Source organism: Nocardioides daedukensis (assembly GCF_013408415.1).
Classification (GTDB): domain Bacteria; phylum Actinomycetota; class Actinomycetes; order Propionibacteriales; family Nocardioidaceae; genus Nocardioides; species Nocardioides daedukensis.
Genome location: NZ_JACCAA010000001.1, coordinates 2542600 through 2599240 on the forward strand (window position 1 = coordinate 2542600; position 56641 = coordinate 2599240).

Sequence of the window (56641 nt, forward strand, 5' to 3'; positions counted from 1 at the left end):
GTGAGCGCCTCGCCCACCTCACCGATGGCCGGCCTGCCGGCCGGGGCCGCATTCGGCTCGTTGGTCCATGCCGTCCTGGAGCGGACCGATCCCGACGCCGCAGACCTGGCCACCGAGCTGCGCGAGCACATGCACAGCGAGGCGTCGTACTGGGCGGTGACGGTCCCCGAGGACGACCTGGTCGAAGGGCTGATCCCGTTGCACGACACGCCCCTGGGGCCGTTGGCCGACGACCTGACCCTGCGCCGGATCCCGATCCGTGACCGGCTGCGTGAGCTCGACTTCGAGATCCCGCTGGCCGGGGGCGACCTGGCCGGCGCCGAGGCCGGTGACCTGTTGCTGGGCGAGATGGCACCGCTGCTCCTCGAGCACCTCGACGCCGACGACCCGATGCGGGCCTACGCCAACCGCCTGGCCGACCCGTCCCTGGGTGGCCAGACGCTGCGCGGCTATCTCTCCGGGTCGATCGACGTCGTGCTCCGGATCCCCGGCCCCACCGGGCCGCGCTTCGTCGTCGTCGACTACAAGACCAACCGGCTCGGCGACCCCGAGGGAGAGCTGAGCGCCGACGACTACCTGCCCGCCCGACTCGACGAGGCGATGCTGCACTCCGACTATCCGCTGCAGGCGTTGGTCTACAGCGTGGTCCTGCACCGCTATCTGCGCTGGCGACTCCCCGGTTATCACCCGGAACAGCACCTGGGCGGGGTCCTCTATCTCTACCTGCGCGGCATGTGCGGGCCTGAGACTCCGAGGGTCAACGACGTGCCTGCAGGCGTGTTCAGCTGGAAGGTCCCCGCCGACCTGGTGGTGGCGCTCTCCGACCTCCTCGACCGATCGGAGCAGCGATGAGCGCACTCGACACCGTCGACGACCTGGCCGCCGGCCGGGCCCTCGGCGCCACCGGACTGCTGGCCACGCTCAACGCCGCGGACGTCCTGGACGCCTCCGACGTACACGTCGCCCTCCGTGCCGGCGCCCTGACCGGAGAGGACGACCAGGAGCTGTTGCTCGCATTGGCGATGGTGGTCCGCGCACTACGGTCCGGGTCGACCTGCCTCGACCTGAGGACGCTGTCCGACGAGCTCGCCGGTCACGCTGTGCCCGCCGACCTGGCGGCCCGGCTGGCCGCCAGCCCGCTGGCTGCGGACCCGGCGATCCTCCACGTCGAGGGAGACCTGGTCTTCCTCGACCGCTACTGGCGAGAGGAGGGCCAGGTCCGCGACGACCTGTTGTCCCGGATCGCACGCCCGGTCGACCCGGTGGATCCCGAGCTGCTCCAGGCCGGCCTCGACCGCCTCTTCCCCGCCTCGGGTTGGGAGGAGCAGCGCGCCGCGACCGCGATCGCCGTCAACCAGGGCACGACCGTGCTCACCGGTGGCCCGGGAACCGGCAAGACCTCGACGGTTGCCGCCGTCCTGGCCCTGCTCTGCGAGCACGCCGCCACGACCGACCAGCGTCCTCTGCGGATCGCGCTCACTGCTCCCACGGGCAAGGCGGCCGCTCGGCTCAACGAGGCCGTCACCGACACCATGCAGCACTGGGACGAGACCGACCGAGCGCGTCTGGGCGACCTGCGCCCGATGACCCTGCACCGGTTGCTCGGCAGCCGGCCCGACAGCTCGACCCGTTTCCGGCACAACCGCGAGAACCGCCTGGCCCAGGACATCGTCGTCGTCGACGAGTCCTCGATGTTGTCGCTGACGATGATGGCCAGACTGCTCGAGTCCCTGCGTCCCGAGACCCGGCTGCTGCTGGTCGGTGACCCGTTCCAGCTGGCCTCGATCGACGCCGGCGCGGTGCTCTCGGACCTCGTCGAGGGCCTGGCAGAGCGGCCCGACATCAAGCTCGCCACGCTGCGCACCTCGCACCGGTTCGGTCCGGCCATCGGTGGACTCGCCGAGTCGATCCGGCTCGGTGACGCCGTCGGGGCGCTGGCGAACCTGCGCAGCGGTGACCCGAAGCTGGAGTTCATCGAGGACGACGACATCGAGTCGGCACTGCACCGGCGCCTCCTCGACCGAGCCCTCGATCTGCGAGCGGCCGCGGCCGCCGGGGACGTGACCGGAGCACTCGAGCTCCTCGAGCAACATCGCCTCCTGTGCGCCCACCGCGAGGGCCCCCGCGGGGTGAACTGGTGGAACCGCCAGGTCGAGCGCTGGATCAGTGACGAGACCGGGGATCCACTCTGGGACACCTGGTATCCGGGACGTCCGATCCTGGTCACCGCCAACGACTACGGCCTCGGCATCTTCAACGGCGACACCGGAATCGCGGTGATGAAGGACGGGGAGCTCCGGGTGGCCATCGCGACCACCGCCGGCATCCGCGACTTCGCGCCCTCCCGGCTCAGCGACGTACAGACCCTGCATGCGATGACGATCCACAAGGCGCAGGGGAGCCAGGCGCGCGAGATCACCGTGCTGATGCCCGACGAGGAATCCCGGCTGCTGACCCGGGAGCTCTTCTACACCGCGGTGACCAGGGCAGAGGAGAAGGTCACGATCGCCGGTGACGAGGCGGTCGTGAGGCAGGCGCTTGAGCGTCAGGTGCGGCGCGCCAGCGGGCTGCGGGAGCGGATCTCCCGGTCGGCCGACGTGTGATCGGCAGGCTCACTGGGTAGCCTCAACTCCAGATTCGCTCCCGTCGCAAAGCAGAGAAGAGCCTCACGTGTCGCGTCGCACCCTCACCGGCCTTGCCGCCGTCGGGATCTCCCTCGCCTTCCTCGCCGGTTGCGGTGACAGCGGTGGTGCAGTCGTCGGCAAGCCCGCCGGCGTCGAGAGCACCGGCAACGGGGACAACCCGTTCGAGGGCAAGTCGAGCCAGGAGATCCAGAAGCTGGTGACGGCCGCGATGGCGGAGGTCGAGTCGGTGAGGGTCTCGGCAGACCTCATCAACGACGGCTCCTCGATGACGATGGTGATGAGCATGGACCGTGACTCGAACTGCGACGGCAGCCTGAGCATGGGCGGTGGTCGCGCCGACATCAAGGGCGACACCACGCACTCCTTCATGAAGGGCGACCGCGCGTTCTGGATCCAGTCCGCCGGAAGCGAGGAGCAGGCAGAACCCGTGCTCAAGATTCTCGGCGACAAGTGGGTCCGGACCGCGGCAGGCAGCGACGACGGATTCAGCGACGTGTGCGACCTGGACGGGCTGCTCGACGAGTTCGAGAGCAGCGACGCGGACGGGACCACCACCGTCGGTGCCGTCTCGACCGTCGACGGGGTCGAGGTCGTCGAGTTGAGTGGCGATGGCGACGACGACGGTGACACCACCCGGATGTGGGTCAGCGTGAGTGCGCCGCACCGGATCGTGAAGATGAAGGTGGAGGGCGGTGACGAACCCGGCGAGTTCCACTTCTCGAAGTTCAACGAACCGATCGAGGTGGAGTTGCCCGGCGACGGTGAATGGGTCGACCTGAGCAACCTCGGCGGCTGAGCTCCGGGCCTTCCGGACCCGGACGGCTCATCGGTTCAGCGCAGGTCGCGCTGCATCTGCGGTGACCAGTCGGGTCGTCCGTAGGTCACTCCCGGCTGCGTCTCACCGAGCAGCTCGCTGACCGTGACCAGGGTGATCCGGCGCCGCTCCAGGTGACGCAGCAGCGCCGGAATCGCATCGACCGTGGTCGGTCGGATGTCGTGCAACAGCACGATGCTGTTGCGGCGCAGGTCGCGCTCGACGGATCGGCGTACGACGCGGGCGTTGCGGTGCTTCCAGTCCGTGGGGTCGACCGTCCACAGGATCTCGGCGAGGTCGGCGCGCCTGTGTTCGGCGCGCACCCGCTCGGAGCTGGCTCCGTAGGGCGGCCTGCTCAGCACCGGCCGGTCCCCGGTGGTCTGCTCGATGATGCGTCGGGTCCGGACCAGCTGCGCACGGACCTGCTGGGCGGTCAGGTTGCGCAGGTCCGGGTGACTCCAGCTGTGTACGCCGACCTCGTGTCCGGCGTCCGCGATCCGCCGCGCCACCCACGGGTGAGCGTGGACCATCTTGCCGACCAGGAAGAACGTCGCGCGGGCGTCGTACTGCTCGAGGATCCTCAAGAGGCGCTTGGTGTGCGGGCCGGGGCCGTCGTCGAAGGTCAGCGCGACGCAGCGCTCCTGGCTGCAGTCGACTCTCCGCGCGGCCGGGCTCGCCTGCGGAGCCTCTGGGGCGGGGAGCTCGGTCCAGGACAGGCGAGCAGTCGGGGCTTGGGCCTTCGTCGCGGCGATCGTGAGCGTGGTCGAGCTGTCGGTCGAGCCGGTGATGTGCGAGCCGGTGTCGCGCAAGCCGGTGCTCTGGGTGCCGGTGTCCTGGGGGAACGCCCATGCCGCGGCCACGGCGAGCAGCATGATCGCGGTGATCAGTCGTGCGCGAATCGGTCCAACCCCATGTTCTTGATCGAGCGCCGAGCAACCGCCCCGGCGTGTGCAGCGAGAAGTGTCGCAGAGTGATTCGCGCACCTGCACAGGTGTTCCGTCGGGGTGACCGAACGACGGTTACTCTTGGGTACATGAAGCGCACGATCTACGACGCAGACCACGAATCCTTCCGCTCCTCGGTGCGTGAGTTCCTCGATCGCGAGGTGATTCCCCACGTCGAGTCGCACGCCGCCGAGAAGGCGCTGCCTCGCGACTACTGGCTGGCCGCAGGCCGCCAGGGCTTCCTCGGCCTCGAGATCCCCGAGGAGTACGGCGGCTCCGGCGCGGGCGACTACCGCTTCAACGCGGTCTTCTTCGAGGAGCTCAGCAAGGTCAACGCCGCGCTCGGCTCCTGCACCGGCATCCACGCCGACATCACCGCGCCCTACCTCGTGGAGCTGGGCACCGAGGAGCAGAAGAAGAAGTGGCTCCCCGGCGTCGCATCCGGCGAGATCCTGCTGGCGATCGGTATGACCGAGCCGTCCGGTGGCTCGGACCTCGCGGCACTGAAGACCACCGCCGTGCGCGACGGCGACGACTGGGTCATCAACGGCTCCAAGACCTTCATCACCAACGGCTACTCGGCCGACCTGGTCATCACCGCGGTGCGCACCAGCCCGGAGAAGAAGGCCCGCGGCATCACCCTGTTCGCGATCCCCTCGGACGCCGAGGGCTTCAGCCGCGGCCGCAAGCTGGACAAGGTCGGCCAGGACGAGTCCGACACTGCCGAGCTCTTCTTCGAGAACGTCCGGCTCGGCGACGACCACATCATCGGTGAGCTCGACGGCGGCTTCATCCACATGATGCAGAAGCTTCCCCAGGAGCGTCTCGGCTGCGCGATTTCCAACGTGGCGCACGCCAAGCAGATCCTCGTGGAGACGTTGCAGTACTCCAAGGACCGTCAGGCCTTCGGCCAGGGCATCGGGTCGTTCCAGCACAACAAGTTCCTGCTGGCCGAGCTGTTCACCCAGATCGAGGTCACCGAGTCCTACATCGACCAGTGCGTGGTCGCCCACGACAAGGGTGAGCTCTCCGCCGTCGACGCGGCCAAGGCCAAGTGGTGGTCCTCGCAGGTCCAGAACGAGATCCTCGACCACTGCGTCCAGCTGCACGGTGGCTATGGCTTCATGAACGAATATCGCGTGGCTCGGGCCTGGCGCGATGCCCGGGTCTCCAAGATCTGGGCCGGCTCGAACGAGATCATGAAGGAACTGATCGGGCGCGACCTGGGCCTGTGAGGCTCTTCGCGGCACTGGTGCCGTCGACCGACGCGATCGAGGACCTCGACGAGTTCCTAGAACCGCGGCGTGCGGCGGCACCGTTCCGTCTCGCCCCGCCGGAGCAGTGGCACCTGACGCTGGCCTTCATGGCCGACGTGGCCCAGTGGCGGGTCGAGGACCTCGTGGACCGGCTTGCCGACGTCGCGGCACGACGTACGCCGTTCGAGTTGTCGCTTCATGGCGGTGGCGCGTTCCCGGACGCGGCACGCGCGAAGGTGGTCTGGTGCGGGGTCGCGGGCGCGGTGGAGCAGGTTGACGCGCTGGCTCAGTCGACCCGCGCCGCTGCCAACGCCGCGGGTGCCCGGCCCGACGGTGGCCGGTTCCGGGCCCACCTGACCATGGGCCGGCTGAGCTGGCCGGACGAGGTCTCCAACTGGGTGCGCCTGCTCGACACCTACTCCGGGCCCGTGTGGAGGGCCGAGTCGCTCACCCTCTTCGCCTCCCACCTCGGTGAGGGCCCGAGACGTCGGCCTCGGCACGAGGTGCTCGCGGAGCTGCCCTTCGGAAGCGACATCCGCGCGTAACACGGGACGACTAGAGTCGATCGCATGCCGTTTCTGCTTCGCGTCGAACTTCCCGACGTGCCCGGGTCACTGGGTCGTCTCGCCTCCGCCATCGGTGAGGCGGGGGGAGACATCGAGGCGATCGAGATCATCGAGCACCGCGCCGACGGCACCGCGGTCGACGACGTGCTGCTGGACATGGCGCCGGGGATGATGCCGGACTCGATCGTGTCCGCCTGCACGACCCTCGACGGGGTGCGGGTCATCTGGATCTCGCGCTATGCGGCCGGCGGGAACCTGTTCCTCGACCTCGAGGCTGTCGAGGAGCTCACCGCGAACCCGGCGGGTGCGATCAACCGACTCATCGACCTGCTCCCGATGACCTTCCGCGCCGACTGGGGCGCACTCGTACGCCGCGCCGACGACGGAGCCGGTGAGCTCCGGCATGCGACGCCGGCGGCTCCGGAGAAGATCGAGTGGTACGACGTCGAGCGCGCCGTGCTGGTCGAGTCCGGGGACGAGAACAACCTGGTCGCCGCCGCACCGTTGGGCGACGACCAGATCGTGCTGCTCGGCCGACGAGGTGGACCGGAGATCCTCGACTCGGAGTTGGCCAGGCTCACTCACCTGATCGGCCTGGCGCTGTCGATCTCTCGGTCCTGAGGTGCCTCAGGCTCGTTCGAGCAGGAAGACCGGGATCTCGCGGTCGGTCTTCTCCTTGTATTCCGCATAGGGCGGGAACGCTTCGACGGCGCGCAGCCACCACTCCTCGCGCTCCTGCGCGGTGGCCAGGCGGGCGACGTACGAGTGCGGCTCCGGGCCGTCCTGGAGGTCGACGTGGGGGTCGGCGGTGAAGTTGTGGAACCACTCGGGGTGCTCGGGGTCGCCACCCTTCGAGGCGACTGCGGCATAGACGCCCTCGTGCTCGACGCGCATGACCGGATTCTTGCGGAGCTTCCCGGACTTGTGGCCGCGTGAGGTGATCACCACGATCGGACGGTCGTCCATGATCGTGTTGGCTTCCTTGCCGCCGGAGGCCTCGTAGGCTGCGACCTGGTTGCGGACCCATTCGGCCGCACTCGGCTCGTACTCTCCTTGAAGTGTCATGTCTTCAACAACAGCACGGGGCGCGCAGCAATTCCAGCGCCCGATAGCCTGCGCCCATGAGTGCGATCGACGGAGTCTCCGAAATCTTCGATGCCGAGGCTTGGGACGTGGTCCCCGGCTTCGAGGACCTGACTGACCTGACCTATCACCGGGCCAAGGCGCACGGGACGGTCCGGGTCGCCTTCGACCGGCCCGACGTGCTCAACGCGTTCCGGCCACACACCGTGGACGAGCTGCTGCGCGTCATGGAGCACGCGCGGATGTCGGCTGATGTCGGATGCGTGCTGCTCACCGGCAACGGCCCGTCGGCCAAGAGTGACAAGTGGGCGTTCTGCACCGGTGGCGACCAGCGGATCCGAGGGCGTGCGGGCTATCAGTACGAGGCCGGCGCTGCTGGTGGCACCGACACCGGGGCGGAGGAGCCCAGCCCGATCGACAAGGCCAAGCTGGGCCGGCTGCACATCCTCGAGGTGCAACGGCTGATCCGGTTCATGCCCAAGGTCGTGATCTGCCTGGTCAACGGCTGGGCAGCCGGCGGCGGCCACTCCCTGCACGTGGTGTGCGACCTGACGCTGGCCTCGCGCGAGCACGCGCAGTTCAAGCAGACCGACGCGGACGTCGGGTCGTTCGACGGCGGCTTCGGCTCGGCGTACCTCGCCCGCCAGGTCGGGCAGAAGTTCGCCCGCGAGATCTTCTTCCTGGGCGACGTCCACTCCGCCGAGGACATGCACGCGATGGGTGCGGTGAACAAGGTCGTCGCGCACGCGGACCTGGAGAAGGAAGCGCTCGAGTGGGGTCGCAAGATCAACGCCAAGTCCCCGACCGCGCAGCGGATGCTGAAGTACTCGTTCAACCTGATTGACGACGGCCTGGTCGGCCAGCAGCTCTTCGCCGGCGAGACCACGAGGTTGGCGTACATGACTGATGAGGCCGTGGAGGGGCGTGACCAGTTCCTCGAGAAGCGTGAGCCGGACTGGTCGGAGTTCCCCTGGTACTACTGATTCGGCGCGTTTGTGCAGGTCAGAGGCCTAATGGGTGCCCGTGCGTGGCAGATGCGTGGCAAGAATCGCGATCGAGCGTCCGCTGAGGTCGGATTGCTGGGTTGGATTCGGCGCAACGGGTTCATGCGGATTCATCGGGCGTGCGGGAGCATGAGCCGGTGCTGCGCCAACTGGGGAACGTACGCTGGCTGGTCTGGCGAGCGTGATGTTGCGACTGGTGATGAAGCCAGAGCGCTCTGCGGCGAGATTGAGTCGAACGACGACTCGGGTCGAGTTCTGGTCGGCTTCACGAACGAGCGAGGGCACTTCTTCGCCATCGGCCTTGGAGCTGATGAATCGTGCGTCATGTTCTGGGAGTCTGCCGAGCCGCCCTACTTCCAGAGTCGAGGAACGGGATCGGCAGATGAGCGGATTGACTTCGCGTACGACGGCCAGGAGACCGAGCTGCCTAGCAGTGTGCTGATCGGTCGTGAGCTGGCAGTCGCCGCGCTGATGGAGTTCGCGGACTCTGGGCGCCGCCCTGACTGCGTCGCTTGGGACGAGACCTGACAGTCGTGAGTGCAGATTGTGGAATCGTTCGAGCATGACGCTTGTGATCCCTGGTATTGGCACCCTGACGCAAGACGGGGACTGCTTCTTGACCGAGCTCAAGGTGCAGGTTGCGTTCGCGCTCGAGTAGTCGGATCGATGGGCGTCTGGCGGCGCGCGAGGAGCGATGACGCGGCCAACAGCACGTGGTATTGTGTACACATTGGTTACACAATCGAGGAGGCGTGATGACCGCGACGCACGTGGGGATCCGGGAATTCCGGGCGGGGCTGTCCGACTTCGTGGACGCTGACGCGCCTGTTGCCGTGACGCGTCACGGGCGCACGGTCGGCTACTTCATCCCAGTCAAGGAGGACCGCGCGGCCGATGCCGCAGCTCTCCGTGCGGCCGGCGAGAAGCTCGACGCGCTGCTCAAGCTCAGTGACGACGACGTCGACGCGGCGGTCGAGGACTTCAAGCAGCTCCGACGCGAGGCCAAGAAGAAGGCGTAGTGGCACAGGAGCGGCGACTGGTCCTCGACGCGAACATCCTCATACGCGCTGTGCTCGGGCGCCGCGTTCGCCAGATCATCGAAACCCACATCGAGCACGCTGCCTTCTTCTCGCCCGACGTTGCGTTCTCCGATGCCCAGCGGCACCTACCTGACATCGTGTGCAAGCGTGGTGGGGACGACGAGGCGGTCGCAGCGGCGCTCGAGCTCCTCGAGGCCGTTTCTCGGAATGTCGACGAGGTCGAGGCCGAGGTTTACGCGGCGCACCGTGCGGCCGCCTTGGCGCGCATCGAGCGGCGCGACCCCGACGATTGGCCGATCTTGGCGACAGCGATGGCTCTGGACTGCCCGGTCTGGACCGAGGACAACGACTTCTTCGGAACCGGCGTCCCAACGTGGATGAGCGACCGAGTCGAGCTCTACCTCAAGGCGACGGAGTAGGACGCTGGGGACGGTGTGATGCGTGGCAAAAACGTGGCAGGAGGATCGTCGGAGACCGTCAACGACCAACGCCGCCAAACACGTTTTCGCAGGTCAGCCCCACAACGCCGTCATTGATCAACGACGACCGCTGAGCGTGCCCGGCTTCCCCTGGTACTACTGACCTGCAGCCCGGGGCGCCGCACGCCAAGCCCGGGCCCAGCGCCCTACGTCTTCAGCTTGTTGACCTGCATCGTGATGTCGTCGCCGTTCTTCTCGACGAACACGATCTCGCCGAACTCCAGCTGCAGCCAGCAGTCGGTCTCCTCCGTCAGCGGCTCGGAGGCAAAGATCACCGAGGTGGCCTCCTCGGCGGAGGTCACGTCCACGTTGTACGACGACTCGTGCTCCGCGAAGTTGCGTCCGACCAGCAGGTACATCGGCTCCAGGAGCATGCCGAGAGCCAGCTCCGGGGTTCCGGGCTCGGCCGTGCGCAGCTCGCGCCAGTCGCCCTCCGGCTCGGGCTCGCCGTTGTGCCCCAGACCGAAGTTGACCCCGATGATCCGGTTGGGAGCGACCAGCGCGATCTTCAGCTTGGTCAGCTCCATCAGGTCGAGCTTCTTCCTCGCATCGACGATGAGCTCCAGCATCCTCTCGAAGGCGCGCTGCACGTCCTCGTCGCTGTCCCCTTCGAGCAGGGACAGCAGGAGAACGTAGAGGAACTCGGTGTCGGTCGTGCCCCGCATCTGCTTGAGGAACTCGTCCTTGCAGTGCTGCAACAGCTCCCGCTGCAGGATCATCCAGTGCGTCAGATCGCCGTTCTGGGCAATGATCCAGTCAGTCCCGGCGTACGAGTAGGGGTGGCAGTTCTCGTCGGCCAGAACCGTCTTCGAGTTGTAGGCGGCCGCCCTGACGTGAGCCAGCATCGTGTTGATCTGGAGGCTGGGAATCAACCCGTCGACGTTGTCGTCATAGAACGCCGCCATCGGCCGGTGATAGAGCAGCGGCGCCTCGGGGTTCAGCAGGTGCTCGCCCCATGCGCCGAAGCCCCAGCCCGCCAGCTGGAGGTCGGGATGAGCCTCGGGATCAAGGGACTGGTTGATCAGGCTGTTGGCCGGTTCTGTCAGCAGGCTGGCCAGCGGGATCTCCGGACCGATGTAGGCAAGAACGCGACACATGAGACTTCCTCACTCAGGGGGGATGCTGCATGGACATTCACCTGACGCCGACTTGCGTGGTGCCCGAGCGCTGTGGGTTCGCCACGGCCCGTTGCCCCCCGGATCAGGAATCTCTCCACCCTACGACCGGGTGGTGAACCTGTGGGCCGCGTCACCGCCGCCACTGTCGCCGCTTAGGGTGTCGGGGTGAAGATCGTGGTCCTGACCGGCGCCGGCATCTCGGCGGAGAGTGGCGTGCCCACCTTCCGTGACTCCGACGGTCTCTGGGAGGGACACAACGTCGAGGACGTGGCGACGCCGGAGGCATATGACGCACGCCCGTCGTTCGTGCAGAAGTTCTATGACGAACGGCGAGCGTTCCTGTCGAAGGTCGAGCCGAACCCCGCCCACGTGGCGCTCGGCCGGCTCAGTGAGCTGCTCGGGTCGGACCTGACCCTGGTCACCCAGAACATCGACGACCTGCACGAGCGCGGCGGAGCCCACGACGTGGTGCACATGCACGGTGAGCTGCTCTCGGCACTCTGCCGCGCGTGCACCGGCCGTACGCCGTGGCACAAGGAGCTCAGTGACTTCCCGCCTTGTCCGCGGTGCGGGGTCTCCGAGCTCAGGCCGGACGTGGTCTGGTTCGGGGAGATCCCCTATGAGATGGGTCGGATCCAGGCGGCGCTCATGCGTGCGGACCTGTTCGTCTCGGTCGGCACCTCGGGCGCGGTCTACCCGGCCGCCGGCTTCGTGCAGATGGCCAAGGCGTGCGGCGCCAAGACGCTCGAGCTCAACCTGGTTCCCAGCGACGGTACGGCGTTCTTCGACGAGGCCCGCCACGGATTGGCCGGCGAGCTCGTTCCCGCCTGGGTCGACGAGGTCATTGCCTGATCGGCTCGACTGCTCGACACCCAGTCAGAGCGTGAGCGCCCGATTCACCCAGGTCGACGAGACGACCATGCCGACCTTCTCGTAGAGCCCCAGTGCACCGGTGCGTGAGTCGGTGCTCAGCTCGGAGCGGGTGGCGCCATGGGCGCGGGAGTGCTCGAAGGCATCGGCGAGCATCGCTTGGGCCAGTCCGAGGCCCCTGTTGCCCTTGCGTACGGCGATCCGGTTCACGTAGCCGCAGTCGTCGGCGAGCACGATGTGGCAGGCGCCGACGATCTCGCCATCCGGCCCGACCAGCACCCGCAGGTTCCACGGCTGGTGTCCGGGTCGGTCCACGACGGAGGCGAGGAAGTCCTCGAACGGTTCGCGTGGCCGCTCCGACCACTCCAGGAAGGCGTCCTCGAGGACGGTCCAGGCGTCTCGGAGGTCCTCGTCCAGGGCGTCACGCAGGACATGGCCCTCGGGCAACGGGCGCTCGGGGATCGAGGCACCCGGAGGCAGCACGAGAATCCACGACGTCCAGCGGACGACGTACCCGCGCTCGGCCAGGAACCGGTCTGCGGGAGAGCCCAGCGGCACCGGCATGCCGATCACCGCGGCTCCGGCCGAGCGGCATCGGTCCTCAAGCCATTGGGCCAGGAAGGTGCCGATCCCGCGGCCGTGGACGCCGGGGTCCACCGCGGTGTCGCCACGATCGTGGCCGGAGTGCTCGGCATAGCCGAGGAGGCGTGGCCCGTCGAAGACGCCGATGGTGGCGGTGGAGATGTCGAAGCTGGGGCGTTGCCAGTCGGCGACGATGTCGGCTTCCTCGATGGCCACGGTGCCCGTGTCGGCAAGCTCCTCGGCAGCCATCACGGCGGTGACGGCGGTCGCGTCGGCGAGTGTGAGGGGTCTGGTGGTCAGGCCGGCCGGAAGATTCATGTCCTGATTGTCCGAGGATTCCTGCCGACGCGCACCCTGCTTTTCTCCGGACTGCTCGACGGTGGCCCGCAGGTCGTCCCGCAGGTCGCGTCGCATGGTGACCCGGGGCCAGGCGTCGAGACCGCGTGCGGCTTCATGGTCACGGATCGTGCGGAGTGCTTCGGTGGCGTGGTCGTCGGCCACGACCTCGAAGCCCAGGCGCTCGTAGTAGGGGGCGTTCCATGGCACCTCGGCGTACGTCGTCAACGTGAGCGCAGTGAGGCCGAACCCGCGGGCCCAGGTGGCCACGACCTCGATCAGGTCTCGACCCAAGCCTTGGCGTGCGTGATCGGGGTGCACCGAGACCTGCTCGACGTGGCCGGTGTCGTCGAGGACCTCCGCCATGACGTAGGCGACGGGTCTGTCCTGTGCGTCGACGCTCACCCAGATCCGTCCGAGGTGCTGGGCGGCGAGCAGGTCAGCGATCGGCGGTGGGGCGTCGTCGGCGATCGCGTCCATGCCGACGGTCCGGAAGACGGCGCCGGCCGCGACCTCGATCACTTGAAGTGCGGGCAGGTCCTCCATCCGCGCCTGTCGGAACGCCATGCGCCTGAGTCTGGGGCGTCGGTCTGCGGATCGCACTCGGTTTTCCGTGGGAAATGCAGTACGCCGACCCGCAGGCTGCGGGTCGGCGTACGGGTGGAGCAGGGAGACTCAGGCGTTCTTGATGGCCGAGACGTCGAACTTGAGCTTGATCTTCTCGGAGACGAGCACGCCGCCGGTCTCGAGCGCGGCGTTCCAGGAGAGGCCCCAGTCCTTGCGGTTGACGGCGAGCTCACCCTCGAAGCCCACGCGGACGTTGCCGAACGGGTCCTGGGCGGAGCCGGTGAACTCGAAGGGAACCGTGACGGGCTTGGTGACGCCCTTGATGGTCAGGTCGCCGGTGACGGCCCAGTCGTCGCCGTCGCTCTCGACCTTGGTCGAGGCGAACGTGATGGCCGGGTGGTTCGCGACGTCGAAGAAGTCCTCGCTGGCCAGGTGGCCGTCGCGGTCGGCGGAGCCGGTGTCAACGGAGTCAACGGCGATGGTGAGCTCGGTCTTCGAGTTGCTCGGGTTCGCAGCGTCGATGGTTGCGGTGCCCTGGAACTCCTTGAAGGCGCCGCGGACGGTGGTGACCATCGCGTGGCGGGCCTGGAAGCCGATGTAGGTGTGGCTGGAGTCGATGGTGTAGTCGCCCGAGATGTCGGAGAGGGCGGTGGTGCCGGCGTCGAAGACGGGCTCGGCGGCGGCGGCGTTGTTCTTGCGGCTGAAGATGCTCATGTGGGTGCTCCTTGGGATAGATGTCTTTTTGGGCTTCGTTAAATCTTCAACTACACGCTAGGTGGGATCATTCCCCAGATCCACCCGGCTTGGTGTGATCCGGGTCACATCCGGCTGGAGTCCTCGGCCTTTGCCCTGGTCCTAGGATCGCGCCGAGTCGGCAGTTGTTGACGCCCGCCCCGATGGCTCACGGCCATCGCGGCGACGCCGACGGATGTGGCCAGTGAGGGACTTTCGCTCACCACCATTGGGAAAAGTCGGAAAAGGTTGTGCGACCGACTTTTGGGTAAAGACGTGACGTGGGCCATACCCGCGTCGTACGCTCGCCCAACGCTTGATGGCCGGTCCGAAGCTCCGTGGCAGTGGAAGGTGAGGCAGATGATCAAGATCCACGCCCGACGCAGCGTCAGGTCCCTGGCCATCGGCGCGGCAGCAAAGACCATCGCCCGCCCCGCGTTCGCGTTGTTCCCCGCCACCGGGCCGCTCACGCCGCTGCTGCACTGCGTCGAGCTCGGCGCCGGGCTGGCGCCGCGGAACAAGGCGACGCGTCTGGAGCGCGTCGCCGGTGATGGCTGGACCGGCGAGTTGGTCACGCCTCGCGGTGGTCGTCCGGGCAAGGGCGCGATCGTCTACTTCCACGGCGGCGCCTTCCTCTTCTGCGGACTGGCCACGCACCGCCGGATCGTCGAGCAGCTCTCCTTGCGGACTGGCATGCCGGTCCTCTCAGTGGCCTACCGGCAGCACGGCCGAGGTTTGGTCGACCAGAGCATCGCCGACTGCGTCGACGCCACGAACTGGATGATCCGCCGCGGCTTCAGCGCCGAGGAGCTGGTCCTCGCCGGGGACTCCGCCGGCGGACACCTGGCCTTCGCGGTCGCACTCGAAGCCACCGCGCAGGGCATCAACCCGGCCGGCATCGTCGGTCTCTCGCCCTGGCTGGAGTTCGACAACACCGAGCGTCGCAACCACCCCAACTTCCGACGCGACCACTACATCCCCTCGCGTCGCCTGGACGCGATCGCGCGGATGGTCACCGGAAAGCCGATCCTCGACCCGGCGATGTCCCCCGTGAACCGCGACCTCGCCAAGTTGCCGCCGGCACTGATCACCTGCGCCGCCGACGAGGTCCTTCGCTTCGACGCCGAGCTGATGACCGAGCGGCTCACTGCGGTCGGCGTACCGGTCCGCACACACGTCTTCGAGGGTCAGGTGCACGCGTTTCCGGTGCTTGCCGACCTGCTCCCCGAGAGCAGCAAGGCCGTGGACCTGGTCGCCGAGTTCGTCACCGAGCGGGTGGCTGCCTCGGCTCCGCGCCGGCTCAGGGCTGTCACCGACCTCGCCGTCTGACGCAACTTTCGCGCACACGCGGCGCCGAGTCGGCAGTTGTTGACGCCAAAGTTGGTCAACAAGTGCCGGGTCGGCGAGCTGGGGCGTCAACAACTGCCGACTCGGCGGGGGTTGGGGCGTCAACAAGTGCCGGGTCGCGGGGTTGGGGCGTCAACAACTGCCGACTCGGCGTAATCGGGGGTCAGGGGGTGGTGGCCCAGGCCTCGCGGGTCAGGAAGGCGAACTGCGCGGTCTTGTCCGGCAGTTGCGCGACGTGCGCCTGGTCGGCGCCGATCCGGCCCAGCACCGCGATCGACTTCGCATTGCGTACGTCAGGCTCCAGGACCACCCGCTGGTGGCGCGGGTCGGTGAACATCCAGCGCGGCAGGAAGTCGAGAAGGGCCGCGGTGAGCCCCGCGGGGCGCGGGCCGGGGGCGAGCAGGAGGTGTACGCCGACGTCGCCGGGTCGGCGGTCGTAGAACTGGCCGATCTCGTCGACGAACGGGTCGTAGGTCTGGAACAGCGCCCAGGGCGTCCCCTGCCATGAGGCCAGGTAGGCCGCGAGGTGCTCCTGCTCGTCGATGTAGGAGTAGATCTCGCCGACCTCCTCGGCCGACTTCTCACGCATCCCCCAGAACTCGGCGCGCTCCTGGGTGACCCAGGAGTGGATCAGTGCGACATCACGCACCGGATCGACCGGGGTCAGCGTGATCTCGTCATCGACAGTGGTCATCGACGGGGTGGCGGGGATGCTCACTCAGGGCTCCTGGTCAGGGGTCAACTGAAGCAGGGCACCGGTGTGCCAGGCCGCGAACTGGTCGGTGCGATGCGGACTGTCGGGAGCCTCGTGGGCACCGAGCGGCACCGCCCAACGGCTCTGCGCGCGGTCGGCGAGGTCCCACACGAAGCGGGCCACCGGCCCGCGCACGCAGAGATCACTCCCGGGCACCCAGCTCATCGCGGCGACACTGTCCATGTCGCCGGGCAGTGGCTCACCGCTCACGGCGAGGGGCTCGTCGGGCAGGCCGAACTGGGCCGCGCCGGTCAACGGCGTGAACCGGTGCCGCTCACCCCACGAGGTGTGCCCGCCCGCGGTCTCGACCGCAGCGGCAACGGCCTCGAGCGACTCGCGCAGCAACGCGCCCACGTCGATGCCGATCGACGTAGCGTGCTCGAGCAGCTTGGGCAGCGACTGACCGACCCGCGTGGCCAGGGCCAACCAGGGGCGGTACAGGGCGCCGTACGCCGTCCCGTCCGCAAGGTCGTCCGCGAGTGTGGCCAGGACCGGGTGGGCGCAGAGCCGGTCGGTGAACTCGGAGCGCAGCGCCGTGAACGCGGCCGCACCGAGCCCGTCGACACTCATCTCGCGGTCCCAGCCGGCCAGCACCTGCTGGAGCTCGGTCGCCCCCTCGCCCAGCCCGGTGGTCTCCGCGACCGCGGCGAGCAGCGACTCACCGCCCAGCTGACGAGCATCGAGCAGCGGGGTGATCGCGTCGGTGGCCGTGAGCGGGCCTGCCGCGTCCAGCAGCTCGCGGATCCGGTCCGCGCGCCACGACGCGGCGAAGTGGCTGGCCACCACCGAGAACTCCTCGGTGGCCCGGTCGTTCGCGCTCACGACGCGGCCGGTCTCGCCGGGACGGACCACCGGCAGCGTTGCCCAGCCGGTCCACTGGTGCTCGCTCGAGGAGGCGGGTACGACGCCGAACAGGTTGTCGATGTGGCGCTCGGGCACCCGACCGGCGACGCGGTGCACGACCGTTCCCTCGGTGTCGGCGATGACCCAGTTGTTGACCGGCTCCACCCAGTGACCGATCGCGGCCTCCACGTCGGCCACCTTCTTCGCCCGCAACAGCGGCAGCAGGGCCGCGAAGCCCAGGTCTCCCAGGTCGTGGGATGCGGTACGCAGGCTCAGGGCCCTTGCTCCACAGGGAAGTGGCTCCGAGTCCACGCCACCGAAGACGACCGGTCCGCGGGCGGTGACGATCACCTCGACCTCGCTCGGCCGGTCGGAGTCGTCGTTCTCGTCCTCGGGCCAGTGGTCGTCGGGCCAGTCCTCGTCGTCGTCATCGCCGAACCCCAGCTCGCCGCGGACCCGGATCTCCTCCACGAACGACTCGGCGGCCTCCCACCCATCCGGGCCGAGCGCCTCGACGCCGCCGGTGGGGGTACGCCGCAGCTCCTCGGCGTACAGGTCCTGGTAGTCACCCATCGCGTTGGTCAGTCCCCACGCCACCGAGCCGGTGTGCGCAAAGTGCTGCACGCCGGGCACGCCGGGGAAGCAGAAGCCCACGACGTCGAACTCGGGGCAGGACAGGTGCGTCTGCAGATAGACGTTGGGCGCCTCGAAGATCCGGTGCGGATCGCCGGCGATGATCGGGGCACCGGATGCGGTCCGCGCCCCGGTCACCGCATAGGCGTTGCTGCCCGAGACCGTCGGCGGCGCGACCGAGATCGCGCGCAGCCCGTCGGTGCCGAGCCGGTCGGCGATCGCTTGGCGCCACAGCTTCGACGGGAACGACCCGAAGTGGATCTGCTGCACCAGGAAGACCCCGCACGGGGACCACGGCATCCAGCGCCGCTCGCGCAGGGTGGCGTTGATGCCGTCGGTGAAGGCGACCAGGAACTCCTGGGTCTCGGCGTCGAGCACGTCGTAGGCCCGCTGCGCGATCGCGTCGATCCGCGCCTGGCGCGCGAACCGGTCCCACTCCAGGCCAGCCGGTCCCACCCGCTCGGCGGTGCGGCCCTCGCTGCGCAGCCGTTCGAGCTCGAGCTGGGCAGGGCGGGACGTGGCCTGCTCCGCCCCCTGGGCGAACGCCAGCGCGCCCAGTGAGTCGGCGCTGATGTGCGGGATGCCGTGCTGGTCGTGGAAGACATGTGAGCTCACCGGATCAGCCAACCACGTCCGCGGGCGACCAGCTCGGGGCCGCCGGGTTCTCCAGTGTCCCGGCAAAGATCAGCGAGGACGACTGGTCGGCGAGATCGACCATCTGCAGGGTGTTGCGCAGTTGCAGGCGGTTCAGGCAGCTGTGCCGGAACTCGGGGCGCAGCAGGTCCTGGCGCGCGGCCGCCTCGGCCAATTCCGGGTGATCGGCCAGGTGGTCCTCGATGCACTCGCGCACCAGTCCCCAGAACGACGCCTGGGGGAGCGTGCCGTCCCCGTCCAGGATGGCGGACAGGTGCCGGAGGAAGCCGTCGAAGACGTCGGTGTGGATGGACAACGACTGCTCCTCGAGCGGCACCTCGGCCCGGATCCGCTCCACCGCCGCCGGCAGCGGGCCGTTGCCGAGGACGGCGACCTCCTCGCCGATGTCCTTCATCAGCAGCCGCACCGGCACGTCGTCGCGGAGCACCATCACCAGGTTCTCCCCGTGTGGCATGAAGACCAGGTCGTGTGCCAACAAGCAGTGCACCAGGGGTCTCAGATAGGCACGCAGATAGCTGCGCACCCACTCGGTCGGCGTCAACGGTGAAGCGGTCACCAGTGCCGCGACCAGCGAGTTGCCCTTGGCGTCGCGGTGCAGCAGCGAGGCCATCGTGGCCAACCGCTCACCCGCGGCGAGCCGTCCGCCGGAGAACGGGCTCTCGCGCCACAACGCCGCCAGCATCTTCTGATAGGGCGAGGTGAACCCCAGCGCATGGAAGGCGTCGCCGGTGTAGCCGATCGCGGCCCACTCGCGCAGCACGCCAAAACCACGGGCTTGCAGCTCCTCATCACCCTGGACCAGCTCGTGCACCCAGTCGTTGATCTCCGGGGTGCCGGCCATGTAGCGGGGCGACAGGCCACGCAGGAACCCCATGTTCTGGATCGCCAACGCGGTCTTCACATAGCTGCGTTCCGGCTGCGTCCGGTTGAAGAAGGTCCGGATCGACTGCTGCGCGCGATAGTCGTCCTGGCTCTCGCCGAGGAACACGATGTCGCGCCGCGCCACGTCGGGAGCGAACGTGATCGTCACCCGGTTGGTCCACTGCCACGGGTGCAGCGGCAGGTAGAGATAGTCCGCCGGTGACAGGCCCAGCTCGGTCAGGACCCCTTCGAACTGCTCCAGCCTGGCCTGCCCGAGCTCGGCGCGATAGAGGTTCGCCTCGTCCAGCCCGGCACTCAGCGAGAGCCGGGCCGCGGACCGGCGTACGGCAACCCAGACCAGGCGGACGTCACTGCCGGTCTCCGGCGCATAGGCCGCGAAGTCGTCGCTGCCATAGCCGATCCGGCCGTTGTTGGCGACGAAGGACGGGTGGCCCTCGGTCATCGCGGCCTCGATCGCCTGGTAGTCCGCGCCGAGGAGTTCCTGCGCGCTGAGCACGGAGTTGCTCAGCTTCCACGCGGCGCTGGCCAGGGTGCTGGCGAGCTCCTCGAGATAGGTGGGCAGCAGGGCGTCCGGGATGCCGAGCAGCACGGCGAACTCGACGATGAACTCCTGTACGTCGAGCGGGCGCGGCGCCCCGTCGACCGTGCGCACCACCGAGGCCGGGTCGAGGACCCAGTGCTCGAGGGCGAACCGCTGAGCGGTGAAGTCGTACGTCGACTGACCGCCCGGGCTGGTGAGCCGCCACCCCTGCTGTGTCGCGCGCGGTGCGAGCAGTCGCTCGTGGCTGAACTCCGCGATCGCCTTGGCGACCAGGGCGGCCTGGGCACGCTCGAGGTTCTCCGGGTTCAGGTGATCGGCGGCCGCGGGGACCGGGCGGGGCGTCCGGTCGCCATCCCGCTCCCGCGACGCGGCGAACGCCTCGCGGGTGCAGAAGGAGAGCGCGGCAGTCTTGGAGTGCAAGGGAATCTCGCGCGCCACCACGAAGCCAGCGGCTGCATTGAGCGCGGCGATCTTCTGGTTGCGCACGTCCGGCTCGACCACCACGCGAGTCACCGACGGGTCCTCGAAGCAGAACTCCATCACCGAGGTGAACACCCGGGTGGTGAATCCCGAGACCGGGGCCGAGGTGGGTGCGACCAGGACGTGCATGCCGATGTCGCCGGCGCGGAGATCGGGCAGGCCGGCCAGCTCCGAGTGCTGCGGGTCGTAGGTCTCGGCCAAGAATGCGGGCTCACCGTCGACGCGGCCCAACCACGCGTGGTGGTGCGGGTTGGCGGCGATGGCCCCATATTCGACGGCGACCTCGGCGGGCGTGGTCTCGCCCATCATCCAGTAGACCGAGCGCGGGTGGGTGACCCATTCGTGGAGCAGGGCGGCGTCGCGCTCGACGTCCACCGGCTCGAAGGTCACTCGCGGTTCGTGGGCGCTCATCGGTCTGCTCCCTGTGTCCTGCGCAGGTGATCGGGTACGCCGAACTCCTGGAACGCGATCCGCTTCTCGACCGGGTAGACCTCGCGTCCGGTCATCGCGGCGATGATCACCGAGTTGCGATGGGCGCCCATGCCGAGGTCGGGCGCCACGAAGCCGTGGGTGTGCTCCTCGGCGTTCTGCACGAAGATCTCGTTGCCCGAGGTGAGCTCGGAGTCGATCGCATAGGTCGGCGAGGCGACGAAGCGGCCGTGGTCGTCCCAGGTGATCCGCTCGCGGATCGGGGCGAGGAACTCCGGCACCTCGCGGCCATAGCCGGTCGCGAAGACAACGCCGCCAGTCTCCAGGCTGAAGTCCTCGTCCTGCTCGACGTGGTGCAGGTCGAGGCGGATCCCGGCCTCGGTCCGCTCCGCGCCGGTGACCGCGGTGTTGGTGACCAGCGTGGTCGCGGTGCCGCCCTCGACCTCTCGACGATAGAGCTCGTCGTGGATCCGGTCGATCAGCTCGGAGCTGATCCCCTTGTAGAGCGCGCGTTGCTCGCGCAGCAGCGACTCACGGGTCTCGGCGGGTAGCGACTGGAAGTAGGCGGTGTACTCCGGCGAGGTCATCTCGAGGGTGAGCTTGGTGTATTCCATCGGGAAGAACCGGGGTGAGCGGGTGACCCAGTTGAGCGCATAGCTGTGGTCGTCGATCTCTGCGAGCAGGTCGAGATAGATCTCGGCCGCGCTCTGTCCGCTGCCGACGATGGTGATCGACTCGAGCCGTTGCAGGGCGGCCTTGCGGGCCAGGTAGTCCGCCGAGTGACAGGCGTTCTCGCCGAGGACGCCCCGCGCCACCTCGGGCACCCACGGCTGGGTCCCGGTGCCCAGCACCAGGCGACGCCCGCGGTGGACCTGACCGGAACCGGTCGTGACGACGTACGACGTGGAGTCGTGCTCGATCCGCGCCACGGGGGAGTCGAAGTGGACCGAGTCGAGCTGCTCGGCGACCCAGCGGCAGTAGTCGCTGTACTCCTTGCGCAGCGGATAGAACGACTCGCGGATGTAGAACGGATAGAGCCGCCCGGTCTGCTTGAGGTGATTGAGGAACGACCAGCGCGAGGTCGGGTCGGCCATCGAGACCAGGTCAGCCAGGAACGGGACCTGGAGGGTGGCGTCGGCCAGCAGCATCCCGGGATGCCACTCGAAGCTGGAACGGGCTTCGAGGAAGATGCCGTCGAGGTCCTCGACCGGGTCGGTGAGCGCGGCCAGGCCGAGGTTGAAGGGGCCGAGACCGACTGCGACGAAGTCGCGCACGGGCTCAGTGACGAAGTCGCGCACGGGCTCAGCGACGAAGTCGTGGATCGGTTCTGCGATGTCGCCCTGAGTGGTCGTCATGCTGCGCCCTCCACGCTCAGCAGGCCGGCGCCGGTGGAGCGCACCTCGTCGACGATGGCGAGGATCTGCTCGGTGGTGGCCATCGGGTTGAGCAGGGTGAGCTTGAGCCAGACCTGCCCGTCGATCCGGGTGGCGGCCACCATCGAGCGCCCTGCGGAATAGAGCGCCGAGCGGATCCTGGTGTTCAGCCGCGAGACCTCCTCGGGGCAGGCGCCGGCGGGCCGGTAGCGGAAGACCAGGGTGCTCAGGCCGGGCTCTGCGGCGACCTCGATGTCGCGGCACTGCACCACCAGGTCGTGCACCTCGCGGGCCAGGTCGATCACGGTGTCGAAGTAGTCGCCGATCTGGTCCGGGCCCATGATCCGCAGGCTCAGCCACAGCTTCAGCGCGTCGAAGCGGCGGGTGGTCTGCATCGACTTGTCCACCTGGTTGGGGTGCTCGGCGTCCTTGGGGTTGAGGTAGTCCGCATGCCAGGTGACGTGGCGCATCGTGCTGGTGTCGCGCACGATCACCGCGCTGGCGGAGACCGGCTGGAACCAGGTCTTGTGATAGTCCACGGTCACCGAGTCGGCCAGCTCGATGCCGTCCAGCAGGTGCCGGCGCCGGGTCGAGGCGAGCAGGCCGCCGCCATAGGCGGCATCGACGTGGAACCACGCACCGTGGTCCCGGCACAGCGCACCGATCGGGCCGAGCTGGTCGATGGCGCCGAAGTCCGTGGTGCCCGCGGTGGAGACGACGGCCATCGGGACCAGGCCGTCGGCCAGGCACCGCTCCAGGGCGGACTCGAGTGCGAGCGGGTCCATCCGTCGCTGCTCGTCGACCGGGACGCAGACGACCGCTGCGTCGCCCAGGCCCAGGATCCGGGCGGCCTTCTGGATGGAGAAGTGGCCGTCGACCGAGACGAAGATCCGCAGCCGTTTGGGGGCCACGTGGGCGAACTGGTCCCGCGCGAGGTGCATTGCCTGCAGGTTGGACTGGGTGCCACCGCTGGTGAAGATGCCGTCCGCACCCAACGGTTGACCCGGTGCCCCGGTGGGCGCGAACCCGATCCGCTCGGCCGTCCAGTCGATCAGGTGACGTTCGATGAAGGTGCCGCCGACGCTCTGGTCGAAGGTGTCGAGCGAGGAGTTCACCGAGGAGATGAAGAGCTCGGCGAGCAGGGCCGGGATCACGACCGGACAGTTCAGGTGTGCCGCATAGCCGGGCTCGTGGAACCAGATCGCGTCGTCGAGGTAGAGCCGGGAGAGCTCCTCGAGCGCGGGGCCCACCTCGCCCAGTGGGGAGTCGAGGTCCACGTCGGCGACGAGCTTGGCGGCCAGCTCCGGTGGTGTTCCGGTGGAGGGCCCGCGGACCTTGCCCAGGTGCTGGGTGAGGTGGTCGATGCCGGTGGTCAGCGTGTGGGCCCAGGCGTCGGCGTGGGCAGGGTGGAACAAGTGGTGCGCGGGAGTGAGGGACACCGCGACTCCTTCCGAGATAGGTAAGGCTTACCTTAGTGGAGTCGATGGCCCTGCTGTCGACCAGCGACGAGTGTGATCCGCATCTCCCTCGCCGGGTTGGGTGCGGCGCGGCATACTCGGGCCATGACCGCCAGGGTGCGCACCTTCAGCAACGCCGGACTGACCTTCGACGTGATCGACGAAGGCCCGATCGACGGGCCGATCGCCGTCCTGCTGCACGGATTCCCGCAGCGCTCCACGTCGTGGAACGAGGTGGCCAGGCACCTGCACGGACAGGGGATCCGCACCATCGCCCCAGACCAGCGCGGCTACAGCCCCGGCGCGCGACCACGCCGCCGCGCGGCGTACCGGCTCTCGAACCTGGCCGCCGACGTGGTCGCGCTGATCGAGCTGGTCCGCGAGCCCGGCCACCCCGAGTGGGACCGGGTCCACCTGGTCGGCCACGACTGGGGATCGGTGGTGGCCTGGACGGTTGCCGCCCGCGACGATCTGGTGGCCACCCTGACCGCGGTCTCGGTCGGCCACCCCGCCGCCTTCATGAAGTCGATGGCGGGAAGCCAGGTGCTGAAGAGCTGGTACATGGGCCTCTTCCAGCTGCCCATGCTGCCCGAACGCGTGCTCTCGGACCCCGGCAGTGCGCACCACATGCTCGGCTCGGCCGGGATGACCCGCGAGATGCTGCGGACCTATCACCGCGAGATCGTCGAGTACGGCGCGCTTCGTGGCGGACTCCAGTGGTACCGCGCCCTGCCCTATGCCCATCCCCGGGTGATGGGCAACCGGATCTCGGTGCCGACCACGATGGTCTGGAGCGACGGTGACACCGCCCTGGGCCGACGCGGGGCCGAGCTCTCCGAGCGCCACGTGGACGCGCCGTTCGAGCTCCAGGTGCTCGAAGGAGTCAGTCACTGGATCCCGGACGAGGCCCCCGAGGTGCTCGCCGAAATCGTGTGTGAGCGGATCGGCACCGCCCGGAATGGAACATCTGCGGCTCGCGGGCACTAACGTGGTAGGCATGACTGACCCTGAACTCGATGCCCCCAAGACCATCGACCTGACTTTCGATGATCTCGGACTCGACGAACGGGTGCTCAAGGCACTGAAGAAGATTGGCTACGAGTCCCCCTCGCCGATCCAGGCCGAGACCATCCCGCCGCTGCTCGAGGGACGCCACGTCGTCGGCCTCGCGCAGACCGGAACCGGCAAGACCGCGGCCTTCGCGCTGCCGATCCTGTCCCAGCTCGACCTCAAGCAGAAGACGCCGCAGGCACTCGTCCTCGCGCCCACCCGTGAGCTCGCGCTCCAGGTCTCCGAGGCGTTCGAGAAGTACGCCGCCTTCATGAACGGCGTCCACGTCCTCCCCGTCTACGGCGGCCAGGGCTACGGCGTACAGCTCTCCGCGCTGCGCCGCGGCGTCCACGTCGTGGTCGGCACCCCCGGCCGGATCATGGACCACCTGGAGAAGGGCACGCTCGACCTCTCCCAGCTGCGCTTCCTGGTCCTCGACGAGGCCGACGAGATGCTGAAGATGGGCTTCGCCGAGGACGTCGAGACGATCCTCGCCGACACCCCCGACACCAAGCACGTCGCGCTCTTCTCCGCGACCATGCCCTCGCAGATCCGCCGGATCTCGAAGAAGTACCTCGAGGACCCGGTCGAGATCACGGTCAAGAACAAGACCACGACGGCCACCAACATCACCCAGCGCTACATGTTCGTCTCGTGGCCGCAGAAGATCGATGCGCTGACCCGCATCCTCGAGGTCGAGAACTTCGAGGCGATGATCATCTTCGCGCGCACCAAGTCCGCCACCGAGGAGCTCGCCGAGAAGTTGCGGGCCCGGGGGTTCTCCGCCACCGCGATCAACGGTGACATCGCGCAGAACCAGCGTGAGCGCACGATCAACCAGCTCAAGTCCGGCAAGCTCGACATCCTGGTCGCCACCGACGTCGCCGCCCGCGGTCTCGACGTGGAGCGGATCAGCCACGTCGTGAACTTCGACATCCCGACCGACACCGAGTCCTACGTGCACCGCATCGGCCGCACCGGTCGCGCGGGTCGTTCCGGTGACGCGATCTCGTTCATCACGCCGCGCGAGCGCTACCTGCTCAAGGCGATCGAGAAGGCCACCCGCCAGACGCTCACCCAGATGCAGCTCCCGAGCGTCGAGGACATCAACACCACGCGCCTCTCCCGCTTCGACGACGCGATCACCGCAGCGCTCAACTCCGACAAGGTCGAGTTCTTCCGCGAGGTGGTCAACCACTACGTCCGCGAGTACGACGTACCCGAGATCGACGTGGCGGCTGCACTCGCCGCCGTCCAGCAGGGCGACACCCCGCTGCTGCTCGACCCGGCTGCTGAGAAGCCCGCCAAGGAGTTCAAGGAGCGCCCGCAGCGCGGCGACCGTCCCGACCGTGGTGGACGCCCCGAGCGCGGTGGCCACCGTGAGGACCGCGGCCCCCGCCGCGAGAGCCCCGCACGCCGCAGCGACGTCCCGATGGCGACCTATCGCATCGAGGTCGGCAAGCGCCACAAGGTCGAGCCCCGCCAGATCGTCGGCGCACTCGCCAACGAGGGCGGCCTGGGCCGCGGTGACTTCGGCAAGATCGACATCCGCGCGGACCACTCGATCGTCGAGCTGCCCGTGAACCTGCCCTCGAGCTCGTGGGACTCCCTCAAGGGCACCCGGATCTCCGGCAAGCTGATCGAGCTGAGCCAGGCCGAGGGTGAGACCGCCGGTGGCCGTCCGCGCTTCGAGAAGCGCTCGTTCGACAAGAAGCCGCGGCACAAGCACCGCGACTGAGCCTCACACTGAGCGAGTCGCCTGCGGGCGTCGCTCAGTGGCGGATGCCGAACTTTCGCGCCGTGATCGCTTCGACCAGCGATCGCGGCGCGATCCGTTTGAGCGCGAAGACGACTTGGGCGTTCGAGCCCCGCGCGTGCAGCGACCCGGGTCGCTCGGCCCGGACTGCCGCCAGGATCGTCTCCGCCACGTCGTCGGCGCTGGTGCCGCTCGCCTCGAGGGCGTCGAGGCGAGCGATCACGGCCTCGCACTCGCGCTGGTACGGCGAACCGTCGGCGACGTACTTCGTCCGACGTGTGGAGATCCCGGTGTTGATGGATCCCGGTTCGACCGTGGTCAGCCAGACACCGTAGGGCGTCAGCTCCTTGCGTGCTGCAGTTGCGAACGCCTTGATCGCGGCCTTAGACGCGGCGTACGACGCGCGGTAGGGCAGCGGGAAGCTGGCCAGCATCGAGCCCACCATCACCACCCGGCCGAAGCCTCGCGCCCGCATCCCGGGCAGCAGCAGCTGGGTCAGCTGCACCGGCCCGAGCACGTTGACCTGGAACAACCGGTCCAGGGCGTCGAGCGGCAGCTCCTCGAGCGGGCCGGACTGGGACTCGCCGGCGTTGTTGATCAGTACGTCGATCGGCCCGGCAGCCTCGGCGAGCGCACGGATCGAGTCCCGCGACTCCAGGTCCAGGGCCAACCACTCGACGCCGTCGATGCGCTGGTCGGCGCTCAGGGTGGCGGGGTTGCGGCTGGTACCGATCACCCGGAAGCCCGCGTCGCGCAGCGCGAGCGCGCTCGCTCGGCCGATGCCGGAGGAGGCGCCGGTGACCAGGGCGGTGCGGGTGGTCTCGTCGTGGGCGGCCATCAGGCCTTCTTCGCCAAGGCCAGGCCGGCCGCGCGGCCCGAGAAGATGCACCCGCCGAGGAAGGTGCCCTCCAGCGCGTTGTAGCCGTGCACGCCGCCGCCACCGAACCCGGCGACCTCGCCAGCGGCGTACAGACCCTGGATCGGTCGCCGGTCCGCGCCGATGACCTGCGAGTCCAGGTTGGTCTGGATGCCGCCGAGGGTCTTGCGGGAGAGGATGTTGAGCCGGACCGCGATCAGCGGGCCGTTCTTCTCCTCGAGGAACCGGTGCGGGGAGGCGACCCGGATCAGCTTGTCGGTGCGCGAGAGCCGGGCGTTGTTGATCGCCATCAGCTGCAGGTCCTTGGAGAACGCGTTGTCGAGCTCCCGGTCGCGGGCCACGATCTGGGCCTCGATGTGGTCGGCGTCGAGCTCTGCGCCGTCGCGGCCGAGCTGGTTCATCCCCTCCACCAGCTCCCGGATCGTCGAGGCGACCACGAAGTCCTCCCCGTGCTCCTTGAACTTCTCCACCGGCGCGGGGGCCCCCTTGGCCAGGCGTGACTGGAGCATGAACTTGAGGTCGCGGCTGGTGATGTCGGGGTTCTGCTCGGAACCGGAGAGCGCGAACTCCTTCTCGATGATCTTCTGGGTGAGGATGAACCACGAGTAGTCGTGCCCGGTGGCCAGGATCGCCTTCATCGTGCCGATCGAGTCGAAGCCGGGGAAGTTCGGTGCCGGAAGCCGGTTGCCCAGGGCGTCGAACCACATCGACGACGGTCCGGGGATGATCCGGATCGCGTGATTGGGCCAGATCGGGTCCCAGTTGTGGATCCCCTCGGTGTAGGCCCACATCCGGTCGGAGTTCACCAGCTGCGCACCGGCGGTCTCGGAGATCTCGAGCATCCGGCCGTCCACGTGCGCGGGCACCCCGGCGATCAGGTGCTTGGGCACCGGTCCGAGTCTGTCGACCGGCCAGTTCTGCCGCATCAGGTCGAAGTTGTGGCCGATGCCGCCCGAGGTGACGACCACGGCGGCGGCCCGGTGCTCGAAGTCGCCGACGACCTCGCGAGACGACTTCACGCCACGCTCGGCATCACTGGCCTCCAGCACGGATCCGCGTACGCCGACCGCGGCGCCGTCCTCCATCAGGATCTCGTCGACCTGGTGCCGGAACGCGAACCGGACCAGCCCCTCGCGCTCGCCGGCGAGCACCGGCTTCTCGAAGATCTCCACGACCGCCGGGCCGGTGCCCCAGGAGAGGTGGAAGCGGGGGACGGAGTTGCCGTGGCCGGTGGCCGAGCCTGAACCGCGCTCGGCCCAGCCGACGAAGGGGAGGAACTTCAGCCCGAGCTCGCGGACGTAGTCGCGCTTGCCGCCCGCCGCCCAGTCGACGTACGCCTGGGCCCACTGCTTGCCCCAGACGTCCTCGTCGTCGAGTCGGTCGAAGGCAGCCGAGCCGAGCCAGTCCTGCAGGGCGAGCTCCATGTTGTCCTTGATCCCCATCCGCCGCTGCTCGGGTGAGTCGACGAAGAAGAGCCCGCCCAGGGACCAGAACGCCTGCCCACCGAGGTTGTTGCGGTTCTCCTGCTCGAGGACGAGGACCTTGCGGCCGGCCTTGACCAGCTCGTGGGTGGCGACCAGGCCGGCCAGGCCGGCGCCGACCACGATCACGTCGGGCTTGAAGTCGGTCATGGGTGCTCCTTGGTTGCGGGGTGGTTCGAGACGGGTTCGGTCAGGGAGGTGACGATCAGGACGAACAGGTCGGTACGCCGCCGGCGTACGGCCTTGTCGTCGGGTGCGACGAGGCACTGCACGCTGGTCCCGTCGTGGGCCGCGACGAGGGCCGGGCCGAGGGCGTCGGGGTCGGTGACCCGGAGTCCGACGCGGGCCAGCAGGGCGGTGATCAGTGGCATCAGGGCTGCCTCGATGCCCTCCTCGCGGGCGGCGACGACCCGGCGCAGGGCGGGGGTGCGCAGGGCGTGGGCGGTGAACTCGGCGGTGACCCGGAACCACTCGTCGTCGACGGGGACCAGCGCGAGGACGTGCTCGACTGCCTCTCGGAGGTCCTTGACCGGGGGCAGGTCTGCCTCGAGGGCGGCGGCAAGTGCGCCGCGCATCGCCTCGGACTTCTGCTCCCAGATGGCCAGGAAGAGCTCGTCGAGCGAGGTGAAGTTGGAGTAGAACGCACCGCGGGTGAAGCCGGCCTGGGCACAGACCTGCTCGACCGTGGAGCGACCGAACCCCTCGCGGGCGAAGACCGTCAGTGCGCCGTCCAGCAGGCGCTGCCGCGTCTGTTGTCGGCGGGGCGACAGGGCGGTGGGTTGGCTCACGATACGTCAACGTATCGGATGCATTGGTGTATCGGAAGGGCGCTGGTGGCCTTGTGGGAGTTCCCCGTCGTGGTGAGCGCGAGTGCGTTGGTACTGGTCAGCGGCGAGTTGTGCGCCCTAGTGTGACGCAGGACACAACGGGGTGTCCCTCTGATGAGGAGTCAATTGCATGAAGCTGAAGATCTCGGGGGCTGCGCTGGCAGCTTCTTCGCTGGCCGCCATCGCAACCATGTTCACGGCCGCCCTGGCCGCTGTTCCCGCCCACGCCGCGGGTCCGTCGTACGTCGCCCTCGGCGACTCCTATGCCTCCGGAACCGGCACGCGCACCTACATCGACGACGGCAGCTCGTGCCAACGATCGAATGCGGCCTATCCGAAGCGGATCGCCAGCGCACGCGGCTATTCGCTGAACTTCAAGGCATGCTCCGGCGCCACCGTCTCGACGGTGACCAGCGGCCAGCTCTCCGCGCTGAACACGAGCACCCGCTACGTCACGATCTCGGTCGGCGGCAATGACGCCGGCTTCGTCTCGGTGCTGACCACGTGTGCGGCGCCCGGGTGGATGACCAACTGCGACGGTGCGATCAACAACGCGCAGTCCTACATCAACAACACTCTTCCGGGGCGACTCTCGACGCTCTATTCATCGATCAGGGCCAAGGCACCCAATGCCAAGGTGGTCGTGGTCGGTTATCCGCGGGTCTTCATGGGTGAGGACTGCAACGCGCTGACCTGGTTCTCGCCGGCCGAGCAGACCCGGCTCAACCAGACCGCCGACCTGTTGAACACTCGCACCCGGGCGCAGGCGACCGCCAAGGGCTTCACGTTCGCGAACCCCACGAGTCGGTTCACGGGCCACGCGGTGTGTGACGACCCCGAGTGGATCAACGGCTTGTCCAGCCCGGCCGGGGAGTCCTACCACCCGAACTCGAGCGGTCACTCCGCCGGTTACACGCCGCTGGTCAGCCCGCTGCTCACTGGCAACTGACTCGATCCAACCGTTCACTTTCTGTTCACTTTGCCGGTCCGGGTGGAGGGAGTTGACCCGAATTGGTGCCTCTTCGCAGGTCAGAGTGGGGCCCGAGCGGGAATCTGGGTGCGCTCAGGGTGCTTTCGGCCGGATTTTGTGTCACACTGAAAGTGAACAATGAGTGAACAGGAGGTGTCTCATGCGGAACCGCCAGTCAAATGACCGCCCGGTGATGACATGGGTCGAGGTTTGTGACGCCCTGGGCCGCACGCGCATGGAGGCCCAATGGGTCGACCCCGATACGGTGCACGCTGCCCAGCCGCACGCTGCCTGATCTGAGATTTTCGAGCGGGACCCGACGTCAGTGACGTCGGGTCCCGCTGCATTTCTGCCCCCTGGTGCCGCAGTGGGCACAGGCGGGGTTTGATGGACCCGTGCCCGCCCGTCGATCCCGATCAACGCGTCGCCTTGGACTGCGTCAGCTGAACGAGAGCCTCGGCGGGACCTTGCTCCGTGACATCGTCTTGGTCAACGTCGCGATCGCGATGGTCGGTGTCTCCTATGGCGCGATCACGGTGGGAGAGGGTCTCCCGGTCTGGCTGCCGAACCTGATGTCGGTCGTGGTCCTCGGAGGCGCGAGCCAGTTCCTCTTCACCGGCTTGATCGCCTCGGGTGCCGGGCCGGTCGCGGCCGTCGTCGCCGGCATCCTGGTGAATCTGCGCCACCTGCCGTTCGGGTTCGCGCTCGCCGAGACCGTCGACCGGCGCCCCTTCCTCGGCAGCTATCTGATGATCGACGAGGTGGTGGCCTTCAGCCTGGCCCAGAAGGACCTCGAGCTGCGCCGCAAGGTCTTCTTCACCTGCGGCATCTGCCTGCTGATCTTCTGGAACGTCGGCTCGTTGCTGGGCGCGCTGCTGGGCCGCGCGGTTGGCGACACCGACGTGTTCGGCCTCGATGCCGCCTTCCCCGCTGTGTTGCTGGCCCTGGTGATGCCGGCGCTTCGCGACTCCAGGACCTTGCGAGTGGCGGTGCTGGGTGCCGTGCTGGCGCTGGCTCTGACTCCGGTGATGCCTGCTGGCACCGCGGTGCTCTGCTCGCTGCTCGCCCTCGTCACCGTGCGGCCCTGGTGGAAGGCGGAGGAGCGATGAGTACGACGACCCTGATCGTGTCCGCCTTCGTCCTGGGCGCCGCGACCTTCGCGATCCGCGCGGCCGGACCGTTCCTGCACACCCGGATCTCGATCGGCACTCGCTGGCTCGAACTGATGTCGCTCGCTGCGACGGTGTTGCTGGTTGCGCTGGCTGCCACGAGTGCGCTGGCCGACGGCGACGAGTGGAGCGACCCGGCGCGACCCGCCGGCGTCGTGGTGGCCGGCGTACTCGCCTGGCGACGGGCGCCGTTCATGGTGATCGTGATCGCCGCAGCTGCCACCACCGCCCTGCTCCGTCTTCTTCTCTAGTCGAGTCGGCAGTTGTTGACGCCCGAGGTGGTCAACAACTGCCGGGTCGGCGGGTTGGGGCGTCAACAACTGCCGACTCGGCGTGCTGGGGGGTGGTTATTGTGGGGGCATGAGCACCTTCGACGTCCTCGATCCAGTTGACGGCTCCGTCCTCGACTCCGTCCCCGACGCCACCGTGGAGGATGCCAAGGCCGCGCTCGACCGAGCTGTCTCGGTCCAGAAGGAGTGGGCCAGCACGCCGCCCCGCGAGCGCGGCGAGATCCTGCGCCGGGCGTTCGAGCTGGTCACCGAGCGTGCCGACGACTTCGCCCGCACGATCAGCTTGGAGATGGGCAAGACCCTGGCCGAGGCGAAGGGTGAGGTCACCTACGGCGCCGAGTTCCTGCGCTGGTTCAGCGAGGAGGCGGTGCGGATCCGCGGCAGCTGGCTGCAGGCGCCCGCCGGCGGCTCGCGACTGCTGACGGTGAAGAAGCCCGTCGGACCATGCCTGTTCGTGACGCCGTGGAACTTCCCGCTCGCGATGGGCACCCGCAAGATCGGGCCCGCGATCGCGGCCGGCTGCACGATGATCGTCAAGCCTGCTTCGGCAACCCCGCTGACCATGCTCAAGCTGGCTGAGGTGTTCGCGGAGGCCGGACTGCCCGAGGGCGTGCTCCAGGTGATCACCTCGAAGAAGTCCCGCGAGATCACCGAGGCCCTGATGGGCGACGCCCGACTCCGCAAGATCTCCTTCACCGGTTCCACCGCGGTGGGCAAGGGCCTGGTGGCCCAGTCCGCGGAGAACCTGCAGCGGGTCTCGATGGAGCTCGGCGGCAACGCACCGTTCCTGGTCTTCGACGACGCCGACATCGACGCCGCCATCGAGGGCGCGATGATCGCCAAGATGCGCAACATGGGTGAGGCCTGCACCTCGGCCAACCGCTTCCTGGTCCAGAACGGGGTCGCGCGAGAGTTCACCGAGAAGCTTGCCGTCCGGATGGGCGACCTCACCGTGGGCCGCGGCCAGGACGATGGCGTCGACGTGGGTCCGCTGATCGACGCCGAGGCGGTTGCCGGTGTCACCGAGCTCGTCGAGGCGGCCGTCGCACAGGGAGCCACCGTGGTCACCGGCGGTGGTGACGGCGACGGCAACTTCTATCCGCCGACGGTGCTTGCCGGCGTACCGGCCGATGCCCGCGTGAACCACGAGGAGATCTTCGGCCCGGTCGCCCCGGTGACCACGTTCGAGACCGAGGACGAGGCGATCGCCCTGGCCAACGACACGGAATACGGGCTGGCCTCCTACGTCTACACCCGCGGCCTGGACCGCACGCTGCGCGTCGTGGAGTCGCTCGAGTTCGGGATGATCGGCGTCAACACCGGGCTGGTCTCCAACCCCGCCGCGCCGTTCGGGGGCGTGAAGGCGAGCGGGTTCGGGCGCGAGGGCGGCTTCGAGGGGATCGAGGAGTACCTCGACACGACGTACGTCGGGATCGCCGCCGACTGACTTGTCGTCTGGCTGGTCGTCCGACTGAGCGACTGCCCGGACGCTATGGGCGGGCTGGCCGGGCGACATAGTCTGGGGGACATGGCTGACAACCCGCAGGGAAATCCGGGACCACCCACCACGATCGTCCTCTTCGGCGCCACCGGCGACCTGGCTCGCCGCAAGTTGTTGCCGGGGATGATCCACCTCTGGCGCTCCGGCCTGCTGCCGCAGATGCAGGTCGTGGGCACCTCTCTCGACGAGCACACCCGCGAGTCGTTCATCGAGCTCGCGCGCAAGGCGATCGAGGAGCACGGCGACGACGAGGACGACAAGAAGGAGTTCGACGCCTTCGCCGAGCGACTCTTCTGGGCCAACGACGGCGACGACAACCTGATGGCCGGGATCGCCGAGGCCGAGGCCGACTGCGAGCAGGAACAGGCGCGCCTGCACTACCTCTCGGTCCCACCGAAGGCCGCGCTCGACGTCGTACAGAGCCTCGACAAGTGCGGCCTGGCCAAGGGCAGCCGGATTGTGATGGAGAAGCCGTTCGGCACTGACCTGGCCTCCGCACGCGCACTGAACGCGGCGATCCACGAGGTGTTCACCGAGGACCAGATCTTCCGCATCGACCACTTCCTCGGCAAGGAGGCGGCGCTCAACATCCTCGCGCTGCGCTTCGCCAACGGCCTCTTCGAGCCGATCTGGCACCGCAACCACATCGACCACATCCAGATCGACGTCCCCGAGACGCTGGGCCTGGAGGGCCGGGCCGCCTTCTACGAGAACACCGGCGCCTACCGCGACATGGTGGTCACCCACCTGTTCCAGGTGATGGCGTTCATCGCGATGGAGCCGCCGGTCGCGCTCGACCCGATCTCGATCAGCGAGGAGAAGCACAAGGTCTTCCGCTCCATGCTGCCGTTGGACCCGCACAACGTGGTGCGCGGGCAATACACCGGCTACACCGAGGAGGAGGGCGTCGACCCGAACTCCGACACCGAGACCTTCATCGCGCTCAAGTGCTTCGTGGACAACTGGCGCTGGGCCGACGTGCCGTTCTACCTGCGCACCGGCAAGAAGCTCGCCGAGGGCACCAGGATCATCTCGATCGCGTTCAAGGAGCCACCCCAGTCGATGTTCCCCGACAGCTCGGGGATCGGTGACCACGGCCCCGACCACCTGACCTTCGACCTCTCCGACCAGTCCCGGATGTCGCTGTCGTTCTATGGCAAGCGCCCGGGGCCGGGCTTCCACCTGAACAAGGTGTCGATGCAGTTCGCCATGGAGGACACGGGTTGGGCGGGCTCCATCCTGGAGGCCTATGAGCGACTGATTCTGGAGGCGGTCAAGGGCAACCGGACGCTCTTCACCAGCGCCGAGGGCGTCGAGCGGTTGTGGGAGATCTCGCAGCCCCTGCTCGAGCACATGCCGCCGGTGCGGGCCTATCCGCAAGGCTCGTGGGGGCCGAACCAGATCCACCAGCTGATCGCCCCGTCGTCGTGGCGACTGCCCTTCGAGAGGAAGTGGCGAGACGGCTGATGGAGCCCTATCTCGAGGTGCGGGAGTCCTACGCCGCGTTCGCACGTGAGGCCGTCGATTCGCCTTGCTTCGTGGACTGGTCGCTGGGGGTCCGGGACGACCCCGAGGTGCAGGCCCTGATCGCGACCCTGCCTGCGGTCAAGCAACAGCCGAACCTGGTCTTCGCGGCGGCTCGCTGGCTCGGGGTCACCGCGCCCGGACCGTATGAGGGACTGCGCGAGTTGCTGCTTGCCCGGTGGGACGAGGTGCGTTCGGTGGTGCTGGACCGATCCACCCAGACCAATGAGGTACGCCGCCTCGCGACGCTGCTGCCTGCGTTCACCGCGGCCGTGGGTTCGGGGCCGGTGGCGCTGCTCGAGGTCGGCGCCTCGGCCGGCCTGAACCTCTTTCCCGACCGGTGGTCCTTCCGCTGGTCGCACAGCGACGGATCCGTGGTCGCGTTGGGCGATGGTGATCCGCTCGACTGTGACATCGAGGGCACTCCGCCGCTGCCGGACACGCACCCGAAGATCAGCTGGCGCGGTGGCATCGACCTCAACCCGCTCGACGTCACCGACCCGGATGCGATGGCCTGGCTGGAGAACCTGGTCTGGCCCGAGCAGGACGCGCGCCGCGAACGGCTGCGCACCGCGATCGCGATCGCCGCCGAGGACCCGCCCGACCTCCGCGCCGGCGACCTGATCGAGACCCTGTCCGCGATGCTCGAGGAGGTCCCGGAGGATTCAACAGCGATCGTCTTCCACTCCGCCGTGATCGCCTACCTGCCGCCGCAGCGGCGTACCGACTTCCACGCGTTGATGAGCGAGCTCGTCGCCGCCGGGCGGTGTCACTGGGTGAGCAACGAGGGGCCGGGAGTGCTCCCTGAAATCACACGAACCGCACCAGCCCGGGGTGAGGGCGAGGTGCGGTTCGTGCTGGGGCTCGACGGCCGTGCGGTGGGGTTCGCCCACGGTCACGGCGCGAGCCTGACCTGGTTCGGCTGAGCGCTGGCGTCGTTGCGGGATACGGATTGGCTGTTCTCGACGCTGAGAACAGCCGAGCTGTATCCCGGAGTGCCAGATCAGCCGCGCAGGGACTCCACCAGGGGAGTGGTCGGGCGGCCGATCAGCTCGGCCAGGGTCGGGTCGACCTCGGCCAGGTCGCCACGCGCGGTGTTGGCGTCCAGGGTCGCGACGAACCCAGCGCTGCCCGCGTCGAGGCCGGCCTCGACGAGTGCGGCCGTGACGTCGTCGGCCGAGACCGACTGATAGGCCACGTCGCGACCGACGGCCTCGCCGATGGCCGTGGCCAGCTCGTCGTAGTCATAGGCGCTGTCGCCGGTGAGCTCATAGACCTTGCCCTCGTGGCCCTCGGTGGTGAGCACGACCGCAGCGGCGTCCGCATAGTCGCGGCGGGCGGCGCCGGCAACCTTGCCGTCTCCAGCAGCGCCGAGGAGGATGCCGCTCTCCTTGGCCGGGGCAAGGTTGGGCAGGTAGTTCTCGTGGTACCAGTTGTTGCGCAGGATCGTGGTGGTCAGGCCGGACGCCGCGAGGAGCTCCTCGGTCGCCTTGTGCTCCGGGGCCAGCACGTGCTCGCTCGTGGTCGCGTTGACCAGCGAGGTGTAGGCGACGTGGGAGACGCCGGCCGACTTCGCGGCCTCGATGACGTTGCTGTGCTGGGCGAGGCGCTGACCGACCTCGCTGCTCGAGATCAAGAGGAGGCTGTCGACGCCTTCCAGAGCGGCCTTGAGGGCAGTCGGGTCCGTGTAGTCGGCGACGCGGACCTGCACGCCACGCGCGGCCAGCGAAGCCGCCTTCGACTCGTTGCGGACCACGGCAACGAGGGAGGCAGGGTCCTCGGTGCGGAGGAGGGCATCGAGGACTAGGGATCCGAGGGCGCCGGTCGCGCCGGTGACTGCGATGGTCATGAAAGGTCCTTTGCGGGTGGGGGCAGTGAGTGATGGTTGAACCTGCAACGATCTGAGATCATTCCCCCGCGGTGACGGCTGTGGCTGCGCTGCTGATGAAATAAGTGTCGAACACCGGTCTGCACCAGAGACACTGGTGCATTCCCTGATCGGAGTCCGATGACCAACCTGCGCCCGCCGCTCGAGGAGCCGGTGGACCAACCTGCCGTGGTGCGGCGGTTGCCGCGCGCGCTGACCCCGTTCCGGATCCCGGCCTATCGCAAGCTGGCGCTGGCCCTGGTGCTCACGATGTTCGCGTGGGGCACCTGGGTGATCGGACTGGTCTGGGAAGTGATTCGGATCGGTGGGGACGCAACGCAGCTCTCCCTGGTCACCGGGGCCAACGCCGTCGGCATGCTCGTGCCGGTCCTCTTCGCCGGCGTCGTCGCGGACCGGATCCCGCAGAAGGTCATTCTGATCGGCGTGGCCGGCGTGCAGTTCGTCTGCATGGCACTGGTCGCGGCGTTGTCCCTGTCCGACCTGGCCCGACTCGAGCACCTGGTCGTGGTCTCGTTCGTCTATGGCTGTGCGACGTCGTTCTACTACCCGGCCTACTCCGCCTGGCTGCCGTCCCTGGTCCCGGAGAAGGACCTGCTCGCCGTCAACGGGTTCGAGGGCATGGTCCGGCCGACGATCGGCCAGGCGATGGGGCCAGCGTTCGCCGGCTTCCTGGTCGGTGCGGCCTCGTCGGGGTGGGCGATCACGGTGGCCGCGGCGATGGCCGGCCTGGCCGTGCTGGCGTTGCTCCCGGTGCCGCTCACGCCCGTACGCCGTCAAGTCGTCGAGCCCGGAGAGGATTCGCCGCCGCCGACCCACGCCGTACGCTCCGCCCTCGCTGACATGGGCGAGGGGTTCCGCTACATGGTCAAGACCCCGTGGCTGCTGGCGACCCTGCTCTTCGCGAGCCTGATGATCCTGGTCTTCATGGGCCCGTTCGAGGTGCTCGTCCCGTTCCTGATCAAGGACGGCCTCGGCGGGGATGCCGGCGACCACGCGCTGGTGCTGGCCGCCTTCGGTGTCGGCGGCGCGATCGGATCGTTCGTGATGGCGTCACTGAAGATGCCGCGTCGCTATCTCACGGTGATGAACATGACCTGGGGCGTGAGCTGTCTGCCGTTGGTGCTCTTCGGCATCGTCGACCAGGTGTGGATGATGGTGGTGATCGGGTTCTTCGTCGGCGCGATGTTCTCGGCGCCGATGGTGATCTGGGGGACGCTGCTCCAGCGCCGGGTGCCGCCGCACATGCTCGGCCGGGTCTCCTCGCTGGACTTCTTCGTCTCGATCTCACTGATGCCGGTCTCGATGGCGCTGGCCGGCCCGGTCTCCGAGCTGATCGGCGTACGGGAGACGTTCTATGTCGCCGGGATCCTGCCGATCGTGGTCGCGGTCATCGCCACGGTCTGGGCGAAGCTGCCGGCCGACGAGTTGGCCCACCCGCTCGACTGAGCAGTTCGGCGAGCGCTTCGGCTGGCCGGTGGCGGGCCGTGCTCCGGAAACTGATGGGTTGGGCATCCAAATCCGCCGGTTTTCGACCCCAAAGCATCAGTTGCTGGCCCGCCCGACCCCAACCCATCAGTTTGTCGCAGCCACGGATCCGAACCCATCAGTTGGTTGCCCCGCCGACCCCAACCCATCAGTTGCCGCACCCACTTCCGAGTGAGGCGTTCAGCGCTGATGTGCCCAGGCACCAGCCCTGCCGAGGCGGGAGAGCAACCGCAGGGCGGGTTCGACGTCTTCGGTGATGGTGATTGGCGCGCCGAACCGGCCGGGCCTGTCGTCGTCGGTGACCACCTGTCGCGCGACCGGCAGCAGGTTGCGCGCCAACCCCGCCGGGATCGGCGTACCGACTCCGGTGGCTTGCCCGACATCCCAGCCGTGGACCGCGATCTCGAGTGCGCCGACGCGGAGCAGCAGGCCGCTGTCGAGCACCAGTGCGCCCAGTCGGGCCGAGATGACGGCGGGGGAGGTCCAGGCGCCGAGGAGGGTGCAGGCCTTCTCCCGGAGCTCTCCTACGGTGGTGTCGGCAGGGGGCGCGGGGGCGATGTCGATGTGGCCACGGCTGGCCTCGGTGAACGCGTCGAGACCGTCGGACATGTGCGCCAGCAACGCGGCCAGGTCCCAGTCAGCACACGGCGTACGTCGTGACATCAGGTCGTCGGTGACCGTGCCGAGGGTGCCGCGGGTGTAGCCGATGGCGCGCTCGAGCAGCTCCACCGGGTCGGTGGCGGTGAGCACGGGGATCAGCTCCCGACGTAGCGCTCGGGAAGATCGGCCTCGGTGAGGACGGTGGGCAGTCCGAAGGTCTCGAAGATGCCCTCGCCGAAGAAGGCGCTGACCTTCGCGACCTTGGTTCCGTCGAGCTGCAGGACCTGGAGCTGGAAGGGGGTGAAGGTGCCGTCCGGTTGGGCCATGTAGAGGCCGTACGCCGGCTGCCCGTTGGCGAGGGTGGAGAGCATCGGCATGTCGTGGGTGCCGCCGGGGCACTGGGTGTCGATGAGGCGCCCGATGTTCTCGTTGCCGATGTACCAACCGGTGAAGGGCGGCATCTCCCAGACGGCGTCGCGCTTGAGCATGCCGACGATCGCCTCGATGTCCTTGCGCCAGAACGCGTCGACGTAGGAGTCGAGCATCGCCTTCTGCTCGATGTTCAGCGCCTCGTGCGGGCTCTCCGCCGTCAGGCCGGCCTCGGCCATCTGCGCGTGGGCGCGCTGCAGGGCGGAGTTCACCGCAGCGGGGGTCGTCTCCAACGCCTCGGCGACCTCCTTGGCCGACCAGCGCAGGACGTCGCGCATGATCAGTACGGCGCGCTGCCGGGCGGGCAGGTGCTGCAGGGCGGCAACGAACGCGAGCCGGATGGTGTCCCGCTCCTCGACCACGACCGCCACGTCGGGGATCGGTTCGAGCCAGGGAATCTCGGAGTCGGTGATCAGCTCGGCGCCCGGATCGGAATCGACGGTGCCCAGCCCGGTCGGCAGCGGGCGGCGGTCCTTACCCTCCAAGTTGGTCAGGCAGACGTTCGTCGTGATCCGGTAGAGCCAGGTCCGCACCGAGGAGCGACCCTCGAAGTTGTGATAGGCCTTCCACGCCCGCAGGTAGGTCTCCTGGACCAGGTCCTCGGCGTCGGCCATCGAGCCGGTCATCCGATAGCAGTGCGCGATCAGCTCGCGACGGAAACCGTTCGCCACGTCCTGGAAGTCATCCCGCTCGGGAGCTTGGGTCTCGGTCTCGATGTCTGTGGTGCTCATGCTCTGCCTCCAATGGCCGCGTCTCAGTCTGCCCTGAGATGTGGACCGGCCGCCACCGCCAAATTCATCGCGAACCTGCACTTGTTGTGGCGCGAACCTGCAGTTGTTGTCGTGTCGATGAGTTTGTCCGGCATTGCTGGTCTGACCCTGCGAGACCGGCAACTGGTGCCGGTGAACATGAGGAGTGCGCGATGACCATGATCTTCCCGAACCTGCCGGTCAAGGACGTGGAGAAGTCGAAGCGGTTCTGGACCGCCCTGGGGTTCTCGTTCAACGACGACTTCAGCAGCGAGGACGCCGCCTGCCTGGTGATCAACGAGTCGGCCAGCGTGATGCTCCTGTCGGAGAGGTTCTTCCACGGCTTCCACGACACCACTCCGCACACGGGCACCGAGATCCTGATGGGCCTCGGCGTGGCCAGCCGCGACGAGGTCGACCGGCTCTGCGACGCCGCCGAGGCCGCCGGTGGCAGCGACACCGAGACCAGGGTCGACCAGTCGCCGATGTATGGCGGTTCCTTCCGCGACCTGGACGGACACATCTGGGAGCCGCTGTGGATGGAGATCGCCTGAGCGACCAACCCCGCGCCGAGCCGGCAGTTGTTGACGCTCGGGCGGGGTCAACAAGTGCCGGGTCGGCGGGTGTCAGTTTTGAGCGGGCGTGGAGCGGACCAGGGCGAGCGCACGCTCTGCGGCAGGGCGGGCAGGCTCGACGTCAGCAGGCACGAGTGCGATCCGGGTACGTCGTTCCAGCAGGTCGGCGACGTCCACGGCGCCCTCATGGGTCACCCCGAAGATGAGCTCGGCCAGGGTGGCCGGCAGGTGAGGGGCGATCGGCGCGAGGAGGTCTTCGTCCGAGAGACCGCTGACCTCACGGGCGTTCTCGAGCACGAGATCGGCCTCGGTGCCGAACCGGCGTACCAGTCGCGGATGCTCCTCGAGGAGCGCCAGCTCGGGCCGCGCGGCGGCGCCGAGCAGCGGCAGATCGCGGGTCCGGCACAGGCCCGGCGCGAGCCCGGTCGCGTCGACGGCCTCCTCGGCCATCTGGCGATAGGTGGTCAGCTTGCCGCCGACGACCGTGATCACGCCCGTGGGGGAGGTGAGGACTGCGTGCTTGCGCGACAGGTCGGCAGTGGACCCGTCGCTGTCCAGGAGCGGGCGGAGGCCGGCATAGGCGCCCACGACGTCGGAGCGCCGCAGCGGCCGGTCGAACGCCGCCGCGACGACATCGAGCAGGAAGCCGATCTCGGACTCGGACGGCACGGGGACGTCGGGAATCGCGCCCTCGATCTCCTCGTCGGTGAGCCCGACATAGATGGTGCCGTCGGGTTGGGGCAGGACCAGCGCGAAGCGGTTGCTGGTGCCGGGGATCGGCACGGTGAGCGAGGTGCGGACCCCGGGCAGCGTCGCCGCGCGTAGCACCAGGTGCGTGCCCCTGCTGGGCTTCAGCTTCACGTCGACCAGGTCGCCGGCCCACACGCCGGTGGCGTTGATGACCCGCTTCGCCCGCACCGTTGTCGTCGCACCGGTGCGTTCGTCGCGGACCTCGACGCTGGTCCCGGTGGCCGAGGTGACCCGGGCACGCGTGCGTACGTCGGCCCCGTGCGCGGCGGCGGTCCGGGCGATGCCGATGACGAGTCGGGCGTCGTCCTCGAGCTGCCCGTCCCACGACAGCAGGCCTCCGCGCAGGCCCGCCGAGCGGAGGCCGGGAGCCATCGCGAGCACCTCGGTGCGCGAGATCCGGCGCGGGCCGGGCAGGGTGTCCGCGCTGGTGTGTGCGCCGCGGCGCAGGAGGTCGCCGGCCACGAAGCCGACGCCGGCAAGAGTCGCCTGGCCGTGCGAAACGCTGGACATCAAGGGCAGCAGCATCGGCATCGCGCGGGTCAGGTGCGGGGCGGTGCGTTCCATCAGGATGCCGCGCTCCACCGCGCTCTCGCGGGCCACGCCGATCTGTCCGTTGGCCAGGTAGCGCAGCCCGCCGTGCACCAGCTTGCTCGACCAGCGCGAGGTGCCGAAGGCGATGTCGAACGCGTCGAGTGCGAGCACCGACAGACCCCGGGAGGCGGCATCGAGGGCGACACCGGCGCCGGTGACGCCGAGGCCGATCACCACCAGGTCCACCTCGGAGGCGACTCCCTCGATGCCGGCGCGGATCCGTGCGGCGTCGGGGTTCACTGTGGAGGTCATCGTGCGAGCCCTCGAGTCAGCAGGGCGGTGAACTCGGCAGCCAGGTCGGCCTCGTCGATGCCCTCGCCGGCCATCGTGTGCGCGGAGAGAGTCAGTCCGTGGGCGGTGAGCAGGATCGTGCGGGCCAGCAGCTCGGGGTTGCCACCTCGGATGTGACCGGCGGCCTGACCGGCCGCGATCCGCGGGGTGAGCAGCTCGAGGATCGCCTGTTGGGAGCGGCCTCGCCGGTCCAGGAGGTAGGGCAGCAGCAGCTCGGGATCGAGGTCGAGGATGCGCCGGAACAACGGGTTCACCCGGAGCGCATCGATCGCGGCGACGATGCCCGTGGCGATCCGCTCGGGGGTGGGTTCCTGGTCCGGCGGAGTCGGGACCGCGGCCACGACGGTGGTCCATTCGCGGGTCATCAGGTCGGCCATCAGCGTCTGCATGTCCGGCCACGCGCGATAGATCGTCATCCGGGAGACGTCGGCGCGACGGGCGACGTCGGTCAGGGTGGTGCGCTTCCAGCCCACGTCGAGGATCGATGCGCGGGCTGCGTCAAGATAGTCATTGTGACGAGTAGACGTCATGTGTAACACTGTAACACGTGACCCCAGAACATACTGCCAGCGAGATGCACCCCTCCCGCTGGGGCGACCCGGCCGCCGCCACCGCCCTCCCGGAGGCGACTCGCGGGCTGGTCGAGCTGGCCCTCGGCGTCCGCGACACCCCCGCCGCCAGCGCGGTGACGCTTCCGGCCCCGAGCATCGACGCCGCGATCCTCGACGACTTCCGCCGCCTCCTCGGTGACGAGCACGTGCTGACCGAGGACGACGTACGCCGTCTCCGCACGCGCGGCAAGTCCACCCCGGACCTGCTCAAGCAGCGGATCGGCGACCTCTCCGACGCCCCGGACGCGGTGGTGCGCCCCGGCAGCCACGACGACGTCCAGGCGGTGATCGAGCTCGCCGTACGCCACCACGTGGCTCTGGTCCCGTTCGGCGGTGGCACCAGTGTCACCGGCGGACTCGTCGCGCGTCGCGAAGGATTCGCGGGCGTGCTCTCCCTCGACCTGGTCCGGATGAAGGCGGCGCGCGAGGTGGACACCGTCTCGATGACCGCCGTCCTCGAACCCGGCCTGCGCGGGCCCGAGGCCGAGGCACTGCTGGCCGAGCACGGCCTGATGCTCGGGCACTACCCGCAGTCGTTCCAGTTCGCCTCCATCGGCGGCTTCGCGGCCACGCGTTCCTCGGGCCAGTCCTCGGCCGGCTACGGACGCTTCGACTCGATGGTCGTCGGCCTCACCGTCGCCACGCCGCAAGGCACCCTGGAGCTCGGTTCCGCACCGGCCAACGCCGCGGGCCCGGACCTGCGCGAGCTGGTCCTGGGCTCCGAGGGCGCGTTCGGCGTGATCACCGCGGTCAAGGTGCGGGTCAAGAAGGTCCCGGCCGAGAAGGTCTATGAGGCATGGCAGTTCGCCTCCTTCGCCGAGGGCTCGGACGCGATGCGGCACCTCGCCCAGAACGGCCTGCTGCCCACCGTGCTGCGCCTCTCCGACGAGAACGAGACCGCGATCAACCTCTCCTCACAGGACAACGTGGGCGGGGAGAGCGTCGGCGGGTGCCTGATGATCGTCGGGCACGAGGGTGCCTCGATCGCGGGTCGTCGCGCGCTCGTCACCGAGGCGCTCACCTCGCTCGGCGGGACGCCTGCCGGTGAGGAGCGCGGTCGCGCCTGGGCCGAGGGACGATTCCACGCGCCCTACCTGCGCGACTCGATGCTCGACGTCGGCGTGCTGGTCGAGACCCTCGAGACCGCGACCTTCTGGTCCAACCGGGACCGGCTCTACACCGCGGTCCGGGACGCGCTGAGTGAGTCGCTCGGCGAGAAGTCGCTCGTGCTCTGCCACATCTCGCACGTCTACGAGACCGGCTGCTCGCTCTACTTCACCGTCGCCGCACCCCAGGCCGATGACCCGCTGGCCCAGTGGGACCTCGCCAAGCAGAAGGCCAGCCAGGCGATGATCGACGCCGGCGCCACGATCACCCACCACCACGCGGTCGGCACCGACCACAAGCCCTGGCTCGCCCAGGAGATCGGCCCCGTCGGGGTCTCCATCCTCCGCTCGGTCAAGGCCGGGCTCGATCCGAGCGGCGTGCTCAACCCGGGGGTGCTGATCCCGTGAGCTCACCGCAGGAAGATCCCCGCCAGACGCCCACGCAGCGCTCCTTCGCGTTCCTGGTCAACCCCACCTCGGGTGGCGGCGCCGCACCCGCTGCGGTGGTGACGGTCGCCAGGATCCTGCGCGACGCCGGAGCGGTGGTAGACGTGACCTACTCGCCCGGTCCGAAGGCGACGCTCGACCTGGTCGCCGCGGCCGTCGAGCGTGGCGACGTGGTGGTCTCGGTCGGCGGCGACGGGATGCTCTCCTCGATCGCCGGTGAGGTGGCCCGGCTCGGCGGCGTCCTGGCGATCGTGCCGGCCGGGCGAGGCAACGACTTCGCCCGGATGCTGGGGCTTCCGGAGTCCCCGGAGGAGATTGCCTCGGTCCTGCTTGAGGCCGCACCCACCCCGACAGACCTGCTCGAGGCGACCCTTGCCGATGGATCGACACGGGTGGTCGCCGGCTCGGTCTATGCCGGTGTCGACGCGCAGACCGCGGCCCTGGTGAACCGGCTGCACTGGCTGCCGAAGAAGCTGCAATATCCGGCAGCCACGGTGAAGTCGCTGGCCACCTTCCGCCCCACGACGTACACCGTCTCGATCGACGGGCTCACCCGGAGCTTCCTGGGTGCCACGGTGGTGGTGGCGAACTCGGGCTACTACGGCAAGGGGATGCACATCGCGCCGAATGCCAGTGTCGACGACGGCGAGCTGGACGTGATCGTGATCGAGGCCGCCGGCCGGGTCGGGATGATCAGGGCGTTCCCCAAGGTCTACGACGGCCGGCACGTCGACCTCGAGCAGGTCCACGTCTTCCGCGGTCGCTCCGTCACCGTGGCCGGCTCGCCGCCGGTGGCCATGGGCGGCGATGGTGAACCGATGGCGGCACTGGGCGCGGAGCCGGTGCGGATCGACGTACGCCCCGGCGCCGTACGCATCCTGCGCTGAGCCCAGGTTCAGCCGAACGTGTAGCGGCTGGTCGGCACCAGGTCGAGCCCCTGGTCGGCACCGAAGCGCGCGCAGCTCTCCATCATCGCGGCGAACCTGCGCTTCAGCTCGGCCCGGTCCCCACCGCTGCCGTAGTGGGCGTGGGGGTCGCTCACCGCTGCCATCGGGAAGAGCTCCTCGACGATCCCGGCCACGTCGGCAGAGCCCGCCACCAGCGGCTCGATGACGGGGTTCTGCACATAGCCGAACGTGCCCTGGGTGTCGATCGCGACCTGCGTGTGGCTCTCCAGCCAGACGGTCAACCACTCCTCGTGCGTCATCGACTCCGGCCGACGCAGGAACGCGAAATTGGCCAGCGCGTCGGTGCGCTCGCCGTCCACGCGGGGCGGGGGCGGCAACGGCTCGCGCTCGTTGACCGCCCAAGCGTGCACGGTGGGGTCGAGACGGCGTACGACGTCGATCGCCGTCGCCACGTCATCTGCCCAGAGCGACAGCACGGCGGTGATCTGCGGACCCGGCCCGAGTCGCATCGCGGGGGCGACCGCCTCGTCGTCGACGTTGACCTGGATCCGGTCGACGGCCAAGGAGGCGTGGAAGTCGGGGTCGAGCAGCTGTTCCCGGACGCCTTCGGCGTGCAGGGCGAGGATTGCCTTCATGGCGCGGGGTGCTCCTGTTGTAGTTGGACGACGATCCGGTCCCAGTCCTCGGGGTCGGCCGGGTCATACCAGAGCTCGGTCTCCTGCCCCTCCTCGATCGGGTCCGCCGGGAGGATCAGCAGTCGCTTCTCGACGCGGTGCTTGTGGCCCTGCTCGTCGGAGAACTCGAAGGTGACCGGGGTGTTGACCTGCGTGCTCTCGCCGAACTCGAGATAGCCACGGTTGAGCACGACGGCCGTGGTCCGCACGCCGGTGCTCTTCAGATCGCCCACCAGGTTGACCTTCCGGCGGGCCTTGGAGCCGCCCGATAGGCCCAGGAGGAGGAGCAGCGCGGCGGCCACGATCATGCCGACGCCGAACCAGAGCGCCTTGGAGTTGTCCTCGCCGAGGTTGCCGAGCAGGGTCCCGGCGCCGACGCCCAGGAACGATGCGGCGATGCCGTGCCAGATGGTCAGGGCCCGGCGCGGGTCCGCCAGGGTGGACCAGAGGATCAGTGCGCAGACGGTGACGACCAGGGCGAAGCCGGTCAGGCCGATCGTCCACATCCGCGGCGTGGCATACATATCGGTGTTGACCGCGCGGATGATCGCCCAACCTGCGAGGAGTCCGCTGAGCAGCAGGGCCCCCAGGACGAGGTAGCGGCTGGTCGCGGATCCGGGGTTCGGCTCGGTGGTGCTCACGCCCGCCATTGAATCAGGCGGCCGGGAACCGGGAGAGGCTGCCTCATCCGGCGAACGTCCAGAGCAGCAGCTCGGTCGGCGCCGCTGCGGTGATCGTGCCGCCCTCGGCGCGCAGCCGGACCGCGTCGCCCTCGCCGAGTGCGCTGCCCTCGAAGACCGCCGACCCGGTGGTCACGAAGAGATGGGCGAGGGGTGTCTCGGGCACCTCCACCCGCTCGCCCGCAGCCAGCAGGGCGGCGTACAACGTTGCTCGGTTCGCCGAGATCCGGGTGGCGGCATCGGGGTGCGAGCCCGAGACCACCGGCAACCATTGGCCTGCCGGCTCCGCTGCCGCCGACGAATAGGTGGTCTCGCCGCCCGGCTCGTCGGGCAGCACCCAGGTCTGGATGAACCGGGTCGGGCCGGACGTGGCGTCGACGGTCTCGGAGTGGACCACCCCGCTGCCGGCCGACATCACCTGCACCCGGCCTGGCTCGACCACGCCCGTGTGCCCCTTGGAATCGGTGTGTCGCAGCGCCCCGGAGAGCACCCAGGTGACGATCTCCAGGTTGCTGTGCGGGTGGTCGGGGTAGCCGCCGCCGGGCAGGACCAGGTCGTCGTTGTGGCACACCAACAGCCCGAAGCGGAGGTTGTCGGGGTCGTAGTGGCTGCCGAACGAGAAGGAGTGCCGGGTACGCCGTCTCTCGGCGTCGGTGGCGAAGCGGTCGCCGGAGCGGTGTATTTCCACGGTGAACACACTAGGTTCGACGGCGTGACCGCACACGAGCCTGCCCCTCAGTTTCCTGCGAGCTTCCGTTTCGGCGCCAGCACGGCGTCGTACCAGATCGAGGGGGGTGTGGACGCCGGCGGACGCGGCCCGAGCATCTGGGACACCTTCTGTGCCGAGCCCGGCCGGATCCTTGACGGTTCGTCGGGCGCGCAGGCGTGCGACCACTACAACAGGTATCCCGAGGACGTGGCCCTGCTGAAGGGGCTGGGTGCGGACGGCTATCGGTTCTCGATCGCCTGGCCGCGGATCCAGCCGCTCGGCTCGGGGCGGGCCAACGGTGAGGGGTTGGGCTTCTATGACCGGCTCCTCGACGAGCTGCTCGAGGCCGGCGTCGAGCCGATGGCGACGCTCTATCACTGGGACTTGCCGCAGGCTCTTGAGGACGATGGCGGCTGGTTGAACCGCGACACCGCGGACCGGTTCGCCGAATATGCGACCCTCTGCGCGATGCGGTTCGGGGACCGGATCAAGCAGTGGATCCCGGTCAACGAGCCCAACGTGGTCGCGCTGATGGGCTACGCGCTGGGGATGCACGCGCCCGGCAAGGCCCTGATGTTCGACGCGTTGCCCGCCGCGCACCACGTCCTGCTCGCGCACGGCAAGGCCGTCCAGGCCCTGCGCGCGGTCGGCGCCAAGCAGATCGGGTGTGCCAACAACCATGCTCCGATGTGGCCCGAGAACCAGACCCCCGAGGCGTTGGCGGCGACCCAGGTCTTCGACGACCTGTGGAACAACCTGTTCGCCGACCCGATGCTGACCGGTGAATATCCCACCGGTTTCGCCGAGCAGATGCCCGCTGCCAAGGGTGGTTCGGTCGCCGACGACCTGGCCCTGATCGGGGCGCCGCTCGACTTCTACGGGGTGAACTACTACAACCCGTTCCAGGTCGGTGCCGCCCCCGAGGGGGCCGAGATGCCGTTCGAGTATCGCGACATCGAGGGCTACCCGAAGACCGATTTCGGCTGGCCGGTGGTGCCGGACGGGTTGCGCGAGCAGCTCGTGCACCTGCGCGACCGCTATCCGAACCTGCCGCCGGTGGTGATCACCGAGTCCGGCTGTGCCTACAACATGGAGCCGGATGCCTCGGGTGTGGTCGACGACCAGCCCCGGATCGACTACCTGGACTCGCACCTGCGCGCGGTCGCCGATGCGATGGCCGAGGGTGTCGACGTGGCCGGCTATTACACGTGGTCGCTGATGGACAACTTCGAATGGTCGGAGGGCTATTCGCAGCGGTTCGGCCTGGTGCACGTCGACTACGACACCCAGGTGCGGACCCCGAAGCGGTCCTATGACTGGTTCCGCTCCGTGATCGCCGCCTCCCGCCCCTGACGCCGAGTCGGCAGTTGTTGACGCCTGTTTGCGCCGACCCGGCACTTGTTGACGCCTCTTCCCGCCGAGTCGGCAGTTGTTGACGCGTTCTTCCGTCGAGTCGGCACTTGTTGACAACCGGTTGTCGGTGAACAACTGACGGGTCGGCGAATGCGGGGCGGTGCGGGGTGGTGTCAGAGCGCGGCTGCGACTCGCGTGCCCTGCTCGATCGCCCGCTTCGCGTCCAGCTCGGCTGCGACATCGGCACCGCCGATCAGGTGGACACGCCGTGCTCCACGGACCGCGGTGGCGTCAACAACTGCCGGGTCGGTGAGGGCGTCGTGGAGTGCCCGCACCGACTCCTGCCCAGCGCAGAGCACCACGTGGTCCACGTCGAGGACCTGACTGGTCACCTCCCCCGAGGCCGACGTGACGGTGATGTGCAGACCGGCGTCGTCGACCTTGTCGTAGAAGACCCCGGGCACCAGGTGCACGCCGGAGTCCTTGAGCACGGCCCGGTGCGCCCAACCCGATGTCTTGGCCAGGCCGCGACCGATCGAGGTGGACTTGCGCTGGAGCAGCCAGACCTCGCGCAACGGCGTACGCGCCTTCTTCTCCATCAGGCCGCCGCGGTGCAGCGACGGATCGCCGACGCCCCAGTGCGCCATCCAGGCGTCCAGATCTGCCGGGCTGCCGTCGTGCGGTTCCTCGGCGAGGAAGTGGCTCATGTCGACGCCGATGCCGCCCGCGCCGATCACGGCCACCTTGGCGCCGACCGTCACGGCCCCGGAGAGGACCTGGTCGTAGCGGACCACCTTGGCGTGGTCGACGCCCGGGAAGGACGGCACCCGTGGGGTGACGCCGGTGGCGACGATGACGTCGTCGAAGCCGGCCAGGTCGGCGGGCGTCGCCTCAGTGGAGAGGCGTACGTCGACCCCGAGCACCTCGAGCCGGCGGCCGTAGTAGCGCAGCGTCTCGCGGAAGTCCTCCTTGCCGGGCACCATCATCGCCAGCCGGAACTGGCCGCCGATCGACGCGGACTTCTCGAAGAGGGTGACCGCGAGGCCGCGCTCGGCAGCGGAGACGGCAGCCGCGAGCCCGGCCGGACCGGCCCCCACCACGGCGACGCGCTTGCGGGACCGGGTCGGCGACAGCACCAAGGTGGTCTCGCGGCAGGCGCGTGGGTTGACCAGGCAGGAGGCGTGCTTGTTCGAGAAGACGTGGTCCAGGCAGGCCTGGTTGCAGGCAATGCAGGTGTTGATCTCGTCCGCGCGACCCGAGGCGGCCTTGTTCACGATCTCGGGGTCGGCCAGGAACGGACGCGCCATCGAGACCAGGTCCGCGCCACCCGTCGCGAGGATGTCCTCGGCGGTGGCGGGGGAGTTGATCCGGTTGGAGGCGCAGACCGGGATCGAGACCTCGGGCTTGAGGCGTGCGGTGTGGTCGCGCCAGGCGCCCTGCGGGACCTGGGTGATGATCGTCGGGACACGGGCCTCGTGCCAGCCGATGCCCGTGTTGAGCAGGCTGACCCCGGCCTCCTCGAGCCGCTTGGCCAGCTCGACGATCTCCTCCCAGGTCTGGCCGCCCTCGACCAGGTCGAGCAGGGAGATCCGGTAGCCGATCATGAAGTCGTCGCCGACCAGTTCACGCGCCCGACGCACGATCTCGAGGGGGAATCGCATCCGGTTGCTCGCCGTACCGCCCCACTTGTCGTCGCGGTCGTTCGTGCGCGCCGCGAGCATCTGGTTGATCAGGTAACCCTCCGAGCCCATGATCTCGACGCCGTCATAACCGGCCTTGCGGGCCAGCGCGATCGCCTTGGCGAAGTCGGTGGCGGTCGCATCGACGCCCTTCGTGGACAGCGCCGAGGGCTTGAACGGGGTGATCGGGGACTTCTTCGTCGACGCGGAGACGCTGTACGGCGTGTAGCCGTAGCGCCCCGCGTGGAGCACCTGCAAGGCGATCTTGGAGTCGTGCTCGTGCACCGCGTCGGTGATCTGCCGGTGCCGGGCGGCGTGCAGACGGGTGCTGAACTGCGAGCCGAGCGGTTTGAGCTGCCCGCGGAAGTTGGGCGAGTAGCCGCCGGTGATGATCAGCCCGGCACCCCCCTTGGCGCGCTCGGCGAAGTACGCCGCCAACTTGCCGGTGTTCCAGAAGAAGTCCTCGAGGCCGGTGTGCATCGAGCCCATCACCACCCGGTTGCGCAGCGTCGTCGACCCGATGGTGATCGGCGAGAGCAGGTGCGGGAAGTCGTTCATCAGGATTCCTTCTTCGATCGGTGTCGCACAACAAGTGCCGGTTCAACGCGCAAGATCTGCAGGTTCGACGCTCAAGAACTGCCGGTTCGGCGCGCAACAACTGCAGGTTCGTGGGCTTGGAGGTAGTCGGTGAGCCAGTCGATCCAGAACTGCTCCATGCGGACCCCGCCGCGCAGCACCAGGTAGATGTCGAGCTCGCGACCGGTCAGGGCGGGTGGGTCCGGATAGTCCCGCGCCTCCATCGACTCATAGAGGGCGAGTCGCTGGGTGTGCTCGACGAGCTTGGCCCGGGCCTGCTCGATCAACGCTGCGCGGTCGCCGTACGACGCTCCGCGGAACTTGACCATCAGCTCGGAACGGAGCGGTTCGACCGCGGTGGGTTCGGCCAGCCAGCGTTCGAGCTCGAGGCGGCCCGGCTCGGTGACCTCGTAGACCTTCTTGTCCGGGCGGCCCTGCTGCGCGACCACCTCAGAGCGGACCCAGCCGTCGCGCTCCATCCGGCCGAGGACCCGATAGATCTGCTGGTGGCTCGCGGTCCAGAAGTGGCCGATCGACTTGTCGAAGCGCCGGGTCAGCTCCAGACCGGACGCGGTGCGCTCGCTCAGGGAGACCAGGAGGGCGTGTTCGAGGGCCATGCGGCCATGGTGACCTACCTATGCAACTAGTTGCAAGCCCTTGGTCCAGATGCTGATGGATGAGACCGGACCTGTTGACCGTGACAGTAGATCTGTCACAATCGCGCCATGACTTTCGAACTCGGCCGGGGAACCGGTCCGCTGCGTGGTGTCAAGGTCGTCGAGATCGCCGGCATCGGCCCGAGCCCGCACGCCTGCATGATCCTTGCGGACCTCGGCGCGGACATCATCCGGATCGAGCGCCCGGGCGGGCAGATGCTCGCCGGCGGTTCGACCGACCTGCTCAACCGAGGTCGCCCGAGCGTCGCGCTCAACCTCAAGGACCCCGCCGCTGTGGCCACCGTGCTCGACCTGATCGAGACCGCTGACGTGCTCGTCGAGGGGATGCGCCCCGGCGTCACCGAGCGGATGGGCCTGGGCCCCGACGACGCGCTCGCGCGCAACCCGAAGCTGGTCTATGCCCGGATGACCGGATGGGGCCAGACCGGCCCGTTCGCCCAGGTCGCCGGGCACGACATGAACTACATCGCCATCACCGGCACCCTGCATGGGCTGGGCCAGGACAAGTCCAAGCCGATGTTCCCGGCCAACCTCGTCGGCGACTTCGGCGGCGGGTCGACGTACCTCGTGATGGGCATCCTGGCCGCACTCCTCGAGTCGCGCACCAGTGGCGAGGGCCAGGTCGTCGACGCTGCGATCATCGACGGCACCGCGCACCTGAACGCGATGACCGCGGCCTTCGTGGCCAGCGGCAACTTCAACGAGGAGCGCGCCTCGAACCTGCTCGACGGCGGCGCGCCCTACTACGACATCTATGAGACCTCCGACGGCAAGCACATGTCCGTCGGCGCCCTCGAGCCCCAGTTCTACGAGGTCTTCGTGGACCTGCTCGGGATCCGCGACCAGGCCCCCGACCGCTTCGACCTCTCGAAGTATGACGAGCTGCGCACCGTGATCGAGAAGGCCTTCGCATCCCGCACCCAGGCCGAGTGGATCGAGGTCTTCGAGGGCACTGACGCCTGCGTCGCCGGGATCATCCCGATGACCGAGGCGTTCAACCACCCGCAGATGAAGGCTCGCGAGGTCTTCGTCGAGCACGAGGGGATCACCCAGCCCGCCCCGGCGCCGCGGTTCTCGCGCACCGAGCCGACCCTGGGCTTGCCGCCGGCCGCGAAGGCCGGCATCCACACCCGCGAGGCGCTGACCGCCTGGGGCGTGGCCAACGTCGATGAGCTCCTCGAGAGTGGTGCCGCGGTCCAGGCCTGATCCTGGCTCGGTTTCACGAACGCGGTTGTACGAAAGTCCGTATTTCCGTAATATCGAGGTATGGAAGATGCTGCCGACCTCGAACGCGACCTCGCCGACCTGCGCGAACGCGTGGAGCGCCTCGAGTCCCGCACGACTGCACCGACGGCTTCTCCCGGTGCGCCCGGACCCGACGAGGACACCTTCTGGGCGCTCGAAGGAGTGCGTGCCAGGCGTGACGCGCACCCGGAGACTGCCGACGGGATCGTGCTGCTCACCGGTTCGCTGAACCTGCCCACCGGCGAGCCCGTCGAGTGGCAGATGGGGGCCGCGACCTCCGATCTGGTCGGGACCGACTGGAGTGACGCGGCGGCGCCACTTGCCGCGCTCGGCCACCCGGTCCGCCTCAAGCTCCTTCGATCCGTCCTGGACGGAGTGCGCAGCACCGCCGAGCTCGCCGAGAGCCTGGGCAGCACCGGGCAACTGCACCATCACCTCAAGCAACTGGTCTCAACGGGCTGGCTGGCACAGCGCGGACGCGGCAACTATGAGGTGCCGCCGACCCGCGTCGTACCCCTGCTCGTGATCCTGACAGGAGTGCTCCGATGATCGACTTCCTCCAGCGCAACGCGATGCGCACCATCCTGCTCGGCATGCTGCTCGCCTTCGGTACGCCGATCATGCAGCGCTTCGCCGACCTGCCCTCGTGGGTCGGGCTGTTCGAGACCGCGGGCATCGTGCTCGTCCTGGTCGGCCTGGCGATGGCCTTCCTCTTCTCCGGCAAGGACTCCGACGCCGACCCGATCACGGTGCACAGCCCGGTCGGCGGGCGCTGGCTGGCGATGAACTCCCCGGCCAGCAAGGTGCCAAGCCACGGCGTACGAGCCTATGGACAGGCGTTCGCCATCGACCTTCTCCACGAACCCGAGGACGGCGTGCGCCCGCAGTTCGGCACCGGCTCGGGGATGTCCGACCCCAAGGAATATCCCGCCTTCGGTGAGCCGGTCCTGGCCATGGTCGACGGCGTCGTCGTGAAGGCCGCCGACCGGCAGCGCGACCATCGCACCCGCACCCACTGGTGGTCGGTGGCGGTGATGATGCTCGAGGGGGTCTTCCGCGAACTGCGCGGCGCCGGCGGAGTCGTCGGCAACCATGTCGTGATCGATCGCGGCGACGGGGTCTTCGCGCTGGTCGCACACCTCAAGAAGGGCTCGGCCACGGTCAAGGTCGGCGACAGGGTGCGGGCCGGCGACGTGATCGGCGCCTGCGGGAACTCCGGCAACACCAGCGAGCCGCACGTGCACGCACAACTGATGGATCGGGCGCGGCCGAGCGCGGCCAAGGGGCTGCCGATGGCCTTCGCCGACGTACGCCTCGGTGGCGAGACCCGCGACGGGCTGCCGGAGAACACGGCGTACGTCGTCGCCTGATCCGTACGGGTGGCGCCCAACTGATGGGTTGGGGATGCCGGGCAGACAACTGATGCTTTGGGAGTTGCTCGGGCTAGCCAACTGATGGGTTGGGGTAGACCAGGCAAAACTGATGCTTTGGGGACGATATTGGGGTGTTCTGGACGACCAACCCATCAGTTTCCGCAGAGCCTCCCGCCAACCCATCAGTTTCCGCAGAGCCTCCCGCCAACCCACCAGTTACCGCAGAGCCTCCCGCCAACCCATCAGTTACCGCAGCGCCTCCCGCCAACCCATCAGTTGCCGCACAGCGCACCCCGAAACACCCGCACAACCGCCGCACTCGCCCTCGACAATCGGCTGAGACCCACGCCACGGGGCGATTCGCGAAGGATGCTCTGATCGTCCTCGCGGGTTAAGTTGTCCGGCGACACCGACCGGCACCGGCCGAAGAGTTGGGCCGAAGGAACGGAGCCACCCGTGCAGCACCAGCGCACCACGATCGATCGCGAAGCGGTCCTCCCCGCCGCGCTCGGCGCCATCCCCAGCGTGATCGCCCTGGCCACCGGCCACCGTCGCACCGCCGCGGGACTGCTGGCCCTCCCCGCCGGCCTCGTCGCCTTCTTCCGCGACCCGGCCCGCCGCGTCGACAGCACGCCCGTCGACGAGGACACCGTGGTCGCCCCGGCCGACGGCAAGGTGATGTACGCCGGTCCCGGTCAGCCCGAGGTCGTTCCCGAGGGGGGACCCTGGCAGCAGGTCAGCGTCTTCCTGTCCGTCTTCGACGTGCACATCAACCGCGCGCCCTACGGCGGCATCATCGAGTCGGTGCACTACCGGCCCGGCCGCTGGCTGGCCGCCTACAAGTTCGAGAGCGCCTTCGAGAACGAGCGCAGCGACATCCAGGTCTCCCGCGTCGTCGGCGGTGAGGTTCGCCGCTATGTCTTCCGCCAGATCGTCGGCCTGGTTGCCCGTCGCGTCGTCACCCGGGTCAAGGCAGGCGACGAGATCCAGTCCGGCCAGCGGATCGGGTTGATGAAGTTCGGCTCCCGGATGGACATCTTCCTGCCCGAGTCGGTCGACCTCACCGTGGCCACCGGCCAGCGCACCGTGGCCGGCGAGACGGTGATCGGTCGCTGGCGCAGCGACGCCACCGACGCCGCCGATGCGGTCTCGCTCGGCGCCTGATGATGTCCGCGCACGTGCCGATCCGCAAGCGGGTGCTGGCCCGCTGGCGCCTCGAGTCCCATTCCGGGGCCGAGGTCGTCTCGCTGCGCCAGCTCAGCGCCAAGGAGCAGCTGAGGGTCACCTCCCCGAGCCTGTTCACCACCGCGAACATGGCCTGCGGGTTCTCGTCGGTGCTGCTGGCCACCGAGGGCCACTTCCAGTTCGCCGCGATCCTGATCGCGGTCGCGATCATCATGGACATCCTCGACGGTGGCGTGGCCCGGCTGGTCGGCGCGACCTCCCCGTTCGGCGTACAGCTCGACTCCCTGGCCGACCTGGTCTCCTTCGGGCTCGCGCCGGCGGTGCTGGTGTATACGTGGGTGCTCCCGGAGTGGCCGATCACGGCATGGCTGGCGGCGTTCCTCTGGCTGGCCTGTGCCGGCTTCCGGTTGGCTCGGTTCAACTTCACCATCGACCCGACCGACGACAAGCGCTACTTCATCGGCCTGCCCTCACCGGCCGCGGCCGCGGTCGTGATGGCGACCGTCTTCGCCCTGGACAACCCCGACGTCGCCGGGCCGGACGTCACGGTGGGTCCGGCGATCCTGCTCCCGGTGCTGATCTCGCTGGTGCCCGCATGGTTGATGGTCAGCACGGTGCGGTTCCGCTCGTTCCGCGACCTGGTCACCCCACGCACCCAGCAGGCGCGGATCACCACCGGACTGGTCCTGCTCGCCGTGGTCGTCGGGCTCGCGCTCGCACCCGCGACGACCGCGCTCACCGTCGCCTACTGCTATGTGCTGACCGCCCCGCTCGGCGTGCTGACCGCGCCACTGCGTCGGCGCTGGCTCGGCCCGGACTCCGTGGCGCCTCCGCGCGAGCGCCAGCAGTCCGTCTTCCTGCCGCTGGCCGGGGACGACGACACCACCACCGACTGACGAAACAAAACGCCGCGTCAGGCCAGTGCGATCGTCGCCTCCAGCACGAACTGCGGATCGGTGAGGCGCTCGCCATACAGCTCACGCAACCTGCCGACGCGGTAGCGCACGGTCTGCGGGTGTACGAAGAGCGCGGTCGCGATGTCGTCGCGGCGGCCCTGGTGGAGCAGCCAGGCGCGCAAGGTCTCGACCAGCTTCTCCACGGTGGAGGGACGCAGGCCGTCCAGCGGTGCCAGCACCTTCGCGCGCAGGTCGGCCAGCGTCTCCGGGTCGGCGGTGAGCACCAGCGG

Annotated in this window: 54 protein-coding genes (2 of these 54 running past the window's edge); 30 read left to right on the forward strand and 24 right to left on the reverse strand. The window is 68.7% G+C overall.

Annotated features, from left to right (window positions below; all coding sequences use genetic code 11):
* The 3 genes from BJ980_RS12595 to BJ980_RS12605 all read left to right on the forward strand — a co-directional run.
* Positions 1–852 carry the 3' portion of a UvrD-helicase domain-containing protein gene (locus BJ980_RS12595; protein WP_179502609.1) on the forward strand. It extends 2523 nt beyond the left edge of the window, so 852 of the gene's 3375 nt are visible here — the last part of the coding sequence; its start codon lies beyond the left edge, outside the window; the stop codon is at positions 850–852.
* A complete protein-coding gene (gene recD / locus BJ980_RS12600; protein ID WP_179502610.1) occupies positions 849–2603 on the forward strand; it encodes an exodeoxyribonuclease V subunit alpha in 1755 nt (584 codons plus the stop codon). Before BJ980_RS12595 ends, recD begins: the two co-directional genes overlap by 4 nt.
* A 67-nt stretch (positions 2604–2670) precedes the next feature.
* Complete coding sequence (locus BJ980_RS12605; RefSeq protein WP_179502611.1) at positions 2671–3441, forward strand: hypothetical protein; 771 nt, start codon at positions 2671–2673, stop codon at positions 3439–3441.
* 35 nt (positions 3442–3476) lie between these two features.
* On the opposite strand, the gene BJ980_RS12610 is transcribed toward BJ980_RS12605, so the two are convergent.
* A complete protein-coding gene (locus BJ980_RS12610) occupies positions 3477–4331 on the reverse strand; it encodes a polysaccharide deacetylase family protein (protein WP_179502612.1) in 855 nt (284 codons plus the stop codon).
* Positions 4332–4492: 161 nt separating this feature from the next.
* Between BJ980_RS12610 and BJ980_RS12615 the strand changes: the two genes are divergently transcribed.
* From BJ980_RS12615 to BJ980_RS12625, 3 genes are read left to right on the forward strand one after another with little or no spacing between them, the layout of a single operon-like run.
* Positions 4493–5638 carry an acyl-CoA dehydrogenase family protein gene (locus tag BJ980_RS12615; protein WP_179502613.1) on the forward strand — a complete coding sequence of 382 codons (1146 nt, stop codon included), beginning with the start codon at positions 4493–4495 and terminating at the stop codon, positions 5636–5638.
* Entirely contained in the window at positions 5635–6204 is a 570-nt protein-coding gene (gene thpR, locus BJ980_RS12620; RefSeq protein WP_179502614.1) for an RNA 2',3'-cyclic phosphodiesterase, read from the forward strand. The genes BJ980_RS12615 and thpR overlap by 4 nt, the downstream gene beginning before the upstream one ends.
* Before the next feature lie 24 nt (positions 6205–6228).
* On the forward strand, positions 6229–6846 hold the full coding sequence (locus BJ980_RS12625; protein WP_179502615.1) for an ACT domain-containing protein: 618 nt from the start codon (positions 6229–6231) through the stop codon (positions 6844–6846).
* A 6-nt stretch (positions 6847–6852) separates the two neighbouring features.
* On the opposite strand, the gene BJ980_RS12630 is transcribed toward BJ980_RS12625, so the two are convergent.
* Positions 6853–7290, reverse strand: coding sequence for a nitroreductase family deazaflavin-dependent oxidoreductase (locus BJ980_RS12630; RefSeq protein ID WP_179502616.1), 438 nt, complete (start codon positions 7288–7290; stop codon positions 6853–6855).
* Positions 7291–7346: 56 nt separating this feature from the next.
* Between BJ980_RS12630 and BJ980_RS12635 the strand changes: the two genes are divergently transcribed.
* From BJ980_RS12635 to BJ980_RS12650, 4 genes are all read left to right on the forward strand, one after another.
* Entirely contained in the window at positions 7347–8291 is a 945-nt protein-coding gene (locus tag BJ980_RS12635) for a 1,4-dihydroxy-2-naphthoyl-CoA synthase (protein WP_179502617.1), read from the forward strand.
* Between the two features lie 150 nt (positions 8292–8441).
* The gene (locus BJ980_RS12640; RefSeq protein WP_246280282.1) at positions 8442–8840 is read left to right on the forward strand and encodes an Imm1 family immunity protein; all 399 of its coding nucleotides are present in this window, start codon (positions 8442–8444) and stop codon (positions 8838–8840) included.
* Between the two features lie 227 nt (positions 8841–9067).
* Positions 9068–9331, forward strand: a complete 264-nt coding sequence (locus BJ980_RS12645; RefSeq protein WP_179502619.1) for a type II toxin-antitoxin system Phd/YefM family antitoxin — start codon at positions 9068–9070, stop codon at positions 9329–9331.
* Positions 9331–9771, forward strand: coding sequence for a PIN domain-containing protein (locus BJ980_RS12650; protein WP_179502620.1), 441 nt, complete (start codon positions 9331–9333; stop codon positions 9769–9771). The genes BJ980_RS12645 and BJ980_RS12650 overlap by 1 nt, the downstream gene beginning before the upstream one ends.
* 206 nt (positions 9772–9977) lie before the next feature.
* Here BJ980_RS12650 and BJ980_RS12655 read toward each other — a convergent pair whose 3' ends face one another.
* The gene (locus BJ980_RS12655; protein WP_179502621.1) at positions 9978–10928 is read right to left on the reverse strand and encodes a class II glutamine amidotransferase; all 951 of its coding nucleotides are present in this window, start codon (positions 10926–10928) and stop codon (positions 9978–9980) included.
* Between the two features lie 186 nt (positions 10929–11114).
* Between BJ980_RS12655 and BJ980_RS12660 the strand changes: the two genes are divergently transcribed.
* The gene (locus BJ980_RS12660; RefSeq protein ID WP_179502622.1) at positions 11115–11801 is read left to right on the forward strand and encodes a Sir2 family NAD-dependent protein deacetylase; all 687 of its coding nucleotides are present in this window, start codon (positions 11115–11117) and stop codon (positions 11799–11801) included.
* Between the two features lie 24 nt (positions 11802–11825).
* Here BJ980_RS12660 and BJ980_RS19035 read toward each other — a convergent pair whose 3' ends face one another.
* Both BJ980_RS19035 and BJ980_RS12675 read right to left on the reverse strand, forming a co-directional pair.
* Positions 11826–13304, reverse strand: a complete 1479-nt coding sequence (locus tag BJ980_RS19035) for a GNAT family N-acetyltransferase (protein ID WP_246279966.1) — start codon at positions 13302–13304, stop codon at positions 11826–11828.
* A gap of 108 nt (positions 13305–13412) precedes the next feature.
* The gene (locus BJ980_RS12675; protein WP_179502623.1) at positions 13413–14018 is read right to left on the reverse strand and encodes a YceI family protein; all 606 of its coding nucleotides are present in this window, start codon (positions 14016–14018) and stop codon (positions 13413–13415) included.
* A 378-nt stretch (positions 14019–14396) separates the two neighbouring features.
* On the opposite strand from BJ980_RS12675, the gene BJ980_RS12680 reads away from it, so the two are divergent.
* Positions 14397–15365 carry an alpha/beta hydrolase gene (locus tag BJ980_RS12680; protein WP_179502624.1) on the forward strand — a complete coding sequence of 323 codons (969 nt, stop codon included), beginning with the start codon at positions 14397–14399 and terminating at the stop codon, positions 15363–15365.
* Positions 15366–15546: 181 nt separating this feature from the next.
* On the opposite strand, the gene BJ980_RS12685 is transcribed toward BJ980_RS12680, so the two are convergent.
* Genes BJ980_RS12685 through BJ980_RS12705 form a run of 5 tightly spaced genes read right to left on the reverse strand, consistent with a single transcriptional unit; the run spans position 15547 to position 23411 of the window.
* Positions 15547–16101, reverse strand: coding sequence for a GNAT family N-acetyltransferase (locus BJ980_RS12685; protein WP_218855501.1), 555 nt, complete (start codon positions 16099–16101; stop codon positions 15547–15549).
* Positions 16102–18228, reverse strand: coding sequence for a penicillin acylase family protein (locus BJ980_RS12690; RefSeq protein ID WP_179502625.1), 2127 nt, complete (start codon positions 18226–18228; stop codon positions 16102–16104). It abuts the gene before it with no gap.
* Positions 18229–18232: 4 nt separating this feature from the next.
* A complete protein-coding gene (locus BJ980_RS12695) occupies positions 18233–20581 on the reverse strand; it encodes a GNAT family N-acetyltransferase (protein WP_179502626.1) in 2349 nt (782 codons plus the stop codon).
* Positions 20578–21954 (reverse strand): lysine N(6)-hydroxylase/L-ornithine N(5)-oxygenase family protein, encoded by a 1377-nt coding sequence (locus tag BJ980_RS12700; protein ID WP_179502627.1) that lies wholly within the window; start codon positions 21952–21954, stop codon positions 20578–20580. The genes BJ980_RS12695 and BJ980_RS12700 overlap by 4 nt, the downstream gene beginning before the upstream one ends.
* Positions 21951–23411 (reverse strand): pyridoxal phosphate-dependent decarboxylase family protein, encoded by a 1461-nt coding sequence (locus tag BJ980_RS12705; RefSeq protein ID WP_343047803.1) that lies wholly within the window; start codon positions 23409–23411, stop codon positions 21951–21953. The genes BJ980_RS12700 and BJ980_RS12705 overlap by 4 nt, the downstream gene beginning before the upstream one ends.
* Positions 23412–23534: 123 nt before the next feature.
* Between BJ980_RS12705 and BJ980_RS12710 the strand changes: the two genes are divergently transcribed.
* Together BJ980_RS12710 and BJ980_RS12715 are read left to right on the forward strand one after the other, a co-directional pair.
* Positions 23535–24416 carry an alpha/beta fold hydrolase gene (locus BJ980_RS12710; protein ID WP_179502628.1) on the forward strand — a complete coding sequence of 294 codons (882 nt, stop codon included), beginning with the start codon at positions 23535–23537 and terminating at the stop codon, positions 24414–24416.
* A gap of 10 nt (positions 24417–24426) precedes the next feature.
* Complete coding sequence (locus BJ980_RS12715) at positions 24427–26217, forward strand: DEAD/DEAH box helicase (RefSeq protein WP_179502629.1); 1791 nt, start codon at positions 24427–24429, stop codon at positions 26215–26217.
* A 34-nt stretch (positions 26218–26251) separates the two neighbouring features.
* Here BJ980_RS12715 and BJ980_RS12720 read toward each other — a convergent pair whose 3' ends face one another.
* The 3 genes from BJ980_RS12720 to BJ980_RS12730 are packed head-to-tail and all read right to left on the reverse strand — an operon-like array spanning position 26252 to position 29381.
* Positions 26252–27073: an SDR family oxidoreductase gene (locus BJ980_RS12720; protein ID WP_179502630.1), complete on the reverse strand. Its 822-nt coding sequence runs from the start codon at positions 27071–27073 to the stop codon at positions 26252–26254.
* A complete protein-coding gene (locus tag BJ980_RS12725) occupies positions 27073–28743 on the reverse strand; it encodes an FAD-binding dehydrogenase (protein ID WP_179502631.1) in 1671 nt (556 codons plus the stop codon). The genes BJ980_RS12720 and BJ980_RS12725 overlap by 1 nt, the downstream gene beginning before the upstream one ends.
* Entirely contained in the window at positions 28740–29381 is a 642-nt protein-coding gene (locus BJ980_RS12730; protein WP_218855502.1) for a TetR family transcriptional regulator C-terminal domain-containing protein, read from the reverse strand. Before BJ980_RS12730 ends, BJ980_RS12725 begins: the two co-directional genes overlap by 4 nt.
* Before the next feature lie 169 nt (positions 29382–29550).
* On the opposite strand from BJ980_RS12730, the gene BJ980_RS12735 reads away from it, so the two are divergent.
* The 6 genes from BJ980_RS12735 (at position 29551) to BJ980_RS12760 (ending at position 35800) form a co-directional block, all read left to right on the forward strand.
* Positions 29551–30369 (forward strand): SGNH/GDSL hydrolase family protein, encoded by an 819-nt coding sequence (locus BJ980_RS12735; protein ID WP_179502632.1) that lies wholly within the window; start codon positions 29551–29553, stop codon positions 30367–30369.
* A gap of 488 nt (positions 30370–30857) precedes the next feature.
* Positions 30858–31499: an AzlC family ABC transporter permease gene (locus tag BJ980_RS12740; protein WP_246279968.1), complete on the forward strand. Its 642-nt coding sequence runs from the start codon at positions 30858–30860 to the stop codon at positions 31497–31499.
* A complete protein-coding gene (locus BJ980_RS12745) occupies positions 31496–31810 on the forward strand; it encodes an AzlD domain-containing protein (RefSeq protein WP_179502633.1) in 315 nt (104 codons plus the stop codon). The genes BJ980_RS12740 and BJ980_RS12745 overlap by 4 nt, the downstream gene beginning before the upstream one ends.
* Positions 31811–31919: 109 nt before the next feature.
* Positions 31920–33296: an NAD-dependent succinate-semialdehyde dehydrogenase gene (locus BJ980_RS12750; protein ID WP_179502634.1), complete on the forward strand. Its 1377-nt coding sequence runs from the start codon at positions 31920–31922 to the stop codon at positions 33294–33296.
* Between the two features lie 81 nt (positions 33297–33377).
* Positions 33378–34817, forward strand: a complete 1440-nt coding sequence (gene zwf, locus BJ980_RS12755; RefSeq protein WP_179502635.1) for a glucose-6-phosphate dehydrogenase — start codon at positions 33378–33380, stop codon at positions 34815–34817.
* Positions 34817–35800 carry a DUF2332 domain-containing protein gene (locus BJ980_RS12760; RefSeq protein ID WP_179502636.1) on the forward strand — a complete coding sequence of 328 codons (984 nt, stop codon included), beginning with the start codon at positions 34817–34819 and terminating at the stop codon, positions 35798–35800. Before zwf ends, BJ980_RS12760 begins: the two co-directional genes overlap by 1 nt.
* Positions 35801–35877: 77 nt before the next feature.
* Here BJ980_RS12760 and BJ980_RS12765 read toward each other — a convergent pair whose 3' ends face one another.
* Positions 35878–36723, reverse strand: a complete 846-nt coding sequence (locus BJ980_RS12765) for an SDR family oxidoreductase (protein ID WP_179502637.1) — start codon at positions 36721–36723, stop codon at positions 35878–35880.
* A 159-nt stretch (positions 36724–36882) separates the two neighbouring features.
* On the opposite strand from BJ980_RS12765, the gene BJ980_RS12770 reads away from it, so the two are divergent.
* Complete coding sequence (locus BJ980_RS12770; protein WP_179502638.1) at positions 36883–38208, forward strand: MFS transporter; 1326 nt, start codon at positions 36883–36885, stop codon at positions 38206–38208.
* 219 nt (positions 38209–38427) lie between these two features.
* Here BJ980_RS12770 and BJ980_RS12775 read toward each other — a convergent pair whose 3' ends face one another.
* Together BJ980_RS12775 and BJ980_RS12780 are read right to left on the reverse strand one after the other, a co-directional pair.
* Positions 38428–38997, reverse strand: coding sequence for a TIGR03086 family metal-binding protein (locus tag BJ980_RS12775; RefSeq protein WP_179502639.1), 570 nt, complete (start codon positions 38995–38997; stop codon positions 38428–38430).
* 5 nt (positions 38998–39002) lie between these two features.
* The gene (locus tag BJ980_RS12780; RefSeq protein ID WP_179502640.1) at positions 39003–40007 is read right to left on the reverse strand and encodes a sigma-70 family RNA polymerase sigma factor; all 1005 of its coding nucleotides are present in this window, start codon (positions 40005–40007) and stop codon (positions 39003–39005) included.
* 191 nt (positions 40008–40198) lie between these two features.
* On the opposite strand from BJ980_RS12780, the gene BJ980_RS12785 reads away from it, so the two are divergent.
* Positions 40199–40579 (forward strand): VOC family protein, encoded by a 381-nt coding sequence (locus tag BJ980_RS12785; protein WP_179502641.1) that lies wholly within the window; start codon positions 40199–40201, stop codon positions 40577–40579.
* 72 nt (positions 40580–40651) lie between these two features.
* Here BJ980_RS12785 and BJ980_RS12790 read toward each other — a convergent pair whose 3' ends face one another.
* Positions 40652–42193 carry a glycerol-3-phosphate dehydrogenase/oxidase gene (locus BJ980_RS12790; protein WP_179502642.1) on the reverse strand — a complete coding sequence of 514 codons (1542 nt, stop codon included), beginning with the start codon at positions 42191–42193 and terminating at the stop codon, positions 40652–40654.
* Positions 42190–42762 carry a TetR/AcrR family transcriptional regulator gene (locus BJ980_RS12795; RefSeq protein ID WP_179502643.1) on the reverse strand — a complete coding sequence of 191 codons (573 nt, stop codon included), beginning with the start codon at positions 42760–42762 and terminating at the stop codon, positions 42190–42192. The genes BJ980_RS12790 and BJ980_RS12795 overlap by 4 nt, the downstream gene beginning before the upstream one ends.
* 17 nt (positions 42763–42779) lie before the next feature.
* On the opposite strand from BJ980_RS12795, the gene BJ980_RS12800 reads away from it, so the two are divergent.
* Positions 42780–44357, forward strand: coding sequence for an FAD-binding oxidoreductase (locus BJ980_RS12800; RefSeq protein WP_343047804.1), 1578 nt, complete (start codon positions 42780–42782; stop codon positions 44355–44357).
* Complete coding sequence (locus tag BJ980_RS12805) at positions 44354–45283, forward strand: diacylglycerol kinase family protein (RefSeq protein WP_179502644.1); 930 nt, start codon at positions 44354–44356, stop codon at positions 45281–45283. The genes BJ980_RS12800 and BJ980_RS12805 overlap by 4 nt, the downstream gene beginning before the upstream one ends.
* Before the next feature lie 8 nt (positions 45284–45291).
* Here BJ980_RS12805 and BJ980_RS12810 read toward each other — a convergent pair whose 3' ends face one another.
* The 3 genes from BJ980_RS12810 to BJ980_RS12820 are packed head-to-tail and all read right to left on the reverse strand — an operon-like array spanning position 45292 to position 47346.
* Positions 45292–45939 (reverse strand): EthD domain-containing protein, encoded by a 648-nt coding sequence (locus BJ980_RS12810; RefSeq protein ID WP_179502645.1) that lies wholly within the window; start codon positions 45937–45939, stop codon positions 45292–45294.
* On the reverse strand, positions 45936–46619 hold the full coding sequence (locus BJ980_RS12815) for a hypothetical protein (RefSeq protein WP_179502646.1): 684 nt from the start codon (positions 46617–46619) through the stop codon (positions 45936–45938). Before BJ980_RS12815 ends, BJ980_RS12810 begins: the two co-directional genes overlap by 4 nt.
* Positions 46620–46662: 43 nt before the next feature.
* Positions 46663–47346 carry a pirin family protein gene (locus BJ980_RS12820; protein ID WP_218855503.1) on the reverse strand — a complete coding sequence of 228 codons (684 nt, stop codon included), beginning with the start codon at positions 47344–47346 and terminating at the stop codon, positions 46663–46665.
* A 24-nt stretch (positions 47347–47370) separates the two neighbouring features.
* Here BJ980_RS12820 and BJ980_RS12825 point away from each other — a divergent pair, with 24 nt between their 5' ends.
* Positions 47371–48720, forward strand: coding sequence for a GH1 family beta-glucosidase (locus BJ980_RS12825; protein WP_179502648.1), 1350 nt, complete (start codon positions 47371–47373; stop codon positions 48718–48720).
* 173 nt (positions 48721–48893) lie between these two features.
* On the opposite strand, the gene BJ980_RS12830 is transcribed toward BJ980_RS12825, so the two are convergent.
* Positions 48894–50957: an NADPH-dependent 2,4-dienoyl-CoA reductase gene (locus tag BJ980_RS12830; protein ID WP_179502649.1), complete on the reverse strand. Its 2064-nt coding sequence runs from the start codon at positions 50955–50957 to the stop codon at positions 48894–48896.
* A gap of 71 nt (positions 50958–51028) precedes the next feature.
* Positions 51029–51592 carry a PadR family transcriptional regulator gene (locus BJ980_RS12835; protein ID WP_179502650.1) on the reverse strand — a complete coding sequence of 188 codons (564 nt, stop codon included), beginning with the start codon at positions 51590–51592 and terminating at the stop codon, positions 51029–51031.
* Positions 51593–51700: 108 nt separating this feature from the next.
* On the opposite strand from BJ980_RS12835, the gene BJ980_RS12840 reads away from it, so the two are divergent.
* The 5 genes from BJ980_RS12840 to pssA all read left to right on the forward strand — a co-directional run bounded on the left by BJ980_RS12840 (position 51701) and on the right by pssA (position 56351).
* Positions 51701–52858, forward strand: a complete 1158-nt coding sequence (locus BJ980_RS12840; RefSeq protein ID WP_179502651.1) for a CaiB/BaiF CoA transferase family protein — start codon at positions 51701–51703, stop codon at positions 52856–52858.
* A gap of 60 nt (positions 52859–52918) precedes the next feature.
* Complete coding sequence (locus tag BJ980_RS12845; RefSeq protein WP_179502652.1) at positions 52919–53446, forward strand: ArsR/SmtB family transcription factor; 528 nt, start codon at positions 52919–52921, stop codon at positions 53444–53446.
* Positions 53443–54267: a M23 family metallopeptidase gene (locus BJ980_RS12850; RefSeq protein ID WP_179502653.1), complete on the forward strand. Its 825-nt coding sequence runs from the start codon at positions 53443–53445 to the stop codon at positions 54265–54267. The genes BJ980_RS12845 and BJ980_RS12850 overlap by 4 nt, the downstream gene beginning before the upstream one ends.
* Before the next feature lie 459 nt (positions 54268–54726).
* Entirely contained in the window at positions 54727–55434 is a 708-nt protein-coding gene (locus BJ980_RS12855; protein WP_179502654.1) for a phosphatidylserine decarboxylase, read from the forward strand.
* Between the two features lie 2 nt (positions 55435–55436).
* Positions 55437–56351, forward strand: a complete 915-nt coding sequence (gene pssA, locus BJ980_RS12860) for a CDP-diacylglycerol--serine O-phosphatidyltransferase (RefSeq protein WP_218855504.1) — start codon at positions 55437–55439, stop codon at positions 56349–56351.
* A 17-nt stretch (positions 56352–56368) separates the two neighbouring features.
* On the opposite strand, the gene BJ980_RS12865 is transcribed toward pssA, so the two are convergent.
* Positions 56369–56641 carry the 3' end of a PucR family transcriptional regulator gene (locus BJ980_RS12865; RefSeq protein WP_343047805.1) on the reverse strand. It continues 951 nt past the right edge of the window, so only the last 273 of its 1224 coding nucleotides appear in the window; the start codon falls outside the window, past its right edge; its stop codon occupies positions 56369–56371.

Bases quoted from the DNA above. Each gene is read 5' to 3' on its own strand.
- BJ980_RS12630 (WP_179502616.1), bottom strand. From the start codon at position 7,290: ATGACACTTCAAGGAGAGTACGAGCCGAGTGCGGCCGAATGGGTCCGC.
- BJ980_RS12840 (WP_179502651.1), top strand. From the start codon at position 51,701: ATGACTTTCGAACTCGGCCGGGGAACCGGTCCGCTGCGTGGTGTCAAG.
- BJ980_RS12645 (WP_179502619.1), top strand. From the start codon at position 9,068: ATGACCGCGACGCACGTGGGGATCCGGGAATTCCGGGCGGGGCTGTCC.
- BJ980_RS12735 (WP_179502632.1), top strand. From the start codon at position 29,551: ATGAAGCTGAAGATCTCGGGGGCTGCGCTGGCAGCTTCTTCGCTGGCC.
- zwf (WP_179502635.1), top strand. From the start codon at position 33,378: ATGGCTGACAACCCGCAGGGAAATCCGGGACCACCCACCACGATCGTC.
- BJ980_RS12640 (WP_246280282.1), top strand. From the start codon at position 8,442: ATGAGCCGGTGCTGCGCCAACTGGGGAACGTACGCTGGCTGGTCTGGC.
- BJ980_RS12610 (WP_179502612.1), bottom strand. From the start codon at position 4,331: ATGCTGCTCGCCGTGGCCGCGGCATGGGCGTTCCCCCAGGACACCGGC.
- BJ980_RS12830 (WP_179502649.1), bottom strand. From the start codon at position 50,957: ATGAACGACTTCCCGCACCTGCTCTCGCCGATCACCATCGGGTCGACG.
- BJ980_RS12680 (WP_179502624.1), top strand. From the start codon at position 14,397: ATGATCAAGATCCACGCCCGACGCAGCGTCAGGTCCCTGGCCATCGGC.
- BJ980_RS12845 (WP_179502652.1), top strand. From the start codon at position 52,919: ATGGAAGATGCTGCCGACCTCGAACGCGACCTCGCCGACCTGCGCGAA.
- BJ980_RS12765 (WP_179502637.1), bottom strand. From the start codon at position 36,723: ATGACCATCGCAGTCACCGGCGCGACCGGCGCCCTCGGATCCCTAGTC.
- BJ980_RS12810 (WP_179502645.1), bottom strand. From the start codon at position 45,939: ATGAAGGCAATCCTCGCCCTGCACGCCGAAGGCGTCCGGGAACAGCTG.
- BJ980_RS12835 (WP_179502650.1), bottom strand. From the start codon at position 51,592: ATGGCCCTCGAACACGCCCTCCTGGTCTCCCTGAGCGAGCGCACCGCG.
- BJ980_RS12790 (WP_179502642.1), bottom strand. From the start codon at position 42,193: ATGACCTCCACAGTGAACCCCGACGCCGCACGGATCCGCGCCGGCATC.
- BJ980_RS12750 (WP_179502634.1), top strand. From the start codon at position 31,920: ATGAGCACCTTCGACGTCCTCGATCCAGTTGACGGCTCCGTCCTCGAC.
- pssA (WP_218855504.1), top strand. From the start codon at position 55,437: ATGTCCGCGCACGTGCCGATCCGCAAGCGGGTGCTGGCCCGCTGGCGC.
- BJ980_RS12725 (WP_179502631.1), bottom strand. From the start codon at position 28,743: ATGACCGACTTCAAGCCCGACGTGATCGTGGTCGGCGCCGGCCTGGCC.
- BJ980_RS12780 (WP_179502640.1), bottom strand. From the start codon at position 40,007: ATGAGCACCACAGACATCGAGACCGAGACCCAAGCTCCCGAGCGGGAT.
- BJ980_RS12850 (WP_179502653.1), top strand. From the start codon at position 53,443: ATGATCGACTTCCTCCAGCGCAACGCGATGCGCACCATCCTGCTCGGC.
- BJ980_RS12695 (WP_179502626.1), bottom strand. From the start codon at position 20,581: ATGAGCGCCCACGAACCGCGAGTGACCTTCGAGCCGGTGGACGTCGAG.
- BJ980_RS12700 (WP_179502627.1), bottom strand. From the start codon at position 21,954: ATGACGACCACTCAGGGCGACATCGCAGAACCGATCCACGACTTCGTC.
- BJ980_RS12795 (WP_179502643.1), bottom strand. From the start codon at position 42,762: ATGACGTCTACTCGTCACAATGACTATCTTGACGCAGCCCGCGCATCG.
- BJ980_RS12770 (WP_179502638.1), top strand. From the start codon at position 36,883: ATGACCAACCTGCGCCCGCCGCTCGAGGAGCCGGTGGACCAACCTGCC.
- BJ980_RS12715 (WP_179502629.1), top strand. From the start codon at position 24,427: ATGACTGACCCTGAACTCGATGCCCCCAAGACCATCGACCTGACTTTC.
- BJ980_RS12710 (WP_179502628.1), top strand. From the start codon at position 23,535: ATGACCGCCAGGGTGCGCACCTTCAGCAACGCCGGACTGACCTTCGAC.
- BJ980_RS12635 (WP_179502617.1), top strand. From the start codon at position 7,347: ATGAGTGCGATCGACGGAGTCTCCGAAATCTTCGATGCCGAGGCTTGG.
- BJ980_RS12745 (WP_179502633.1), top strand. From the start codon at position 31,496: ATGAGTACGACGACCCTGATCGTGTCCGCCTTCGTCCTGGGCGCCGCG.
- BJ980_RS12625 (WP_179502615.1), top strand. From the start codon at position 6,229: ATGCCGTTTCTGCTTCGCGTCGAACTTCCCGACGTGCCCGGGTCACTG.
- recD (WP_179502610.1), top strand. From the start codon at position 849: ATGAGCGCACTCGACACCGTCGACGACCTGGCCGCCGGCCGGGCCCTC.
- BJ980_RS12675 (WP_179502623.1), bottom strand. From the start codon at position 14,018: ATGAGCATCTTCAGCCGCAAGAACAACGCCGCCGCCGCCGAGCCCGTC.
- BJ980_RS12615 (WP_179502613.1), top strand. From the start codon at position 4,493: ATGAAGCGCACGATCTACGACGCAGACCACGAATCCTTCCGCTCCTCG.
- BJ980_RS12785 (WP_179502641.1), top strand. From the start codon at position 40,199: ATGACCATGATCTTCCCGAACCTGCCGGTCAAGGACGTGGAGAAGTCG.
- BJ980_RS12760 (WP_179502636.1), top strand. From the start codon at position 34,817: ATGGAGCCCTATCTCGAGGTGCGGGAGTCCTACGCCGCGTTCGCACGT.
- BJ980_RS12720 (WP_179502630.1), bottom strand. From the start codon at position 27,073: ATGGCCGCCCACGACGAGACCACCCGCACCGCCCTGGTCACCGGCGCC.
- BJ980_RS12655 (WP_179502621.1), bottom strand. From the start codon at position 10,928: ATGTGTCGCGTTCTTGCCTACATCGGTCCGGAGATCCCGCTGGCCAGC.
- BJ980_RS19035 (WP_246279966.1), bottom strand. From the start codon at position 13,304: ATGGCGTTCCGACAGGCGCGGATGGAGGACCTGCCCGCACTTCAAGTG.